Annotated in this window: 60 protein-coding genes (1 of these 60 only partly in view); 10 read left to right on the plus strand and 50 right to left on the minus strand. The window is 66.0% G+C overall.

The window, feature by feature from the left end:
* From ftsZ to A8G00_RS24015, 20 genes are all read right to left on the minus strand, one after another.
* The coding region (ftsZ, locus tag A8G00_RS23920; RefSeq protein WP_103001889.1) for a cell division protein FtsZ at positions 1–1,082 on the minus strand (1,082 nt) is incomplete at its 3' end.
* 110 nt (positions 1,083–1,192) lie between these two features.
* The gene (gene ftsA, locus A8G00_RS23925; RefSeq protein ID WP_025550635.1) at positions 1,193–2,479 is read right to left on the minus strand and encodes a cell division protein FtsA; all 1,287 of its coding nucleotides are present in this window, start codon (positions 2,477–2,479) and stop codon (positions 1,193–1,195) included.
* A 6-nt stretch (positions 2,480–2,485) separates the two neighbouring features.
* A complete protein-coding gene (locus tag A8G00_RS23930) occupies positions 2,486–3,433 on the minus strand; it encodes a cell division protein FtsQ/DivIB (protein WP_103001890.1) in 948 nt (315 codons plus the stop codon).
* Positions 3,426–4,391, minus strand: a complete 966-nt coding sequence (locus tag A8G00_RS23935) for a D-alanine--D-alanine ligase (protein WP_025550631.1) — start codon at positions 4,389–4,391, stop codon at positions 3,426–3,428. Before A8G00_RS23935 ends, A8G00_RS23930 begins: the two co-directional genes overlap by 8 nt.
* Positions 4,388–5,308 carry a UDP-N-acetylmuramate dehydrogenase gene (murB, locus tag A8G00_RS23940; protein WP_103001891.1) on the minus strand — a complete coding sequence of 307 codons (921 nt, stop codon included), beginning with the start codon at positions 5,306–5,308 and terminating at the stop codon, positions 4,388–4,390. Before murB ends, A8G00_RS23935 begins: the two co-directional genes overlap by 4 nt.
* On the minus strand, positions 5,305–5,502 hold the full coding sequence (locus A8G00_RS23945; RefSeq protein ID WP_025550630.1) for a hypothetical protein: 198 nt from the start codon (positions 5,500–5,502) through the stop codon (positions 5,305–5,307). The genes murB and A8G00_RS23945 overlap by 4 nt, the downstream gene beginning before the upstream one ends.
* On the minus strand, positions 5,502–6,923 hold the full coding sequence (gene murC / locus A8G00_RS23950) for a UDP-N-acetylmuramate--L-alanine ligase (protein ID WP_025550629.1): 1,422 nt from the start codon (positions 6,921–6,923) through the stop codon (positions 5,502–5,504). The genes A8G00_RS23945 and murC overlap by 1 nt, the downstream gene beginning before the upstream one ends.
* Positions 6,924–6,981: 58 nt before the next feature.
* Positions 6,982–8,163, minus strand: coding sequence for an undecaprenyldiphospho-muramoylpentapeptide beta-N-acetylglucosaminyltransferase (gene murG / locus A8G00_RS23955; RefSeq protein ID WP_025550628.1), 1,182 nt, complete (start codon positions 8,161–8,163; stop codon positions 6,982–6,984).
* Complete coding sequence (locus tag A8G00_RS23960) at positions 8,160–9,362, minus strand: FtsW/RodA/SpoVE family cell cycle protein (protein ID WP_025550626.1); 1,203 nt, start codon at positions 9,360–9,362, stop codon at positions 8,160–8,162. The genes murG and A8G00_RS23960 overlap by 4 nt, the downstream gene beginning before the upstream one ends.
* A 26-nt stretch (positions 9,363–9,388) precedes the next feature.
* Positions 9,389–10,714: a UDP-N-acetylmuramoyl-L-alanine--D-glutamate ligase gene (gene murD / locus A8G00_RS23965; protein ID WP_103001892.1), complete on the minus strand. Its 1,326-nt coding sequence runs from the start codon at positions 10,712–10,714 to the stop codon at positions 9,389–9,391.
* Positions 10,715–10,719: 5 nt separating this feature from the next.
* Positions 10,720–11,793, minus strand: coding sequence for a phospho-N-acetylmuramoyl-pentapeptide-transferase (gene mraY / locus A8G00_RS23970; protein WP_025550622.1), 1,074 nt, complete (start codon positions 11,791–11,793; stop codon positions 10,720–10,722).
* The gene (gene murF, locus A8G00_RS23975) at positions 11,793–13,169 is read right to left on the minus strand and encodes a UDP-N-acetylmuramoyl-tripeptide--D-alanyl-D-alanine ligase (RefSeq protein WP_044660136.1); all 1,377 of its coding nucleotides are present in this window, start codon (positions 13,167–13,169) and stop codon (positions 11,793–11,795) included. Before murF ends, mraY begins: the two co-directional genes overlap by 1 nt.
* Positions 13,166–14,608, minus strand: a complete 1,443-nt coding sequence (locus tag A8G00_RS23980; protein ID WP_103001893.1) for a UDP-N-acetylmuramoyl-L-alanyl-D-glutamate--2,6-diaminopimelate ligase — start codon at positions 14,606–14,608, stop codon at positions 13,166–13,168. Before A8G00_RS23980 ends, murF begins: the two co-directional genes overlap by 4 nt.
* Complete coding sequence (locus A8G00_RS23985) at positions 14,608–16,308, minus strand: penicillin-binding protein 2 (RefSeq protein ID WP_061939089.1); 1,701 nt, start codon at positions 16,306–16,308, stop codon at positions 14,608–14,610. The genes A8G00_RS23980 and A8G00_RS23985 overlap by 1 nt, the downstream gene beginning before the upstream one ends.
* The gene (locus A8G00_RS23990; RefSeq protein WP_025550614.1) at positions 16,309–16,962 is read right to left on the minus strand and encodes a hypothetical protein; all 654 of its coding nucleotides are present in this window, start codon (positions 16,960–16,962) and stop codon (positions 16,309–16,311) included.
* On the minus strand, positions 16,959–17,939 hold the full coding sequence (gene rsmH, locus A8G00_RS23995) for a 16S rRNA (cytosine(1402)-N(4))-methyltransferase RsmH (RefSeq protein WP_103001894.1): 981 nt from the start codon (positions 17,937–17,939) through the stop codon (positions 16,959–16,961). The genes A8G00_RS23990 and rsmH overlap by 4 nt, the downstream gene beginning before the upstream one ends.
* Positions 17,936–18,433, minus strand: coding sequence for a division/cell wall cluster transcriptional repressor MraZ (locus A8G00_RS24000; protein WP_025546944.1), 498 nt, complete (start codon positions 18,431–18,433; stop codon positions 17,936–17,938). Before A8G00_RS24000 ends, rsmH begins: the two co-directional genes overlap by 4 nt.
* A gap of 185 nt (positions 18,434–18,618) precedes the next feature.
* Entirely contained in the window at positions 18,619–19,893 is a 1,275-nt protein-coding gene (locus A8G00_RS24005) for a hypothetical protein (RefSeq protein ID WP_253258084.1), read from the minus strand.
* Between the two features lie 43 nt (positions 19,894–19,936).
* Positions 19,937–20,242, minus strand: coding sequence for a hypothetical protein (locus A8G00_RS24010; protein WP_020821203.1), 306 nt, complete (start codon positions 20,240–20,242; stop codon positions 19,937–19,939).
* A 41-nt stretch (positions 20,243–20,283) separates the two neighbouring features.
* Complete coding sequence (locus A8G00_RS24015) at positions 20,284–21,279, minus strand: cysteine synthase A (RefSeq protein WP_044662761.1); 996 nt, start codon at positions 21,277–21,279, stop codon at positions 20,284–20,286.
* 174 nt (positions 21,280–21,453) lie between these two features.
* On the opposite strand from A8G00_RS24015, the gene A8G00_RS24020 reads away from it, so the two are divergent.
* A complete protein-coding gene (locus A8G00_RS24020) occupies positions 21,454–22,422 on the plus strand; it encodes a cell wall hydrolase (RefSeq protein ID WP_103001943.1) in 969 nt (322 codons plus the stop codon).
* 386 nt (positions 22,423–22,808) lie between these two features.
* Positions 22,809–22,937 carry an entericidin A/B family lipoprotein gene (locus A8G00_RS24025; RefSeq protein WP_025546951.1) on the plus strand — a complete coding sequence of 43 codons (129 nt, stop codon included), beginning with the start codon at positions 22,809–22,811 and terminating at the stop codon, positions 22,935–22,937.
* Between the two features lie 36 nt (positions 22,938–22,973).
* Here A8G00_RS24025 and tatC read toward each other — a convergent pair whose 3' ends face one another.
* The 9 genes from tatC to A8G00_RS24070 all read right to left on the minus strand — a co-directional run bounded on the left by tatC (position 22,974) and on the right by A8G00_RS24070 (position 30,375).
* Positions 22,974–23,759 carry a twin-arginine translocase subunit TatC gene (gene tatC / locus A8G00_RS24030; RefSeq protein WP_103001895.1) on the minus strand — a complete coding sequence of 262 codons (786 nt, stop codon included), beginning with the start codon at positions 23,757–23,759 and terminating at the stop codon, positions 22,974–22,976.
* Positions 23,756–24,193: a Sec-independent protein translocase protein TatB gene (tatB, locus tag A8G00_RS24035; protein WP_048575435.1), complete on the minus strand. Its 438-nt coding sequence runs from the start codon at positions 24,191–24,193 to the stop codon at positions 23,756–23,758. Before tatB ends, tatC begins: the two co-directional genes overlap by 4 nt.
* 30 nt (positions 24,194–24,223) lie before the next feature.
* A complete protein-coding gene (locus tag A8G00_RS24040; RefSeq protein ID WP_103001896.1) occupies positions 24,224–24,454 on the minus strand; it encodes a twin-arginine translocase TatA/TatE family subunit in 231 nt (76 codons plus the stop codon).
* 130 nt (positions 24,455–24,584) lie between these two features.
* On the minus strand, positions 24,585–25,178 hold the full coding sequence (scpB, locus tag A8G00_RS24045; RefSeq protein ID WP_025546958.1) for an SMC-Scp complex subunit ScpB: 594 nt from the start codon (positions 25,176–25,178) through the stop codon (positions 24,585–24,587).
* On the minus strand, positions 25,175–25,957 hold the full coding sequence (locus tag A8G00_RS24050; protein ID WP_103001897.1) for a ScpA family protein: 783 nt from the start codon (positions 25,955–25,957) through the stop codon (positions 25,175–25,177). The genes scpB and A8G00_RS24050 overlap by 4 nt, the downstream gene beginning before the upstream one ends.
* Positions 25,958–25,994: 37 nt before the next feature.
* A complete protein-coding gene (gene nagZ, locus A8G00_RS24055; RefSeq protein WP_103001898.1) occupies positions 25,995–27,008 on the minus strand; it encodes a beta-N-acetylhexosaminidase in 1,014 nt (337 codons plus the stop codon).
* A 175-nt stretch (positions 27,009–27,183) separates the two neighbouring features.
* Complete coding sequence (locus A8G00_RS24060) at positions 27,184–27,900, minus strand: SPOR domain-containing protein (RefSeq protein WP_025546963.1); 717 nt, start codon at positions 27,898–27,900, stop codon at positions 27,184–27,186.
* Positions 27,901–27,919: 19 nt separating this feature from the next.
* Positions 27,920–29,647: an arginine--tRNA ligase gene (argS, locus tag A8G00_RS24065; RefSeq protein ID WP_103001899.1), complete on the minus strand. Its 1,728-nt coding sequence runs from the start codon at positions 29,645–29,647 to the stop codon at positions 27,920–27,922.
* Positions 29,648–29,766: 119 nt separating this feature from the next.
* Positions 29,767–30,375, minus strand: a complete 609-nt coding sequence (locus tag A8G00_RS24070; RefSeq protein WP_037481428.1) for a hypothetical protein — start codon at positions 30,373–30,375, stop codon at positions 29,767–29,769.
* A gap of 154 nt (positions 30,376–30,529) precedes the next feature.
* On the opposite strand from A8G00_RS24070, the gene ispH reads away from it, so the two are divergent.
* From ispH to rnhA, 3 genes are read left to right on the plus strand one after another with little or no spacing between them, the layout of a single operon-like run.
* Positions 30,530–31,477 (plus strand): 4-hydroxy-3-methylbut-2-enyl diphosphate reductase, encoded by a 948-nt coding sequence (gene ispH, locus A8G00_RS24075; RefSeq protein WP_048575439.1) that lies wholly within the window; start codon positions 30,530–30,532, stop codon positions 31,475–31,477.
* A 4-nt stretch (positions 31,478–31,481) separates the two neighbouring features.
* Entirely contained in the window at positions 31,482–32,459 is a 978-nt protein-coding gene (gene thrB / locus A8G00_RS24080; RefSeq protein ID WP_103001900.1) for a homoserine kinase, read from the plus strand.
* Positions 32,456–32,902: a ribonuclease HI gene (gene rnhA, locus A8G00_RS24085; RefSeq protein WP_025546973.1), complete on the plus strand. Its 447-nt coding sequence runs from the start codon at positions 32,456–32,458 to the stop codon at positions 32,900–32,902. Before thrB ends, rnhA begins: the two co-directional genes overlap by 4 nt.
* A gap of 58 nt (positions 32,903–32,960) precedes the next feature.
* On the opposite strand, the gene A8G00_RS24090 is transcribed toward rnhA, so the two are convergent.
* Positions 32,961–33,596 (minus strand): CAP domain-containing protein, encoded by a 636-nt coding sequence (locus tag A8G00_RS24090; protein WP_253258085.1) that lies wholly within the window; start codon positions 33,594–33,596, stop codon positions 32,961–32,963.
* Here A8G00_RS24090 and hemW point away from each other — a divergent pair.
* Positions 33,595–34,770: a radical SAM family heme chaperone HemW gene (hemW, locus tag A8G00_RS24095; RefSeq protein WP_103001901.1), complete on the plus strand. Its 1,176-nt coding sequence runs from the start codon at positions 33,595–33,597 to the stop codon at positions 34,768–34,770. The genes A8G00_RS24090 and hemW overlap by 2 nt on opposite strands.
* A 162-nt stretch (positions 34,771–34,932) precedes the next feature.
* Here hemW and A8G00_RS24100 read toward each other — a convergent pair whose 3' ends face one another.
* The 9 genes from A8G00_RS24100 to A8G00_RS24140 form a co-directional block, all read right to left on the minus strand.
* Positions 34,933–36,450 carry a M56 family metallopeptidase gene (locus A8G00_RS24100; RefSeq protein WP_103001902.1) on the minus strand — a complete coding sequence of 506 codons (1,518 nt, stop codon included), beginning with the start codon at positions 36,448–36,450 and terminating at the stop codon, positions 34,933–34,935.
* A complete protein-coding gene (locus tag A8G00_RS24105) occupies positions 36,447–36,815 on the minus strand; it encodes a BlaI/MecI/CopY family transcriptional regulator (RefSeq protein ID WP_025546982.1) in 369 nt (122 codons plus the stop codon). Before A8G00_RS24105 ends, A8G00_RS24100 begins: the two co-directional genes overlap by 4 nt.
* A gap of 478 nt (positions 36,816–37,293) precedes the next feature.
* Positions 37,294–37,626, minus strand: a complete 333-nt coding sequence (grxD, locus tag A8G00_RS24110) for a Grx4 family monothiol glutaredoxin (protein ID WP_025546984.1) — start codon at positions 37,624–37,626, stop codon at positions 37,294–37,296.
* Positions 37,627–37,683: 57 nt separating this feature from the next.
* Entirely contained in the window at positions 37,684–37,917 is a 234-nt protein-coding gene (locus tag A8G00_RS24115; RefSeq protein ID WP_025546986.1) for a BolA/IbaG family iron-sulfur metabolism protein, read from the minus strand.
* Positions 37,918–37,936: 19 nt separating this feature from the next.
* On the minus strand, positions 37,937–38,260 hold the full coding sequence (locus A8G00_RS24120; RefSeq protein ID WP_025546988.1) for a DUF1476 domain-containing protein: 324 nt from the start codon (positions 38,258–38,260) through the stop codon (positions 37,937–37,939).
* A 60-nt stretch (positions 38,261–38,320) separates the two neighbouring features.
* Complete coding sequence (gene leuD, locus A8G00_RS24125; RefSeq protein WP_048575443.1) at positions 38,321–38,914, minus strand: 3-isopropylmalate dehydratase small subunit; 594 nt, start codon at positions 38,912–38,914, stop codon at positions 38,321–38,323.
* 109 nt (positions 38,915–39,023) lie between these two features.
* On the minus strand, positions 39,024–40,478 hold the full coding sequence (leuC, locus tag A8G00_RS24130; protein ID WP_103001903.1) for a 3-isopropylmalate dehydratase large subunit: 1,455 nt from the start codon (positions 40,476–40,478) through the stop codon (positions 39,024–39,026).
* A gap of 139 nt (positions 40,479–40,617) precedes the next feature.
* The gene (locus tag A8G00_RS24135; protein WP_103001904.1) at positions 40,618–41,304 is read right to left on the minus strand and encodes a glutathione S-transferase family protein; all 687 of its coding nucleotides are present in this window, start codon (positions 41,302–41,304) and stop codon (positions 40,618–40,620) included.
* Between the two features lie 223 nt (positions 41,305–41,527).
* On the minus strand, positions 41,528–43,120 hold the full coding sequence (locus tag A8G00_RS24140) for an isocitrate lyase (RefSeq protein WP_103001905.1): 1,593 nt from the start codon (positions 43,118–43,120) through the stop codon (positions 41,528–41,530).
* A gap of 149 nt (positions 43,121–43,269) precedes the next feature.
* Here A8G00_RS24140 and A8G00_RS24145 point away from each other — a divergent pair, with 149 nt between their 5' ends.
* The gene (locus A8G00_RS24145; RefSeq protein WP_103001906.1) at positions 43,270–44,667 is read left to right on the plus strand and encodes a short-chain fatty acyl-CoA regulator family protein; all 1,398 of its coding nucleotides are present in this window, start codon (positions 43,270–43,272) and stop codon (positions 44,665–44,667) included.
* Between the two features lie 67 nt (positions 44,668–44,734).
* Here A8G00_RS24145 and A8G00_RS24150 read toward each other — a convergent pair whose 3' ends face one another.
* From A8G00_RS24150 to A8G00_RS24165, 4 genes are all read right to left on the minus strand, one after another.
* Positions 44,735–45,343, minus strand: coding sequence for a hypothetical protein (locus A8G00_RS24150; RefSeq protein ID WP_216365663.1), 609 nt, complete (start codon positions 45,341–45,343; stop codon positions 44,735–44,737).
* A 121-nt stretch (positions 45,344–45,464) separates the two neighbouring features.
* Positions 45,465–45,668, minus strand: coding sequence for a hypothetical protein (locus A8G00_RS24155; protein ID WP_103001907.1), 204 nt, complete (start codon positions 45,666–45,668; stop codon positions 45,465–45,467).
* An 80-nt stretch (positions 45,669–45,748) separates the two neighbouring features.
* On the minus strand, positions 45,749–46,165 hold the full coding sequence (locus A8G00_RS24160; protein ID WP_103001908.1) for a DUF5990 family protein: 417 nt from the start codon (positions 46,163–46,165) through the stop codon (positions 45,749–45,751).
* Positions 46,166–46,242: 77 nt separating this feature from the next.
* Positions 46,243–47,181 carry a right-handed parallel beta-helix repeat-containing protein gene (locus tag A8G00_RS24165; protein ID WP_025546998.1) on the minus strand — a complete coding sequence of 313 codons (939 nt, stop codon included), beginning with the start codon at positions 47,179–47,181 and terminating at the stop codon, positions 46,243–46,245.
* A gap of 201 nt (positions 47,182–47,382) precedes the next feature.
* Between A8G00_RS24165 and A8G00_RS24170 the strand changes: the two genes are divergently transcribed.
* Together A8G00_RS24170 and A8G00_RS24175 are read left to right on the plus strand one after the other, a co-directional pair.
* Positions 47,383–48,897 carry an ABC transporter substrate-binding protein gene (locus tag A8G00_RS24170; protein ID WP_044660155.1) on the plus strand — a complete coding sequence of 505 codons (1,515 nt, stop codon included), beginning with the start codon at positions 47,383–47,385 and terminating at the stop codon, positions 48,895–48,897.
* A gap of 32 nt (positions 48,898–48,929) precedes the next feature.
* A complete protein-coding gene (locus A8G00_RS24175; RefSeq protein WP_025547000.1) occupies positions 48,930–49,352 on the plus strand; it encodes a DUF4112 domain-containing protein in 423 nt (140 codons plus the stop codon).
* A gap of 75 nt (positions 49,353–49,427) precedes the next feature.
* Here the strand turns inward: A8G00_RS24175 and nadC are convergent, their stop codons facing one another.
* From nadC to A8G00_RS24200, 5 genes are read right to left on the minus strand one after another with little or no spacing between them, the layout of a single operon-like run.
* Positions 49,428–50,276, minus strand: a complete 849-nt coding sequence (gene nadC, locus A8G00_RS24180) for a carboxylating nicotinate-nucleotide diphosphorylase (protein WP_025547002.1) — start codon at positions 50,274–50,276, stop codon at positions 49,428–49,430.
* On the minus strand, positions 50,273–50,458 hold the full coding sequence (locus tag A8G00_RS24185) for a hypothetical protein (RefSeq protein ID WP_025547004.1): 186 nt from the start codon (positions 50,456–50,458) through the stop codon (positions 50,273–50,275). The genes nadC and A8G00_RS24185 overlap by 4 nt, the downstream gene beginning before the upstream one ends.
* Positions 50,458–51,444 carry a quinolinate synthase NadA gene (nadA, locus tag A8G00_RS24190; RefSeq protein ID WP_044660157.1) on the minus strand — a complete coding sequence of 329 codons (987 nt, stop codon included), beginning with the start codon at positions 51,442–51,444 and terminating at the stop codon, positions 50,458–50,460. Before nadA ends, A8G00_RS24185 begins: the two co-directional genes overlap by 1 nt.
* A 41-nt stretch (positions 51,445–51,485) precedes the next feature.
* On the minus strand, positions 51,486–52,205 hold the full coding sequence (locus tag A8G00_RS24195; protein WP_103001909.1) for a DUF4230 domain-containing protein: 720 nt from the start codon (positions 52,203–52,205) through the stop codon (positions 51,486–51,488).
* Entirely contained in the window at positions 52,190–53,068 is an 879-nt protein-coding gene (locus A8G00_RS24200) for an MBL fold metallo-hydrolase (RefSeq protein WP_103001910.1), read from the minus strand. Before A8G00_RS24200 ends, A8G00_RS24195 begins: the two co-directional genes overlap by 16 nt.
* Positions 53,069–53,133: 65 nt before the next feature.
* Between A8G00_RS24200 and A8G00_RS24205 the strand changes: the two genes are divergently transcribed.
* On the plus strand, positions 53,134–54,030 hold the full coding sequence (locus A8G00_RS24205; protein ID WP_025547010.1) for a tyrosine recombinase XerC: 897 nt from the start codon (positions 53,134–53,136) through the stop codon (positions 54,028–54,030).
* 57 nt (positions 54,031–54,087) lie between these two features.
* Here A8G00_RS24205 and A8G00_RS24210 read toward each other — a convergent pair whose 3' ends face one another.
* Positions 54,088–54,687 (minus strand): DedA family protein, encoded by a 600-nt coding sequence (locus A8G00_RS24210; protein WP_025547012.1) that lies wholly within the window; start codon positions 54,685–54,687, stop codon positions 54,088–54,090.
* A 76-nt stretch (positions 54,688–54,763) separates the two neighbouring features.
* Positions 54,764–54,897: the final stretch of a glutathione synthase gene (gene gshB / locus A8G00_RS24215; RefSeq protein ID WP_025547014.1), read on the minus strand. The gene runs 844 nt beyond the window's last position; 134 of the gene's 978 nt are visible here — the last part of the coding sequence; the start codon falls outside the window, past its right edge — the gene reads right to left on this strand; its stop codon occupies positions 54,764–54,766.

Consider the following 54,897-nt stretch of genomic DNA (forward strand, 5'->3'; position numbering starts at 1 on the left):
ACCGGAGCCGGCGCAGGCTGCGGCGCGGGCTTGGGCGCGGCGGCGGTCGGCACCGCGACGGCCGGACGGCTGGCGAAGCTGAACGGCTGGGTCAGCGGCGCGGCATTGGCTCCCGCATCGCTGTCGATGCCGGTGGCGACCACCGATACGCGGATCTTGCCGTTCAGATTGTCGTTGAAGGCCGAACCCCAGATGATGTTCGCATCGGGATCGACCAGTTCGCGGATGTGGTTGGCGGCCTCGTCCACTTCCATCAGGCGCATGTCGTCGCCGCCCACGATGGAGACGATCACGCCCTTGGCGCCGCGCATCGACACGCCGTCCAGCAGCGGATTGGCGATGGCCTTTTCAGCGGCCTGCAGAGCGCGGCCGTCGCCTTCGGCTTCGCCGGTGCCCATCATCGCCTTGCCCATTTCGCCCATCACGGAACGGACGTCCGCGAAGTCGAGGTTGATGAGGCCCGGCATGACCATCAGGTCGGTGATGCCGCGCACGCCCTGCTGCAGCACCTCGTCCGCCATCTGGAAGGCTTCCTTGAAGGTGGTGTTCGGGTTGGCGATCAGGAACAGATTCTGGTTCGGGATGACGATGAGGGTATCGACATGCTTCTGCAGTTCCTCGATGCCCGCCTCCGCCGACTTCATGCGGCGATTGCCCTCGAAGGTGAAGGGCTTGGTCACCACGCCGACGGTCAGGATGCCGCGGTCGCGGGCGGCCTTGGCAATGACCGGCGCGGCGCCGGTGCCGGTGCCGCCGCCCATGCCGGCGGCGATGAAGCACATATGCGCGCCGTCCAGCGCCTGCTCGACCGAGGCGATGGTCTCTTCAGCGGCGGCCTTGCCGATTTCAGGGCGAGAGCCGGCGCCCAGCCCTTCGGTGATCTGCGGGCCAAGCTGGATGCGCCGTTCCGCGGGCGAGGCATTCAGCGCCTGCGCGTCGGTATTGGCGACGATGAAATCCACGCCCTCGACGGAGGCGGCGATCATGTTCGCGATGGCGTTGCCGCCCGCGCCGCCGACGCCGATCACCGCGATGCGTGGCTTCAACTCGTCCACATGCGGCGGGCTGATTTCAATGCTCATAAATTCTAGCTCCCTCCAGCTTCGGTGACGTGAGCGAAACTGTCATCGAAGGTTAATGCAACAGATGATGGCGTATTTCACCAGTAAAATTCGTCTGACCTGTGTTTATTTCAATAGTTCGTCTTCATCGCCTTCACCATTCTCTGCCACCATGCTGGCGCGCCGATACGATGAACGGTCTGGGGAGCGGGCGCTATCGTTCTAAGATCAACCGGGTTCGAAGCGCCGTAAAGCGCAAGTCCGGCCAGCGTCGCGAAGGCCGGGCCGCTATGCGCCTCCGGCATCGCGGCCAGGCCGCGCGGCCGTCCGATCCGCACCGCGCGGCCCAGCGCGCCCTGGGCATAGTCGGCAATGCCCTTCATTTCCGCGCCGCCGCCGGTCAGCACGACCTGCCGTCCGGTAGGCGTGTTGAAGCCCATGCCGGCGAGCGCCGCATTCACCTCCACCATGATCTGGTTCAGCCGCTCGCAGATCACCGCCACCAAAGCGGCGCGGGTGATCTTGCCGCCATCGGCATTGGGACCTGCGCTCTGTCCCGGAATGGCGACGTCGCCATGGGGCGCGGCGATCTCTATCATGTCGCGGAAGTCGCGGCGGTTCTGCATGGCCGACCCATAGAAGCATTTGATCCGCTCCGCCTGGCTGCGGCGGATGCCGAAGGCGGAGGCGATGTCGTCCGTGATGTCGGACGCGCCGATCGGAATGCTGTGCAGCCCGACCAGCATGCCGCCCGCATAGAGCGAGACATTGGTGACGCCAGCGCCCAGTTCGACCAGCGCCACGCCCAGGTCCCGCTCCTCTTCCGACAGGCAGGCGAGGCCTGTGGCAATGGGGGAAGCCACGATGGAGTTGACGTTGAGATAGGCGCCACGCACGCAGAGATCCAGATTGGCGAGCGGCGCCCCGTCTGCCAGCACGACATGGATGTCGACGCCCAGCAGGTCCGCATGCATGCCGAGCGGCTTCTTCACCGGCACGCGGCCGTTGATGGTGAAGCAGGTCGGCTGGGCATGCAGAACCACGCGCCCGTCCGGATCGATCCCCTGCTGGCCGGTGGTCAGAAGGTCATCGATGTCCGCCTGTTCGACGCGATAGCCGCCCATGTCGCGCTCGACCGTGACGACATCGCTGACCAGCGAGCCGCCGGAGAAGCTGACCCACACATCCTCGATATTCGTGCCCGCGACGCGTTCCGCCTGTTCCACGGTTTCCCGGACGGCGAGTTCGGTCCGCTCCATGTCCGCGATGAAGCCGCGCCGCACGCCCCGGCTTTCGCGCTGGCCGGTGCCCAGGATCGCCAGTTCGCCATTTTCGGTGCGCCCCGCGATCAGCGCGGACACCTTCCACGATCCGATGTCGATCGCGGTGACGAACTTCTCGACCTTGGGTTGAGCCATGGGGGTTCAGCCTTCCTCGCCCTTGGCGGGCGCTTCGGCGCTCGCATCGGGCTTGTCGCCGGACGAACCGCTTCCCTGGCCCTGCGGCAGGCGCAGCACGAAACGGTCGGGATCGCGCATGTCGAACTTGACGATGCCCCGGCCCAGCAGGCGGTTCACCCCGTCCATTCGCGCGAAATTGACCAGCGCCGTGGCCGACGGCTTGTCGCCTTCGGGCAGGGAAAGCGTCTCCCCCGACTGAAAGCGCAAGTCCCAGCGCCGGTTCCCGACCCAGGTGGCGCCCGCCAGCATGGGTTTGAGCGCGGGCGCATTTTCCATCAGCCTGTTGAGGCCCGCGGTCTGGCGATTGGCGTTGGGACCGACCACAAGCGGCAGGTCCGGCATCGCCCCGGCGGACACCGATTGCAGCACCACGCCGGCCACGTCGATCAGGTGAAGCTGTCCATCATGCTGCCACACCGCGACAGGATCGCGTTCGACGATGTCGACCACCAGCGTATCGGGCAGGCGGCGGGAAATGCGCGCATCCTTGACCCAGCCGAGCTTCAGCATGTCGGCCCGCACCTTGGGCAGGTCGAGCGAAAGCATGGACCGGCTCACCTGGCCCAGGGCGATATTGTAGATGGGCAGTTCGTCCATCCGCTCGACGCCGCGCACTTCGACCTTCTCGACTTCGAAACCGGCCTGGGCGGCAAGTTCGGACGCCTTCTGCCCGGCCATGGCGGGAACGCCCATCAGCATGGCGATGCCGACCAGCGCCGCCAGCACGATGCCGACGATGGTCCAGCTCGCCATGCGCTGGAGCGCTTCCTCGCTCACCGGCAGCTGGTCGATCAGGCCGTCGATCCAGCTCCGCTGCTTGACCGAACGCCCTCGCCCCCCGCTGCGGCCGCGCGCGCCGGTCGTTCGCGTCAGCCGCGCCGTTCCGCCACGCCGGATGCGTGCTTCAGCCATGCTTCGCCCCCCCATTGGCTGCAATTCGGGCGCCGTTCAGCGCGTCCTCGACTATACGCTCCACCAGCTCGGCATAGTCAATGCCCAGCCTGGCCGCCTGTTCGGGCACGAGGCTGAGCGGCGTCATGCCCGGCTGGGTGTTCACCTCCAGCAGGAACAGCCCGTCGATCCCCTGTTCATCGTCCCAACGGAAATCGGCGCGCGACGCCCCCTTGCAGCCCAGCAACCGATGCGCGCGCAACGCGATCGCCTTGCAGGCTTCGCTGATCTCCTGCGGAATATCGGCGGGACACACATGCTCGGTCATGCCGTCGGTATATTTGGCGTCGAAATCGTAGAAGCCACTTTTCGGGCGCAATTCCGTGACCAGCAGCGCTTCGTCGCCCAGCACGGCGGTCGTGAGTTCCCGGCCGCGAATATAGGGCTCGGCCAGCAATTCCTCGAAATGCAGCCACGGTCCCTCGACATCCCGGCCGATGGGCGATCCATAATTGCCGTCCCGGGTCACGATGGCGACGCCGACCGAACTGCCCTCATTGACCGGCTTCACCACATAGGGGCGCGGCAGGGGATCGCCCTCGAACAGGCTTTCGCTGGGCACGATATGACCGCCGGGCATGGGGATGCCATGGGGCACCAGCGCCTGCTTGGTAAGCTGCTTGTCGATCGCGATGACCGAGGTGGCGAGGCCGGAATGGGTGTAGGTGAGGCCCATCAGGTCCATCATGCCCTGCACCGTGCCATCCTCGCCGGGTACGCCGTGAAGGGCGTTGAACACGACATCCGGCCTGGCCTCCGCGAGGCGCAGCGCGACGTCGCGGTCCATGTCGATCCGCGTAACCCTGTGGCCGCGCGATTCCAGCGCCTTGGCGACGCCCTCGCCCGACGAAAGCGAAACGGGCCGTTCGGCGGACCAGCCCCCCATCAGGACGGCAACATGCCAGGGGCCACGAGTCATGTATCTGTTCCTTCAACCAGCTGAACGCCCACCCTTTGAATTTCCCATTCGAGGTCAATGCCGCTCTTTTCCTTCACCCGGCGGCGCACCTCCTCGCCCAGCGCCTCTATATCCGCGCTGGTCGCATCGCCCAGGTTGAGGAGGAAATTGGTGTGCTTTTCCGAAACCTGCGCGCCCCCCCGTTGCAGCCCCCGGCACCCGGCCTCATCCACCAGCTGCCAGGCCTTGTGACCGGCCGGGTTTTTGAAGGTGGACCCTCCGGTCTTGCTGCGGAGCGGCTGGCTTTCCTCGCGGGCGGTCGCGATGCGGTCCATCTCCGCCTGGATGGCCGCGGACTCGCCGGGAAAGCCCCGGAAAACCGCGCTCACCACGACAGCGCCGTCGGGAAGAGTGCTGTGGCGGTAAGTGTAGCCCAATGCATCGACCGGCAATGTCACCCGCTCGCCGGACCGCAGCACAACCTCGCATTCCACAAGAATATCGCAGGTCTCACGACCATAGGCGCCCCCGTTCATCCGCACGAAGCCGCCGACCGTGCCCGGAATGGACCGCAGGAATTCAAGCCCGGCGATCCCTGCATCCCGCGCGGTCGATGAAACGAGGATGCCCGAGGCCCCTCCCCCGCAGCGCAGGCTGGTCGCATCGACCTGCTCCACCTTGGCAAAGGGCTTGCCAAGACGCACCACAACGCCCGGAACGCCGCCGTCCCGCACGATCAGGTTGGAACCGAGCCCCAGCGCCATCACCGGGATCGCCGGGTCCAGTCGGGTGAGGAAATCGGAAAGATCGTCCGCGTCCTTCGGCTCGAACAGCCATTGCGCGACGCCGCCCGCCTTGAACCAGACGAGCGGCGCCAACGGCGCATCGGCCTTGAGCGAACCGCGAACCGGAGGAAGGGACGTCGCCGCCAGCGTCAATCGCGCATCCCCCAAAGCCGCATCCAGCCCTTCATCGCCTTCATGCCCGCCTCGCCCGCGCGGGTCGCGGCGAGGCCCGCATCCACATTGCGCTGGGCGGCGTCGACCATCTGCTGCGCCGCTTCGACGCCCTGCATCTGGATGTCGATCATCCGTTTCTGCATTTCCAGCCCGACATTGAGCAGTTCGAACATCAGGCGGCTTCCCTCTCCGCAACGGCGGAGGCCAACCCCGCCGCCCATTTGGTAATGTCGCCCGCGCCAAGGCAGATGATCATGTCATCCGCCTGCACATCGGCGGCGATCAGGCGGGCAAGATCGTCCGCGCCCTCGACCGTCGCGGCGTTGCGATGGCCCCGGCGCTTCAGCCCTGCGACCAGTTCCGCGCTGTCCACGCCCTCGATCGGCTGCTCGCCGGCTGGATAGACCGGGGCGGCATAGACGATGTCGGCATCGTTGAAGGCCTGCTGGAACTCGTCCATCAGGTCGCGCAGGCGGGTGAAGCGATGCGGTTGGACCACGGCGATGACCCGGCCTTTCGCCCCTTCGCGGGCGGCAGCCAGCACCGCCTTGATCTCGACCGGATGGTGGCCGTAATCGTCGATCACCGTCGCGGCGCCGCCACCGACCGCGATTTCCCCGACCTTGGTGAAGCGCCGCTTGACGCCGCCGAACTTGGCGAAGCCGGTCTGGATCGTCGCGTCATCGATGCCCATCTGCAACGCCACGCCGATCGCCGCCATGGCGTTCAGCACATTGTGGCGGCCCGGCATCGGCATTTCGATGCCCTCGATCCGGCGGAGCGAACCGTCGCGTTCCCGGATCTGCACGTCAAAGCGGTTGCCGCCGGGAATCGGCTGCACATTTTCGCCGCGAATATCGGCCTGGGCGGAGAAGCCATAGGTGACGATGCGCCGGTCCTGCACGCGCGGCAGGATCGCCTGCACCTCCGGATGGTCGAGGCACAGCATCGCCGCGCCGTAGAAAGGCACATTCTCGACGAACTCGACGAATGCGTCCTTCACCTTGTCGAAACTGCCATAATGGTCGAGATGCTCGGGATCGATATTGGTGACGACCGCCAGCGTGCCGTCCAGGCGCAGGAAGCTGCCGTCACTCTCGTCGGCTTCTACCACCATCCATTCGCTGTTGCCTAGGCGGGCGTTGGAGCCGTAGCTGTTGATGATGCCGCCATTGATGACGGTCGGGTCCACCCCGCCCGCATCCAGCAACGCCGCGACCATCGATGTGGTCGTGGTCTTGCCGTGCGTGCCCGCGACCGCGACGGTCGATTTGAGGCGCATCAGTTCCGCCAGCATTTCGGCCCGACGGATGACGGGGACGCGGCGCTCCAACGCCAGATCGACCTCCGGATTGCCCTTCTTGATCGCGGTGGAGGTCACGACCACGGCGGCATCGCCCAGATTTTCGGCCTTGTGACCGATCATCACGGGGATGCCCTTCTTGCGCAGCCCCTCGACCACATAGCCTTCGGCGACGTCGCTGCCTTGAACCCTGTAGCCCAGATTATGCATCACCTCAGCGATGCCGGACATGCCGATGCCGCCGATGCCGATGAAATGGATCGTGCCGATGTCGGTGCCGACACCCTTCATGCGTGGGATTCCTTGCTGACAGAATAGAGAGAGCCGTGGGGGGAGAGTTTGGCGTTCTTCATGCAGGAACACCCTGCAAATTGAGGCTGGTGGGCGTCGGGCCGACACGCAGCGGGTCATTGATGATGGGCGCCGGGCCAATGCTTTCCAGCAGATCCGCCATGTCGCGAGCCGCATTCGGGCGACCGCAGGCGCGGGCGCGCTTGGCCGCATTCTGGAGCGCGCCGGGTTCCAGCGCCATCTTCTGCATCTGCTTGGCAAGTTCCACAGCCGTGAAGCGCGCCTGCGGAATGGTGCGGGCGCCGCCGGCCTCGGTCATCTCGCGGGCATTGGCGGTCTGGTGGTCGTCCATCGCGCTCGGCAGCGGTATCAGGATCGCCGGACGCCCCGCACAGGTCAGTTCCGCCAGCGTCGAAGCGCCCGCCCGCGCGATGACAAGGTGCGACCAGCCCAGTTTTTCCGGGACATCGTTGAAATAAGTCGCCAGGTCCGCCGGGATTTCCAGATCGGCATAGAGCCGGCGCACCCGCTCAATATCCTCCGCCCGGCATTGCTGCGTCACCTGCAGGCGCCGGCGCAGGCTGAGCGGCAGCATGCCCAGGCCATCGGGCACGACGCTGGAAAGGATCGTCGCCCCCTGGCTGCCGCCGATGACCAGCACACGGAACACGCTCTCGTCGGTCAGCGCGGGAAAATCCTCCTCGCGAAGCTGCTTCACCTCCTCGCGCACCGGATTGCCGACGAGGTGGACCTTGCCGGCATATCTGTCCTTGAGCCGCTCGACATCCGGATAGGCGGTCGCGATGGCATCCACCCGTCCCGCCAGATAGCGGTTCACCCGGCCAAGCACGGCATTCTGTTCGTGAATGGCGGTCGGAATGCCATCGGCCAGCGCGCCCAGCAACGCGGGCATGGCCGGATAGCCGCCAAAACCCACAACGGCCGTCGGGCGGAACGTCTCGTTCAGACGCCGCGCCATCGCCCGGCCCGCCAAAATCGCCTTCAACGCGCCCGGCCAGCTTCTGGGATTCCGGGTCATCCGCCCGGCGGGCATGACATGGACCTGTGCCCGGTTGTCAGGCGCCTTGTCGAAAATGCCAGGTATCTTGGCGCCGCGCTCATCCGTCACCAGCGCGACATGATGGCCGCGCAGCATCAGCTCTTCAGCAACGGCATGCGCCGGAATCATATGACCACCCGTCCCGCCGGCGGCGAGGACGAAGTGTCGGGAAATGCTCATCGACCACTCCATTTGACGACCGTGTGCCGACCCATGAAGGGGTTGCGCCGCGTGAATGCGAGCAACAGGCCGACGCCGATACAAAGCGCCAGCATAGAGGAGCCGCCATAGCTGATAAAGGGCAGCGTCATGCCCTTGGACGGAAATATCTGGGCGTTGACGCCCATGTTGATGATCGCCTGAAGCCCGAACTGGGTGGTAAGACCCGCCGCGGCGAGAATGGTGAAATTATCGTCCTCGTCCAGCATGCGCAGGAACACCCGCACGACGATCGCCAGATAGACGCAGGCGATGCCGATGCAGGCGAGCAGGCCGAACTCCTCCCCGATGACCGAGAAGATATAGTCGGTATGCGCTTCGGGCAGGCGGAACTTGTTCTGCCCGCCGCCCGGCCCGACGCCCAGGAAGCCGCCATGGGTGATGGTGCGGAAGGCCAGTTCGGTCTGGTCCGGCCCGACATCCTGCGCGACGCCGATGCCCAGGAAGTCGTTGATGCGCTGACGTCCGTTCTCATAGAACATGTACATCAGCACCAGCCCGCCAAGCCCCGCGCCCGCCATCCCGCCGATGAAGCGCATGGACACGCCCGACAGCAGCAGCAGGCCGCCCCAGCAGGCGAGGAAGATCACCGTCTGGCCGAAGTCCGGCTGCTTCATCAGGATCGCCGCGATCAGCAGCGTCAGCACGCCGGTCAGCGGGATCACGGGCAGCGTCATGTCCTTGCCGCGCAGCGACAGCAACCAGGCCATGGTGACGACATAGACGGGCTTGAGGAATTCCGACGGCTGGAACCGGAAACCCGGCAGGTCGATCCAGCGCTTGGCGCCGTTCACCACGGAACCCAGCACCGGCACCAGCAGCAGCGCCACGGCAAAGACGATGCACAGGATAAAGGCCAGCCGGCGCGCCTGCGTCCGGGGCAGCATGGAGATCACCAGCATGATCGGCAGGCCGATGAACACCCACATCAACTGGCGGTAGAAATAGATGAGCGGCGTCACCGAAACCGTGCTGGTCGACCGGTCGATCGCCGCCACCGGGGAGGCCGCCGCCACGGCGACCAGCCCGATCGCCATCAGCGCGACGATCAGCGACAGCAGCACGCGGTCGATTTCCCAGAACCAGATGGCCAGCGCCGTACGCTCACGCGGGACGGTGCGGTTCCTGAACTCCTTTACAAGATCGCCTGCCCTCGACATGCCCCCCAAAGCTCCTCCGATTCCCTTTATTCCAGCGCGGCGACGGCAGCGGCGAAGGCATCGCCCCTCGCCTCGAAATCGCGGAACTGGTCGAAACTCGCGCAGGCTGGCGACAGCAGCACCACGTCACCCGGCTGCGCCACCCGCGCAGCGCGGCGAACGGCGGCCGATAGCATTTCCGAATCGTCCACCGCCATATGCGGGCGCAACAGCTCAGCGAACATGGGGCCCGCTTCGCCGATGGTATAGGCCTGGGCCACATTGGCGAACCAGGGCGCGCACTCGTCCAGATTGTCGGTCTTGGCCAGGCCGCCGACGATCCAGTGCAGCCGCTTGCGGCCATCGACCGGCGGATAGGCGGCCAGCGCCGGCGCGGTCGAGGCGGCGTTGGTCGCCTTGCTGTCGTTGACGTAGAGGACGCCATTCAGTTCCCGCACCCGCTGCATTCGGTGGGGAAGGCTGGCATAGCTTTGCAGGCCCTGTTCGATTGTCGCTTCGCCGATGCCCAGCGCGCGGGCGACTGCGATGGCGACGGCGGCGTTCTGGGCGTTATGCGGGCCTTGCAATGCGGGCCAGCCGGCCTGAGCGGAGGGATCGATGTCGCCCGATCGCACCTCCACAACCCCGCCATTCCCGCCTTCCCGGGAATGACGGATGGAATAGAATATCCCCCGGCTCGGCTCATCTTCCGTCGCGATTACCGCGACATGCCCGGCCGACTGCATCGCGAACAGCCGCGCCTTGGAGGCTACATAGCCCTCAAAGCCATTATAACGGTCGAGATGATCCGGCGTGATGTTGAGCAGCACCGCCACATCGCAATCCAGGCTGCCCGTCAGGTCGATCTGGTAGCTCGACAGCTCCAGCACATAGACGCCGCCCTCCGGCAACGGGTCCTGTCCCAGGATCGGCAGCCCGATATTGCCGCCCATCCGCGTGGGAATGCCCGCCGTCTCGACGATATGATGGACCAGAGCGGTCGTGGTGGACTTGCCGTTGGTTCCGGTGATCCCCACCACCCGATGCTTGGGCAGGCTGGGCCGGGCGAGCGCGAACAGCTCTATGTCGCCAATGACCGGCACCCCCGCGAGCTTCGCATGCATGGCGATGGGATGCTTGTTGAGCGGCACGCCGGGCGACACCACCACGCCGTCAAAGCCCTTGAGGTCGATTTCGGTGGGATCGGCCAATTCCGCCTGGCCCTTAACGGCGGCGCGCGCCTCGTCCCGGCTGTCCCATGCCACGACCTCAGCCCCGCTCGCCGCCAGGCACTCGACCGTGGCGAGGCCGGACCGCGCCAGCCCCAGCACCGCATATTTCCTGCCTGCAAAGACGTCGGAAACGATCCCCATGGCGCTCACCGCAGCTTCAGCGTGGCGAGGCCGGCCAGCGCCAGCACGAAGGAAATGATCCAGAAGCGGATCACGACGGTCGGCTCGGCCCAGCCCAATTGTTCGAAATGATGGTGGATCGGCGCCATCTTGAACACGCGCTTGCCGGTGCGCTTGTAGAAGAAGACCTGGATGATGACGGACATCGCCTCCACCACGAACAGCCCGCCGATCACGCCCAGCACGATCTCATGATGCGCGGTGACGGCGATCACGCCGATCGTGCCGCCGAGCGCCAGGCTGCCGGTGTCGCCCATGAAGACGGCGGCGGGCGGCGCGTTGAACCAGAGGAAGGCGAGGCCCGCCCCGATGATCGCGCCGCACAATATGGTGAGGTTGCCCGCCCCCGGCACATGCGGAATGCCAAGATAGCCCGCAAAGTCGGCGCGCCCGACCAGATAGACGATGGCCATGAACGCCATGCAGGCGATGATGACCGGCATCGTCGCAAGCCCATCCAGACCGTCGGTCAGGTTCACCGCATTGCCGAACGCCACAATCACGAAGGCCGCGAAGAGGAAATAGAACGGCCCCAGTTCGATCGCCGGACCGTTGTAGAAGGGCACGTACAGCGCGGTATTGCCATGCTGGCTGACGATCAGCCACGCCGCGAAACCGGCGATCAGGAACTCGAAGGCCAGGCGCATCTTGCCCGAAAGCCCCTTGTGGCTGGCTTTCGTCACCTTGTCATAATCGTCGAGGAAACCGATGGCGCCGAAACCCAGCGTCACGAATAGGCAGGCCCAGACATAGATGGAGGAAAGGTCCATCCACAGCAGCACCGACGACACCATGGACGTCAGGATCATGAGGCCGCCCATGGTCGGCGTGCCGCGCTTGGCGAGGTGCGTCTGCGGGCCGTCGTCACGGATCGGCTGCCCCTTGCCCTGCCGCACGCGCAGCCATCCGATGAAGCGCGGCCCGATCAGCAGGCCGATGATGAGCGCGGTCGCGATCGCCGCGCCCGCCCGGAAGCTCAAATAGCGGATGAGGTTGAACACACCCGCGAAATCCATGGTCTGGGCAAGCCAGTAGAGCATCAGTTCTTTGCTTCCTGTAGCGCGGCGACGAGGCGCGAGAGGCCGATGCCGTTCGATCCCTTCACCAGGACCGCATCGCCCGCGCGTATTTCATGTCGAATGAGGTCGGTGGCGCTGGCTGCGTCGGATACATGGTCGAAGGCGATGACGCCGCCCAGCGCTTGCGCCAGCGGCTCCATCTCCTCGCCCACCAGCACCGCATAATCCACCTGGCCCGCCGTGAGCGGTTCGACCAGCCCGGCATGCAATTCGCGGCTGCGGTCGCCCAGTTCGCGCATCCCGCCCAGCACGGCAATGCGGCGCTCCGCCTGCTCCCGGCCCAATTGCCTGAGCGTCGCCGTCATGCTCAGCGGATTGGCGTTATAGCTTTCGTCGATCAGCAACGCCTCGCCGCCCTCGACAGGCAGGATGCTCCGCTGACCCCGACCCGGAAGGCCCGGCATTTCCGCCAGCGCCAGTCCCGCCGCCGCCAGATCGCCGCCCAGCGCCTCCACCGTCGCCAGCACCGCCAGAGCGTTGGAAACCCAATGTTCGCCCGGAGCCCCCACGGTGAAGCACAGTTCGACGCCCGGCAGCGCCGCCGTGACCAGCGTGCCGCCGCCCACCGCAGGCACGGTTTCGCGGGCGCGGACATCGGCCTCCGGATCGAAGCCGAAGGTCAGGATTCGTGCCGCATGCTTCTCCGCCTTGGCATAAAGGGTCGCGACATGCGGGCTGTCATAGGGGATGACCGCCGTGCCGCCCGGCTCCAGCCCTTCGAAAATCTCGGCCTTGGCCTCCGCGATCTTCTCCTCGGTGCCGAAAAATTCGATATGGGCCGGCGCGATGGCGGTGACGATGGCGACATGCGGCCGCACCTGCCGGGTCAGCGCCGCCAGCTCGCCGGCATGGTTCATGCCCATTTCGAACACGCCAAAGGCGGATTCGCGCGGCATGCGCGACAGGCTCAGCGGCACGCCGACATGGTTATTGTAGCTCTTGACGGAGCGGTGGACCTCCCCCGGACAGATGCGATCGAGCGCATGGAACAGCGCCTCCTTGGTGCCGGTCTTGCCCACCGATCCGGTGACGCCGACCACCTTGCCCTGCATCCGCGCGCGGGAGGCGCGACCAAGATCCTCCAGCGCCGCCGCGCTGTCGGGCACCAGCACATGCGGCTGCGCGATCGGCTGGCTGACGATGGCGCCCGCCGCGCCCTGACCGAACGCCTTGTCGACGAAGCGATGGCCATCCGTGGCCTCGCCCTTCATCGCGACGAACAGGTCGCCGCCCGTCACTTCGCGGCTGTCGAACGCCACGCCAGAAACGGCGAAGGGCGCCGAAGCGACGCCCCCCGTGGCCTGCGCAATCTCTTCGGAGGTCCAGAGTGCGCTCATCCGGCGCATTCCCGCGCCACGGTCACATCGTCGAAAGGCAGCACCCGGTCCCCGATGATCTGGCCCTGCTCATGCCCCTTGCCTGCCAGGAGGACAATGTCGTCCGCGCCTGCCTGAGCGATGGCGGCGGCGATGGCGGCGCGGCGACCGCCAATCTCCTCCGCGCCCGGCGCGCCCGCCATGACGGCGGCGCGGATGGCGGAGGGCTCCTCCGAACGCGGATTGTCGTCGGTGACGATCACATGGTCGGCAAGGTCCGCCGCCACCTTGCCCATTTGCGGCCGCTTGCCCGCGTCGCGATCCCCGCCCGCGCCGAACAGTGCGATCAGCCGACCCCGCGTATGCGGCCGCAGCGCCTCGATGGCGGCACGCAACCCGTCGGGCGTATGGGCATAGTCGACATAGACCGGGGCGCCCGTCCTGGTGATGACGGCCCGCTCCAGCCGCCCGCGCACGGGCTGCACCCGGCCCAGCAGTTCCAGCACCTTGCCCGCATCCTCGCCGCCGGCAATCACCAGACCGGCGGCGGTGAGCGCATTAGCCGCCTGATAGGCGCCGATCAGCGGCAGGTTGACCTTGTGGCTTTTGCCTTCAACCTCGACGTCCAGCGTCTGGCCCAACTGGGTCGGGGTGCGGTTGGCAAGGCGCAATGCCTGCCCCTGCACCCCGACGCTCAGCACACGAAGCCCCCGCTTCGTAGCCCGCTGGATAACCTTTTCCGACCATGCGTCATCGGCCCAGACGACCGCCGCGCCCAGCGGCTCGACCACCTCGTCGAACAGCCGCATCTTGGCATCGAAATAGCTGTCCATGTCGCCATGATAATCGAGATGATCCCGCGACAGGTTGGTGAAGGCCGCTGCCGACACGGGCAGCCCTTCAGTGCGATATTGCGCCAGCCCGTGGCTCGACGCCTCGAACGCGGCATGGGTGATGCCCTCGCGCTTCAGGCCCGACATGTTGGCGAGGAAGGTCACGATGTCCGGCGTGGTGAGCCCGGTGGAAACCTGATCCACGGAGGTGGTCACGCCCAGGGTGCCGATGGAGGCGGATTTATGCCCCAGCATCCGCCAGAGCTGCCGGGTCAGTTCGACGGTGGAGGTTTTGCCGTTGGTCCCGGTGACGGCAACGGTCACCTCCGGAAACGGCGCGAAATAGCGCGCGGCAAGCTGCGCGAACAGGCGGCGGGGGTTGTCCGACGCGATATGGATCGCGCCGTCCACCCGCGCCTCCGGCCGGGCGACGACCGCCACCGCCCCTGCCTGCACGGCGGCGGGAATGAAGTCCTCGCCATTGACCCGTGCTCCCTGGAAGGCCCCGAACACCGTGCCCGGCGCGACCTTCCGGTTATCGATCGCGAAGCCCGATACCGGCAGGTCCAGCGACGCGCCTGTATCGAGCTTCGCATCCAGCCCCTCGATAAGCGACCCGAGGCGCATTATTCTTTCTCCTTGTCGCCGTGCAACAGCGGCATGAGGTCGGAAATGTCGACGTCGCGCCGCTCGTCGGGCAGCACGCCCAGCATCGGCCCGGTGCGTTCCACCACCCGCTTCACGACCGGCGCCGCCGTCCAGGCGGCCGTGCGCAGGCCATATTGACCCGTCGCCTCGTCCATGGTGACGAGGACCACATAGCGCGGATTGTCCATGGGAAAGGCAGAAGCGAAAGTCGTCACCAGCGAAGTCTTGTTATACCGGCCCTCTTGGGGCTTTTCGGCGGAACCCGTCTTGCCGCCCACCCGGTATCCCTTGGCGTCGGCGCTGCGACCTGTACCCGCCGCCACGATCATGCGCAACAGTTGGCGCATGCGCGCGCTGGTCGCGGCGGAGAAGACGCGGCGGCCCTCCGGCACCTCGTCCGCCTTCAATTTGCGCAAGGTAGCGGGCCGCCACAGTCCGCCGTTCACCAACGCCGCATAAGCCGAAGCGAGATGCAAAGGCGTTACGGCGATGCCATGGCCATAGGAAACGGTCAGCGTCGTGATGCGCCCCCAATTGGCCGGCCAGAGCGTGCCTGCCCGTTCATTGAGCTCGATCGGCGCGCGCTGATCGAAGTGCAACTCCCGGAAAAGATGCTGCAAAGGCTCCGCGCCCATCTGGTCGGCGATCCGCGCCGTACCGATGTTGGAACTGTGCACCAGGATTTCCGGCACGTTGATCCAGCGGCCGAGCGGATGGTCGTCCTTGATCCGGAAGCCCGCAATGGCGAGCGGCGCCGTCGCGTCATAGGTCTTCGACATGGAAGTGACGACGCCGCGATCCATCGCCGCGGCGATGGACAGCGGCTTGAACGCCGATCCCAGTTCATAGCGCGCCTGCACCATATGGTTGCAGAGCGGCGATTCGCTGCAACTCTTGCCCGCATAATTTTGCAGCTTGTTGGGATCGAACACGGGAATTGACGCCATGGCGATCACCTCGCCGGTATTGGCGTCCAGTATCACGCCGCCCGCCCCCTTTGCGCGGGTCTGGACGAGCTGCGCGTACAGCTCGCTTTCCAGCGCGCCCTGCACGCGGCTGTCGATGGACATGGCGAAGGGCTGGCCGCGCAGCGCCGCATCGGTCAGCCGGTCGTTGAACGCCGCTTCCACGCCCATGCCGCCCTTGCCGTCCGTATTGGGCGCAAAGCCCATCACATGCGCCGCCAAGGTGCGCTGCGGATAGAGCCGCTCCTTCTCGCGCGGGAATTCGATGCCGATCTCGCCCAGGGCGTTCACGGCCGCCACCTCTTCCGGCAACGCGCGACGGCGCAGATAGGCCCAGCCGCGCCCGGTCAACTTCTTGTGGAAGGCGGCTTCCGGTTCGTCGGGGAATATCTCATGCAGCTTGCGCGCCAGTTCGGACGGGTCGCCGATTAGCCGCGAAGGCCGCACCGCAATCGAATAGGCATCCATGGTGCGCGCCAGCGGCACGCCGTTGCGGTCGACAATGTCGGCCCGCGCAGGAAGGCCGCCCATCGCGTCGCCGCCCCGCCCGTTGCCGGCGAAGACCCCCACCCAGCTCAGGCGCAGGATCAATACCGCCGTGATCGCCATGAACAGGATCAGCAGCAACATCAGCCGGTTATGCGCGATCGCCGTCAGGTCGACGCGCTGCTTGCCCGCTCTCGCGCCGCCCGGCTGAACGATGATCGTCGCCATCTAGCGATCCCCCTTGGCGCGCTCGCGCTTCGCTTTGGCGCTGATGTCCCCCAGCGTGCTGTCGTCGAGCAGCTTCGCGTCCAGCATCGCCATCCGCTCCGCGCGGCGGGCGACAGGATTGGGCTTCGTCGTGTCGGCGTCCTCCTTCGCCTTTTCCTTGGGCGTCTTGACGGGCGGCGCCTTGGCGATCTTGTCGACATTGTCCGCCGCATGCGCCTCCCGGATCACGGCGATGTCGCTGCGGATCTGGGTCGGCGCGGGGCTGGCGGGCGCGGCCTGCGGCGCCGACGGCAGATCGGCGGGCGTCTGCACCATCGCCACCATCACCGGCGGCGCGACATAATCGGGCCCATTGGGCTGCACCCCGTCGAGATGCGCCAGCGCCCGCTCGCCCGCCAGATATTGCTGGGCGGTGGGCGTCGCATACATGAAGTCGTCCTGGTTCCAGCGCTCAAGCTGCCGCATGTTCGCCCGCGCGCTGAACTCGGTCTCCAGATAGCGGATGTCGGCCTTGGCCCGCGCGATCTGCGCCCGCACCTTCATCAACTCATTACGCTCGGTCGCGACCTTGAGCGACACCAGATAAGCGCCCAGCGCCCCCAGCGCGACCAGAAGGATCCAGATCAGGCTCTGCAATCTCTTGACCGCGATCATGAGCGGGGTTTCCTGTCTTGGGTTCGGCGGGGGGAAACAGGGGCGGACGTGCGAACGGCGCTGCGCAGCGTGGCGGATCGGGAGCGGGGATTGCGCGCCAGTTCCGCCATGCCGGGCCGCACCGCCTTGGCTGGCCTTTCGAAAGTCGGCGCGGGACCGGACTGGAGTTGGGGCAAATGGCGCGATCCGCTCGCCTCGCTGCCGCTGCGGTTGCGCAGGAACTGCTTGACGATGCGGTCCTCCAGGCTGTGGAAGGTGACGACCGCCAGCCGGCCGCCCTCCTCCAGCATCGCCTCGGCCGCTTCCAGCCCCCGCTCCAGTTCCTCCAGCTCGCGATTCACATGGATGCGGATCGCCTGGAAGGTGCGGGTGGCGGGGTCCTTCTTGTCATGCGGCTTGTGGCCAAGCGCCTTGCGCACGACGCCGGCGAGTTGCCCGGTACGCTCCAGCGGCCGCGCCTCGACGATCGCCTTCGCCACGCGGCGCGAGCGGGGCTCCTCGCCATAGCGATAGAGGATGTCGGCAATCTCCTGCTCAGGGGCATTGTTCAGGAAATCGGCGGCGCTCATCCCGCTCCGGCTCATCGTCATGTCGAGCGGCCCGTCGCCCTGAAAGGAAAAGCCCCGCTCCGGCCGGTCGAGCTGCATGGACGAAACGCCGATGTCCAGCGTGACGCCGGAAACCGATGTCACGCCCCGGTCCGCCAGCAGTTGCTCCATCCGCGAAAATTCGCCCGCGATCAGGGTGATGCCCTTTTCGTCGGCCAGCGCCTGCCCTTCGCGAATCGCGTCGGGATCGCGGTCGAAGGCGAAGACCCTCGCCCCCTTGTCCGCCATGGCGCCCGAATAGCCGCCCGCGCCGAACGTGCCGTCGACATGGACCTCGCCGGGGTTGATGGCGAGGGCGTCGAGCACTTCGTCGATGAGCACCGGAATATGGCGCTCGGGGTCCTTGGCATGATCGGCGGAAGCGCTCACCTGGCCCCTCCCGCCGTCCGCTGGTCCAGCCAGCGGCGAACCTTGTTGCGGATCAGTTCCGGCCGGTCCTTGCTGTCGACCAGCGTTTCCGGCTTCCAGATCTGGATGTAGCGACCCACGCCATAGAAGAAGACGGCGTCGGCGATGCCATATTCCTCCTTGATGTCGGGATGCATGGCGAAGCGGCCGCCGTCATCGAAATTGACCTCCTCGATCGTGCCGAGGCGGCGCTCCAGTTCCAGATCGGCATCATAGTCGCGCCCCGCGGCGCGCGCTTCGCGGGCCAGTTCCTCGACTTCGGTGAACAGATGGCGGCGGTGCGATTCGCCAAAGCCCGTGGCGCAGGGGTTGCCGCCATGGACCGAGAGGAAAAGCCGGGTTTCATTGCCGCTGGACAGCTTGACCTGCCGGCGCATCTCCAGGGGCAGCACGAAACGGCCCTTGCCGTCCGCGACGCTGAATGCGTTGCCCGTATAGAGAATGACTTCCGACACTTTTGGACTGCTGCCCCTCTGTTCCCGGGGCGCAGGCTATCGCCAGCCGGATTCGCGCAGAGACGAACCGGCTCACAGGACTAGCAAAGCCTGACAAACCCCTATGGCTTTCAAATACCAAGCCACGGGGTGCAAGAAAAGGGATATTTTGGGAAAAGCCGGGAAATCCTGTTTTGTTCTGGTAATTAACCCTCTTTAAATGGCGTTGGCCGGGCAGGACGTGGCGAAGAAAGGTCCAAGGGAGCCGCCCCGCGCCGCCGGAAAAACACGGTTCCCAAGGCCGCCCAGAAAATCCCGACGAGGACCGCCCAGCGAACGGCGTTGACCAGCGCGTCACCCGACCGGACCCAGCGCCGCCCCGCCGGAAGCGTGGCGCCCAAAGCTTCCGCCACGAACTGCGGGGTATCGGCGGTCCATTGTCCGGGCTCCAACGACACGGCGGCATCCGCGAGCCAGAGCCTGTCGTCGATCAGATCGGCATCCGCGACGATGGTTGCGCTGCCCTTCCCCACCATGCAGCGCGCCACCAACCCCCGCCCCACGATGCGGCACTTCGGCCCCGCATCCTCGAAACCGGAGGCGGAATAGACGGTCAACACCCGCCCATCGCCCAGAAAATGACGCTTTTCGCCCGCGCTGGGGGGCGTCAGCCTGACGCCCCAATATTCGATCATCGCCGCGAGCAAGGTGACGGCCGGCGGTCGCCGCCGGTCGCCCAACGGCAGGTCCATCGGCCAACGCAGTTCCGGATCGGCCAGGACCAGCGCCTTGCCGCCCCGGCTGATCCATCCGTTCAACGCGACCAGTTCATCCATCGAAAAAGCCCGCGGCTGGGCGAGGAGGAGCGTCTTGGCAGGGCTGTTTTCCAGAGCGAGCGGCGAATCGAGGGGGCTCAGGTCGAATCGCTGGCGGAGGACGGTGACGATGGGCGCATCCACCTGGGCGCCATCGCGCCAGAATAGCGGCAGTCCGGTGATGACGGACAATTTGGCAGGATGAGGCGCGTGCTGAACAGCCGGCTCCTGAGCCAGCCAGCACGCCGCGAGAGCCAGCAAGGCCAGACCCATCGCAGCAATCCGCCCTGTTCCTGCGAAGGCAGGAACCCAGTCCCGCCATTTGGACCGGGCGGTCGCGAGCCATTCGTCTCTCTCAAGCGCCTTGGTGGGAATACGGAACATCAATCCCGCAAACATGGCCGCCAGCATCACCGCAAGCAACCAAAGCACGGGCAGCAAAGCCGGCACGCGCCAAGCCGCCAGAAACGCGCAGGACAGCACCGTCCCAATCGTTCCCAGCCCGGCCCACCACGCCGCCCCGTCCCCCAGCCGCGCCTTCAGCACAGCGGCCATCGGGATCGACAGCAGTGCCGGAACCATCCAGCCTCGAGGATCGACCTGCCCGGTCCGCAGCAGCGCGGGCCACCCGCCAAGCAGCACCAGGAGCCCGGGCAGAGCCAGCATCACAAATGTCCGAAGCGCAGCCTTCAAGCCGAACCCGCCAGCATCAGCGCGAAGCCGGCGGAATCTCGCGATCCATGGGTTTCTTGAGATTGGGGTCGGGTTGCAGGTCCGGCACGATCGGCGCCTGCTCCGGCGCGGGCTGCACGCCCAGTTCCGCCAGCGGCTCCTTGGGCGATACCGCATTCACGTCCAGCGTGGGCACGGTCGGCGGCGGCACCGCCGGATCGTCTATCCGCGCCTTGTCGATCACGATATTCGCCAGACCCACGAGCAACACCACGCCCGCCAGCCCGGTGAGGCCAATCTGGACACGCTGCAACCCTTCCTGTTGGCGGGGTGTTTCAGCCATGAAGCGCTCTTTTTTATCGCCGCCGCGACCTGTGTCGGCGGTCAACGAGTTTGCGCGAGCCAGGGGAAGACAGTCAAGCCCTTCAATTCCAGCCATTCGCGATTATAAAGCGTTGAAAGATAACGGAATCCGGTATCGCACAGGATCGTGACGATCCGCTTGCCGGGCCCAAGGCGTTTCGCCAGCGCCACCGCGCCCGCGACATTGATGCCCGACGACAGGCCCAGGCACAGCCCTTCCTCGGCCAGCAGACGCCGTACCCAGAGCAGCCCTTCCTCATCGGAAATGCGGAACTGGGTATCGATCGGCGCACCCTCCAGATTGGCGGTGATGCGTCCCTGCCCGATGCCCTCGGCCACCGAAGACCCTTCCGCCTTCAGCTCGCCATGAGCATAATAATTGTAAAGCGCCGCGCCATGCGGATCGCTGAGCGCGATGGTGATATTCTCGTCATGCGCCTTCAGGCCCAGCCCCACGCCCGCGATCGTCCCGCCCGTGCCCGCCGCGCAGGTGAAACCGTCGATCTGCCCGTCCATCTGGGTCCAGATTTCTTCGGCGGTGCCAATGATATGCGCCTTGCGGTTGGCGATATTGTCGAACTGGTTGGCCCAGATCGCACCTTCCGTCTCTTCCGCCAGGCGGCGGGAGGTGTGGACGAAATGGCCGGGATTGGAATAGGGCGCCGCCGGCACCGTCACCAGCTCGGCGCCCAGCGCGCGCAGCGTGTCCATCTTCTCGCGGCTCTGCGTCTCGGGCATGACGATGATCGTCCGATAGCCCTTGGCGTTGGCAACCAGCGCCAGCCCGATGCCGGTATTTCCCGCCGTCCCCTCGACGATGGTGCCGCCGGGCTTCAACAGCCCCTTTTCCTCCGCATCGTTGACGATGAACAGCGCCGCGCGATCCTTTACCGAAGCGCCGGGATTGGCGAATTCGCATTTGGCGTAAATGTCGCAACCCGTCTCTTCCGAAGGGCCGGCAAGGCGCACCAACGGCGTGTTGCCAATCAGGGCGAGACTATCTTTCTGAACCAGCATGGCTTCCGCATAGCGGACCAGATACGCGCTTGCCAAGCAACGGATTGATGGCCGCGCGAAAGTCGGGATTGTCGCTGGACTCATTAAGCTTTGCATCCTCCACCGTCTCAGAGCGGGACAGGCCGGATTCCGCAGGGGAACTGGCGAGGCTTTTCCCCTATGATAAGCGCCAACATGCGGATTTTCGGGGGAAACGGGGCTTTGAAGGGCCAGCGGACAGGGGTGAGGCACGGCGTCGTCGCCGCGCTGGCGCTGCTCGCCCTCGCCGCGCCGCGCCTGATCACAGCGGCACCGCTTGACCTGCTGGCCGCCAACCATGCGCAGGATGATCCCGCGGAGAAGCCCGGTGAGAATTTCCCCGGATCCGCCTTCTTCTTCGCGCAGGGCGCCTTCGATCCCGCGCCCGGCGCCGCAACGCTGCGAAGCGAGCATGTACTTGGGCTTGATGCCGTGCAGGCTGCTCCCGCCATGGCTTTCCGGGGCCTGACCGCGCTCGACAGCTATCGGGCGCTCAACTGCCTGACATCCGCCGTCTATTATGAGGCGGGGAGCGAGCCGGAGGACGGGCAACGCGCCGTGGCGCAGGTGGTGCTGAACCGCGTCCGCAACCCCGCCTGGCCCAAGAGCGTGTGCGGCGTCATCTACCAGGGGTCGGAACGCACCGACTATCGCTGCCAGTTCACCTTCAGCTGCGACGGCTCCATGGCGCGCGGCGCGAGCGCGGACGGATGGGCGCGCGCCCGCCGCATCGCCGCTCAGGCGCTTTCCGGCATGGTCTATCGGCCCGTCGGCCTTGCCACCTATTATCATACGCTGGCGGTGCGACCCGAATGGGCCGGCGCGATGCGGCCGGTTGCCGTGATCGGCGCGCATATCTTCTACCGCCCGCCCGGTGCCGGTGGCACGGCCGCCGCTTTCCGCATGGCTTATTCGGGGCGCGAAACACAGTCGGGGCCTGCCCGACTGGCATTGACCGCGAAGTCCCCGATGTTCGATCCCATGGTGGCGGAACCCGTCACGGCATCCCCCGCGCCGGCCGCGCCCGTCACCGGGCCTTTTGCCCCTCTGTCTCCCGATGCGCCGGGCCTTCCCCAATCGACGGTCCGCCCCGAATATCGCAACAGCGGCCGGCCGCTGATCTGACGAGCTTTTTTTGCGGAAAAATGCCGATTATTTTATGGTTACCGTTTCAGAAACCAATCAAACCGTTGAAAAATAACGAAATAAATTTCTCATCATTTTTTCGGACCTGGGGAACCTAATCCTTCCTTCATGGGTTCTGCACTGCGGATAGCAAATCTTTTGCCCCCCGCTCTTGCTATCCAAAAAAACATGAGCCCGGAACGCATCTCCCCCCCCCGACGCGTTCCGGGCTCAGAATTTTTTAGCCAACTCCCGGAAATCAGAGATATTTTCGCTCTCGGAACGCTTTTCCGGGCAGCGGGTTGTTCAGTGGTCACCGGCATGACGCCCGGTTGAAGCATTTCCTGCCAGCTATGCAGGACAAAGGCTCTGAAAAGGAGACGATGATGACCAGGAAGATATTGGCCGCCCTTCTATTGACCGGTTCGTTGATGGTCGCGGCCTGCAACACGGTCGAAGGCGCCGGCAAGGATGTGCAAAGCGCCGGCCAGGCGGTCGAAAACGCCGCCAACTGATCTGATGGAAAGGCTCGCTTCACAGCGAGCCTTTTTTCAACCCGCAGCGTCCGCCGCTTCGCTGGTGGCCAGATCCTTGGCCTGCTTCCGGTCGGTGAACCAGATAGCGATGATGGTGATTTCATAAAGAGCCAGCAGCGGAATCGCCAGCATGAGCTGCGAGACCACGTCCGGCGGCGTCAGCACCGCCGCCAGTACGAAAGCGGCCACGATCATGTAGCGGCGCAGGCCAATCAACTGCGCCCGGCTCACAAAGCCGGCGCGGTTGAGCAGCATCAGCAGCACCGGCATCAAGAAGCTGATGCCGAAGGCGAGGATGAACTGCATCACCAGCCCCAGATAACTGTCCGCACTCGGCAACGCCTCCACCTGCAGGCCGCTGCTGTTGCCCTGAAATTCCAGGAAGAAGTGGAAGGCCGTGGGCATCACCACGAAATAGGCCAGCGATGCGCCCATGGCGAAAAGGAAGGGCGTGGCGATGAGGAACGGCAGCAGCGCCTTCTTTTCCTTCGCATAGAGCCCCGGCGCGACAAAGGCCCAGAGCTGGTTCGCGATGATCGGAAAAGACAGGCAGAAAGCGCCGAAGACCGCGATCTTCACCTGAACGAAAAAGGCTTCATACAGCTTGGTGTAGACCAGCCGCCCGCCATCGTCGCCAAAGGCTTCCTTCAGCGGATGGACCAGGATCGCGAACAACTGCTCGGAGAAATAGAAACAGATCGCGCCCGTTATGAACAGCGCATAGACGCATTTGAGCAGCCGTCCGCGCAGCTCGATCAGATGGTCGAGCAAAGGCGCCTTGCTGTCGTCGATGTCCTTCATGCCGCCGCGTCGTCCTTCCGCACCGGTTCCTGCGCCACATAGGGCGGTCCGTCCGTCGCTGGCGGGGCGACATAGGGGGGCGCTTCGCTCGCCGGGGCCGATTCAGCGGCGAAGGGCGGCACCTCTCCGGCTGCCGCTGCGGCGGCGGGTGCTGGCAATGCGCCGGTTTCACCGGCGGTTTCAGGCGCAAGCGTCTCCGGCGGATGCTCTTCCATGATCCGCTTGTTCTGCGCGGCCCATTTCTTCTCCAGTTCCTCCAGCTCCACCTCGCGGACCATCGCATCGATGCCGGTGCGGAAATGGCGCGCCATGGACTGCGCCTTGCCCACGATCTGCCCCACCTTGTAGAGCGCGCGCGGCAGGTCCTTCGGGCCGATGACGATCACCGCAATGATGACGATCACCAGAAGTTCAGACGAATCGATACCAAACATGCGTGCCTACCGCCCCGGCCGAAGGAAAAATCAGGCCTTGGTCTTTTCTTCCGTCGCGGTGGGCGCGTCCTGTTCGGGCACGCGATGGCCCTCGATGCGCGTGGCGGGCTTGGCGGGCACGTCGTCGTCCTCCATGCCCTTCTTGAAGCTCTTGATGCCCTTGGCGACGTCGCCCATCAACCCGGAGATGCGGCCGCCGCCGAACAGCAGCATGACCACCAGGAGAACGATGACCCAGTGCATCAGCGAAAAGGAACCCATTTGAACACACTCCTGAAACTGCGTCTTATCTAGAGTGATTTCGCGTGAAATGGAAATATTTCACGGCCCGGAAATCACGGCGAACAAACCCGCAGATCATGTTTCGGCCAGACAAAGGCCCAAGCATGATCTAGGCGTCTTCCTCATCATTTTCCACAACGGATTGGGCGCCCAGACCCTCAAGCGCCAAATCGACGGGATCGAGCAGGCCGGCGGCCCGCAAGTCGTCGATACCCGGCAGGTCCCTGCGGCTGCTAAGGCCGAAATGTGACAGAAATTCTACCGTGGTGGCGTAGATCAGCGGCCTTCCCGGCACCTCCCGGCGTCCGGCGGGCCTGACCCAGCCCGCCTCCATCAGCACGTCCAGCGTGCCTTTCGCCACCTGAACGCCGCGAATGGCCTCTATCTCGGCCCGGCTGACGGGTTCATGATAGGCGATGATCGCCAGCGTCTCCATGGCGGCGCGCGACAGCTTGCGCGTCTCGTCCTTCTCCCGGCGAAGGATATGGGAAAGGTCGGCCGCCGTCTGGAAATGCCAGCGCCCGCCCCGCTCGACCAGATTGACGCCGCGCCCCGCATAATGACCGCTGATCGTCGCCAGCGCGGCGGCAAGATCGCCCGCCTCCCCCACATGCAGCTTGATTTCGCCCAGGGTCAGCGGCTGTTCCGATACGAACAGCACGGCCTCCACCGCACGAAGGAAATCGTCCTGTTCCTCGATCACAATAGGCGCCCCGCATTCGGTTCCGGCACGGCGGCCCGCAGGAAAATGGGTTCGAAAATCCCGTCCTGCTGGATTTCCAGCCGCCCCTGCCGCGCCAGTTCCAGCGCGGCGACGAAACTGCTGGCCAATGCCGATCGTGCCATCGGCCCATCCTGCCCGCTCGGCAGGAAGGCTTCAAGCGCGGTCCAGTCGATCGCCGCCCCCACCAGCGTGCCGACGCGCTGTATCGCCTCGTCCAGGGTCATGACCGGCCGCACCGCGACCATATGCACCACCGGCTGCGTCCGCGCACGGACCTGGCCGTAGGACTGGATCAGGTCGAACAGGCTGGCCGCCCATTTCGCCTTGCGGACGAGGCGCAGGCCTTCGGGCCTTTCGCGGACGAACACGTCGCGGCCGATGCGGTCGCGCGCCATCAGCCGGGCCCCCGCCTCCCGCATCGCCTGAAGCCGCTGGAGCCGCAATTGCAGACGCAGCGCCAGTTCCTCGGGGCTGGGTTCGGGCTGCGCCTCCCTCGGCAGCAGCAGCGAGGATTTGAGATAGGCCAGCCACGCCGCCATCACCAGATAGTCGGCCGCCAGTTCCAGCTTCAGCTTCCGCGCGCCCTCTATATAGGCGAGATATTGTTCGACCAGCGCGAGGATGGAGATTTCGCGCAGGTCGACCTTCTGCGTCCGCGCCAGCGCCAGCAACAGGTCGAGCGGCCCCTCCCAGCTTTCGAAACTGACGGTCAGCATGTCGGGCCGGGGCGCGGCGGCAGGGGCGAAGAGGTCGTCCATCGCTAGCAGGGCGCTTTCCGGCAATCGGCGCCCCGCCTCACGCCGGCACCATCGCCAGCAAGGCGTCGCGGGTGGCGAGCAGTTCCTCCAGCGGCGGTCCCCCGGGCGGTGCGCCGCTCGACGCCATCGCCCGGTCCAGCCTTGCCTTCGCCTCGGTCCCGATGTCCGGCAGCAGGCCGGCAATGCCGACCATATCGTCCATCCGCCCCCAGCAATTGAGCGCCAGATCGCAGCCTGCCGCCACCGTTGCCGCCGCCAGTTCCGGGATGCTGCCCTTCAACGCCTTCATGTCCAGATCGTCGGACACCAGCAGCCCGGCAAAGCCGATCCGCCCACGGATGATCGTGTCGATCACGGAACGGGAGAGGCTGGCCGGCAGGTCAGGGTCCCAGGCCGTATAGACGACATGCGCCGTCATCCCCATGGGCGCATCCTTCAACGCCTGGAACGGTGCCAGATCGATCGCCAGGGCATCCTCGTCGGCGGTGACGATGGGCAGTTCATGATGGCTGTCGACCATCGCCCGGCCATGCCCCGGCATATGCTTGACGATACCGACCACGCCGCCATCGGCCAGCCCTTCGATCACCGCTCGCCCCAGCGCGGCGACCCGCATCGGCTCCGCGCCGAGGGTGCGGTCGCCCATGATGTCGCTTGCCCCTTCCTGCCGCACGTCGAGCAACGGCAGCGCATCGACGGTAATGCCGACTTCCGCCAATGTGGTGGCAATGGCCCGCGCATTGGCATGGGCCGCCGCGATGGCGCTGGACGGAGCGATTTCGTAGAGCTTGTCGAACACCGCGCCAGGAGGAAAGCTGGGCCAGACCGGCGCCTGCATCCGCGCGACCCGGCCGCCTTCCTGATCGATCATGATGAGCAGATCGTCCCGACCATGCAACGCGCGCAGATTGTCGGTCAATGCGCGAAGTTGCCCCCGATCCACGATATTGCGGCGGAAGAGGATGTAACCCGCCGGATCGGCCTCCGCGAAGAAGGCGCGTTCATCGGAAGTCAGTGTCTCGCCGGAAAGGCCGAAGATAACGGGTTTCATGCGGAGCGATGGTAGCGGCTGAAAGCGGCTCTGTCGAAGGGGTTGTTCCGGCCTTGCCGCAGGATCGGTGGGATTTGGCCAAGGGACATAAATGGGTGGGTCCAAGACATTCCCCCTCCCGCCTGCGGGAGGAGGAATGTCTCAGGACGGCCATTTCGGGCCAAGTCCCATTCCCCTAATTCACCACCATGCAGCTTTCGCCCGCGACCTTGAGCTTGCCGCAGAGCGTACTCGCCTGCCCGCCCGCCGCCGCGCGCAGGCGATAGACGGTGCTGCCGCCCACCTCGGCCTGCTCGATCGACATGGGCAACGGCTCCAGATAGGTGAAGCGCTTGGACAGCCGCTTCCACGCATCCTTGGCGAAGGCCTGGTTGCCATAGGCGCCAAGCTGGATCATGCCGCCGCCCGCCGGCCGGGCCGCCGCCGTCGCCGGCCGGGCGCTGGTCTCGTCCGCCACGCGCGCCGTGACGCTCTGCGACGGCTTGCCTTGCACCGCAGGGCGCGCATTATCCGCTGTCCCGGTCGGCGTGATCGGCGCCTCCGGCACGCGGGTCGGATCGATTCGCCCGTCACGCGCCACGCCCTCGCTCGCGGCATAGCTGGCATCGCCCTCACCATCGAACTTCTTGGCGTCGGCTTCCTTGGCCGGAATCTTATAGTCGCCGGCAGGCGCGGCGATCAGCTTACCCTCGCCCCCGGCGCCGCCCGTCCGGTTCTGGATCAGCCAGACCCCCGCGACGACCGCGCCGATCAGGACCAGGCCAAAGAGAATGAAGCCCAGCAGCCGCAGCGGCGACAGCCCCGGCTCCTCCTCATCCTCGATGGCGGGTTCCAGCCAGGGCAGACGCTCCTCATCGTCCAGGTCCAGCCTTCCCCGCGCATAATCGCCCATCTCGATCAAACTCCGCCGGTCATTGCATCTCGTTCAGGGCCGCAACGCCCATCAGCGCCAACCCGTTGCGGATGATCTGCCCGATTCCCCGGCTCAAGAAAAGCCGCGCGGAAGTGGTGGCCGGGTCGTCCGTCAGGATGACCCGCGCCCGCGGATTGTCGTTGCCCAGATTCCACCAGCTATGGAAGGCCGAAGCCAAGTCATTGAGATAGAAGGCAATGCGATGCGGTTCACGGGCCGAAGCCGCCCCCTCCACCACACGCGGGAACTGCGCGGCGAGCTTCACCAGCCCCAGCTCCTCCGTCCCAAGGCGGGACAGGTCGGGCGCGGGCAGGTCGATCCCCGCCTCCTCCGCCCGCCGTCCGAGCGAGGAAATGCGCGCATGGGCATATTGCACATAGAAGACCGGATTGTCCTTCGACGCCTCCACCACCTTGGCGAAGTCGAAGTCCATCTGCGCGTCGGCCTTGCGCGTCAGCATGGTGAAGCGGACCACATCCTTGCCCACTTCGCGAACCACATCGGCCAGCGTCACGAAATTGCCGGCGCGCTTGGACATCTTCACCGGCTCGCCGTCGCGCAGCAGGCGGACCATCTGGATCAGCTTGACGTCGAAGCGCGCCTTGCCCTCCGTCAGCGCGGCGACGGCGGCCTGGATGCGCTTCACCGTGCCGCCATGGTCCGCGCCCCAGATGTCGATCAACTGGTCGGCCGTCTGCGCCTTCTGGAAATGATAGGCCATGTCGGCGCCGAAATAGGTCCAGCTTCCGTTCGACTTCCTGATCGGCCGGTCCTGATCGTCTCCGAATTTCGTCGAGCGGAACAGCGGCAGTTCGACCGGCTCCCAATCCTCCGGCGTCTCGCCCTTGGGCGCTTCCAGCACGCCGTCATAGACGAGGTCGTGCGCGCGCAGCCATTTTTCGGCCGCTTCGGGCTTGCCTGCCGCCTGCAACTCGGCCTCGGAAGAGAATATGTCATGATGGATGCCCAGCAGCGCCAGATCGCTGCGGATCATCTCCATCATCGCCGCGACCGCTCTGGTGCGGAACGGCACCAGCCATTCGCTCTCCGGCGCACCGACATATTTGTCGCCATATTCGGCGGCCAGCAACTGCCCCACCGGCACCAGATAATCACCGGGATAAAGACCCTCGGGAATCTCTCCTACCGCCTCGCCCAATGCCTCGCGATAGCGCACATGCGCCGACCGGGCGAGCACGTCCACCTGCCCGCCGGCATCGTTGATATAATATTCGCGGATCACCTTGTGCCCGACATGCTCCAGCAGCGTGGCGAGCGCGTCGCCCACCACCGCCCCCCGGCAATGGCCCATATGCATGGGGCCGGTCGGATTGGCGGAGACATATTCGACGTTGACCGTCACGCCCTCGCCTGTCGAGGAGCGGCCATATTCCTCCGCCTCCGCATGGATCGCGGCGAGTTCCGCCCGCCAGGTGGCGTCGGTCAGCTTCAGGTTGATGAAGCCTGGGCCGGCAATCGATGCGCTCTCTACCTCGTCCAGCCTTTCCAGGCCCGCGACGATCTTCTCCGCCAGCGCGCGCGGATTGCTGCCGGCGGGCTTGGCCAGCACCATGGCGGCGTTGGTGGCAAGATCGCCATGGCCTGGATCGCGCGGCGGTTCGACCGTCACCGGCTTGCGGTTGAGGCCGGCGGGCAGCGTGCCGTCAGCCTCCAGCGCGTCGAGCACGGCATCGAGATGGGCGGTGAAGCGGTTGTAAAGAGACACTGGGCGAACTTTCTACCAGGACCCGTTCACCCTGAGCCTGTCGAAGGGTCGCCCTTTTTCTTCAAGAAACAAGGGCTTCGACAAGCTCGGCCCGAACGGGGAAATGAACTGAGCTAAGCTTAGCGGGTCGCGTTGTAACGGAGCTGATCCTGGGTCAGGTTGAAACCCACGAGCAGCTCGAAGCTGGTTCGCTGCAAGGCCGCCTTGACGTCCGGCTGCGCGAAGGGGTCGATCGCCGCGTCGGCATCCCCCGCCTTGCGCTTCTCCGTGATCTTGCGCTGGATGTCGGCCGGCAGCGTCGCGGCGGCCCTGTTCACATAGGAGCCGGCCTTGGCGGTCGTGGTGGCGCGATATTGCCCCGCCGGAAAGTCGAGCACCACCTGGCCAACACGCTTGGCGACGACGGCGTTGCCGCCCCGCACCACAGCGGAATAATAAGGCAGCGTCACCTGCCGCGCCGCGCCCGCATCGCTGCGGCGGGCGTTCACGGTGAAGGTCGCCTCCGTGTAAAGCTGGTCCCCTTCCGAGCAGGTGGAGCGCAGGTTGGTGATCTCCGCCACCACGTCGATCGCACGGGCATCCGTGCTGCCCGCCGGATTGAACAGGGTGACGTCGCCGGTCTGCGCCGGGATCGCCGCGACGGGACAGGCCGATCGCACGGCCACGATGCCGCCGGTGGGATCGATTTCGCCCCGCTGGGAACAGCCCGCAAGGGCCATGGCGATCATTCCGGTCAGCGCAAATCGAGAAAAGGTCACAGGCAATCCCTTGGGAACAGGCGTTGGGCTTCTTATCCATAGCCCGTCCCCCACGCAACTCAAACTGCACAGGGCGGCAAGGAAGCGGCTTTCCTCCAAAGCCACATTGGCCTAAGCGGCAGGCATGACCGATCTTCCGCCCATGAAGCTGCTGATCGCCGCCCCGCGCGGCTTTTGCGCCGGTGTCGACCGCGCCATCGTCATCGTCGAAAGGGCGATCGAGAAATATGGCGCGCCTGTCTATGTCCGGCACGAGATCGTCCACAACAAATATGTGGTCGACGGACTGAAGGCGAAGGGCGCGATCTTCGTCGAGGAACTGGACCAGGTTCCCGACGGCTTGCCCGTGGTCTTTTCCGCCCACGGCGTTCCCAAGACGGTCCCGGCCAAGGCGGAGGAGCGCGGGCTCGACTATCTGGACGCCACCTGCCCGCTGGTCAGCAAGGTCCACCGCCAGGCCGAACGGCAGGTGGAAGCGGGGCGCCATATCCTCTTCATCGGCCATAAGGGCCATCCGGAGGTGATCGGCACCTTCGGTCAGGTCGAGGCGGGGCATATGACCCTTGTCGAAACGGTGGAGGATGCAGAGGCCTTTACCCCCGCCGATCCCGACAATCTCGCCTTCCTGACGCAGACGACGCTGTCCGTCGACGACACTGCCGCGATCGTCGCCACGCTCCAGCGCCGCTTCCCCACCATTCATGCGCCCAAGGGGGAGGACATCTGCTACGCCACCTCCAACCGGCAGGCGGCGGTGAAGGCCATCGCCGCCCGGTGCGACGCCGTCTATGTGATCGGCGCGCCCAACAGCTCCAACTCGCTGCGGCTGGTCGAGGTGGCGGAGCGCGAAGGCACGCCCGCTCGCCTGATCCAGCGCGCGGACGAGATCGACTTCGCCTGGCTGGAGGGTGTGAACACGCTGGGCCTTACCGCCGGCGCATCCGCCCCCGAAGTACTGGTGCGGGAAGTGGTGGACCGGATCGGTGAGAGATTTTCCGTGGCCGAGGAGCAGGTCGAAACCGCGCGGGAAAGCATTGCGTTCAAACTCCCCCGCGGACTGGAGGCCGCGTAACTCCATGGCCGTCTATACCCAGGTTCCCGCCGAAGAGATCGACGCTTTCCTCACCCGCTACGACGCCGGACGCCTCGTTTCCGCCAAGGGCATTGCGGAGGGGGTGGAGAACAGCAATTATCTGCTGGAGACCACCGGCCCGGACGGCAATGGTCATCGCTATATCCTCACCCTCTATGAAAAGCGGGTGAATGAGGCGGACCTGCCCTTCTTCATGGACCTGCTCGACCATCTGGGCGCACGCGGTTGCCTCGTCCCCCGTTTCATCGCGGACCGGGAAGGCAGGCGGCTTCAACAGCTTGCCGGTCGCCCCGCCTGCCTGATCGAATTCCTGACCGGCATCTCCGTGACCGAACCGACCGCGGGCCAGGCCCGGGCCGCGGGCGCGGCGCTGGGCGCGATGCACCGGGCGGCGGAGGGCTTTGCCGGCACGCGCCGCAATGCCCTCGATCTCCCCGGCTGGCATGATCTGGCCGCCAGATGCGGCGCGGACTTCGACCGGATCGCGCCGGGCCTCAAGGCCCGCGTGGCGGAGGAACTCGCTTTCCTCGACGCCCATTGGCCCGCCGAGCTGCCTCGCTCCGTGATCCATGCAGACCTCTTCCCGGACAATGTGCTGATGCTGGGCGATCGGGTGACGGGCCTCATCGACTTCTATTTCAGTTGCACCGACACCCGCGCCTATGATCTGGCCGTCACCCACAGCGCCTGGGTGTTCAGCAATGACGGCGCGACATGGCACGGCGATCGGGCGGCGGCGCTGGGTGCCGGCTATCGGGAAACGCACGGCCTGACCGAAGCCGAAAGGGCCGCCTTTCCCGTCCTCTGCCGGGGTGCGGCGCTCCGCTTCCTGCTGACGCGCGCCTATGACTGGATCAATACGCCCGCCGATGCGCTGGTGACGCGCAAGGACCCGCTGGCCTATCTGCGCCGCCTGGAATTCTACGCCGCTGCCGATCCGGCCATGCTGCTCGGCGCATGAGCACCCTTCCCCAGGTCGAGATCTTCACCGACGGCGCGTGCAAGGGCAATCCCGGCCCCGGCGGCTGGGGCGCCGTGCTGCGCTTTGGCGAGACGGAGAAGGAGATCTCCGGCGGTGAAGCGCAGACGACCAACAATCGCATGGAGATGATGGCCGCCATGCAGGCGTTGGAGACGTTGAAACGTCCATGCCAGGTGACGCTCTATACCGACAGCAAATATGTGATGGACGGCATCACCAAATGGGTGTTCGGCTGGCAGAAGAATGGATGGAAGACGGCCGACAGGAAGCCGGTGAAGAATGCGGAACTCTGGCAGGAGCTGGTCAGGGCCGCGGCCCGCCACAAGGTGACATGGCAATGGGTGAAAGGCCATGCCGGCCACCCCGAAAATGAGCGGGCCGATCAACTCGCCTGCGCGGCGGCGGAGCAATTCCGCAAATAGATGGGATGACCCAGCCGACGGGCGCCGCCGCCGGCCGGCCTCGACTGGCTCCATCCCGTCAGGATTGGACGCCATCCTCCCCATCCAGGGGATTGCGGCCGAATATATTGCCCGCCGGATAATAGCGGCAGACGAGATAGTCGTAGCTCTGCCCCTCCGCCAGGGCGCAGCCGACCTTGCGAGTGCCGCGCCAGATGATCTGGGTATAATGGCCGACATCTTCCCATCGGCCCGTGACGCTGAGGTCGGGCAGCTTGCCGCTCCGCCGGAACAGCCGCTTCTCATCGATGAAGGAGCCCACCATCAGCTGATAATCATAGAGGCCGCGCGATCCCATCCAGAGATTCTCGCCGCTGGGAACGGCGCGGCTGGCGCGGGCGGAATGGCGGAAGATGTTGGTCTGCGCCATCTGCCGGGCATAGCGGGCCGCATCGGCGGCCAGGGCGCTATCCCAGGCCAAGGGCGAAAGCCCCAGCGATTCCCGTTCCTCATTGTGCATGCCCAGCACGACGTCGCGCATCAGACCCTCGTCCCGATCCGCTTCCTCAAGACCATAATAGGAAGCGGGCCGGGCCGGAGGCAATTGCCGCGCCCCGGGCGACGGCTCCGCGCCGCCATGCCCCGGCGCGGCCGCCAGCAGGCCCAGCAGCGCTAGCCGCGCAGGCCAAAGCCGTTTAAGAAGGCCCCCATTCATGTCGCCCGACCCCTTTATCCCCGCTGCCGCGCCCGATGAGCCCCTGGCCTTATATGTGCATTGGCCATTTTGCGTTTCCAAATGTCCTTATTGCGATTTTAACAGTCATGTTCGGGCCGAGATCGACAGCGATGCCTGGCGCGCGGCGCTGCTGAGCGACCTTGCCCATGAAGCGTCGCTGAGCGGCGGCCGGCCGCTCTCCTCGATCTTCTTCGGCGGGGGCACGCCGTCGCTGATGCCGCCCGACATCGTGGAGGCGCTGATCGACGCGGCCACACGCCATTGGCGGCCGACGAGCGACATCGAGATCACGCTGGAGGCCAATCCCAGTTCGGTCGAGGCCGCCCGCTTCGCGGACCTGGCGGCCGCCGGGGTGAACCGTGTGTCTCTGGGCCTTCAGGCGCTGGAGGATGAGGCGCTGCATTTCCTCGGCCGCGCCCATGACGTGCGGGAAGGGCTGGCCGCGCTAGACGTGGCGCAATCGGTGTTCGGCCGGGTGAATTTCGACCTGATCTATGCCCGTCCCGGCCAGAGTCTGGCGGATTGGGAAAGCGAACTGGCGCGCGGACTGTCCTTCGGCACCGATCATCTCTCGCTCTATCAGCTCACCATCGAACCGGGCACCCGCTTTGCGACGCTGGTGGCGCGGGGCGAGTTGAATCCCGCCGATCCGGACCATGCCGCCGACCTCTACGAACGGACGCAGGCGATGACCGCCGCCGCCGGCATTCCCGCCTATGAGATCAGCAACCACGCCCGGCCGGGGCAGGAAAGCCGGCATAACCTTACCTATTGGCGCTATGGCGACTATGTCGGCATAGGCCCCGGCGCCCATGGCCGGCGCGATGGGCTGGCGACGCTGCGGCACAGGAAACCGGAAAACTGGATGAACGCCGTCGCGCGCAATGGCCATGGCCTGCAAAGCGAAGACCCGCTCGATGGGCACGACAGGGCCAGGGAAGCGCTGCTGATGGGGCTGCGGCTGGGCGAAGGGGTGGAGCTGGAGAGGATTGCGCGGATGTCGAGGATGGCGGTCGAGGCTCTGGTGGATGCCGAGGCGGTGACGCGGCTGGGCGGCCATGGGCTCGTGCGGCGAGAGGGTCAGCGGCTCCGCATCGAGCCTGCCGGGATGCTGCTGCTCGACGCCATCCTGCCGGAGATCGTGGCGGTCTGAACGACGGCGCGGCATCCGCTACAAAGGCGTTATGCTGAACCCGTTTTCAGCATCCATCCAGCCTTCAAGCAGCCTATGCCTGCGGAGAGAAATGGATGCCGGAACAATCGGGGCAGGCAGGTGCATGGGATAGTGGCGGCGGCGCCCTCCGGATCTCGCCCGTCAATCCTCGCCATCCATATGCGCGATCTCCTTGTCCAGATCGCGCAACACCTCGGCCCGGACCTTGTCCGACATCCGCGCAGCCGCAGCGATCTGGGCACGGGCGGCCATCAGTCCGGCCCGGGCGGCGCGATGGGCCTGCGCCTCGATCTGGTCCTGGCAGATGCGGACGCGGATATGGCGGCGGCCATCGGCATCCACCGTCTCCCGCTGGCTTACGCTCTTGCCGTTCTCGCAGCCATTGGCGACGTCGACATGCGGCACCATGCGGCGGATTTCAGCCTCGCTCGGCATGGCGTGGCTCAAGGCGCGGTCGCCCTCGTCGCGCAGGCCGGCGGGCGGCGCCGGGGGAACCGGCGGCGCCGGCAGCGCCATGTCGGCAACGGGCGCCGGAGGAGCAGGCGGAGCGGGAGGCGCCGGCGGCAGGACGGCCATCTCCTCAGCGTCTCTCGCATCGGACGAGGACGAGGACGGGGACGGGGGCGTGGCCGCGGCTTTCGGCGCTTCGGTCAGGGCGATCTCGCTGGCGGAGGCAGGCTGGGCGACCAGATCGGCCAGCCTGCCGAAGTTCATCGAATCCACCTTGTCGGTGATCGCGGCGACCTGCTGCGCCGCCCGGCTGCCGGACGCGGTCAGCGCCAGGCCGGACGCGGTCACCAGGGCGACCGCCGCCATGCCCCAGCTGATGCGGCGCAGCGACACTTCATGGGCAGAGAGCATTTTCAGCCTCCCTTTGAGTGCGGTTATGCGATTGAGATGACAGGCGCCGGCAAACTGGCGGCCGCCCGCAGCCTTCAAGATGGCGCGGCCATAGGCATGCGCCTGATCCCGGCCGTAGAGCGACAGGACCCGGGCATCGCAGGCCTGTTCCTGATCCGCCCGATAGGCGCGATAGGCGATCCACGCGACGGGATTGCACCAGTGCAGGCCCAGCAGCAACAGCGCGACCATATTGGCAACCAGGTCGCCGCCCTGATGATGGGCGCGCTCATGGGCGATGGCCATGGCCTGTTCCTGGGGATCGAAACGCAGCGCGAAATCAACGGGCAGCACGATGACGGGGCGGAACACCCCGAAGGCGAGCGGTCCGCCCGCCCGTGGGCTGGTGACGATGCAGATGCGGCCTTCTTCCCCGATCGGCGTCGCGCCCTTCAGGATGAAACGCCGGAAGCGGACATAGCCGACCGCCTGGACGATCAGAAAAAGGACCACGCCCAGCAGCCAGATCGACACCCCGATCTCCAGCCAGGGAATGCTCCATTCCGACTTGACCGGAAGCGCCACCGGCGCCGCATCCAGCAAGGTCGGCAATCCCGCCTGGTCAACCGCCCGTTGCAGGGGCGAAGGGCTGGCGACCTCTCGCGGCAGGGCCGGCAAGGCCATGCGAGCGAAGGGCAGCAGCCATAGCCAATAGGCCGCCCCTGCACCCAGCCAGCGCGCCACAGGCTGCCGCAGCAGCATGACCAGCGCCATCAGCAGGGTCATGGCGATCAGCGTTTCCGCGATCCAGACGCTCATGATTTCAACCCCTTCAGGATTTCCTCAAGCTGGGCAATATCTTCCGCCGTCAACTGGTCCTGGCTGGCGAGCTGGGCCACCAGCGGCGACACCCGCCCGCCGAACAGCCGGTTCACCAACCGCCCCGACTCGCTGGCAACATACTCCTCCCGCGCGACGAGCGGGCGATATAAAAAGCGGCGGCCATCCTGATCGGCGGCGATGACGTCCTTGGCCATCAGCCGGGACAGCAGCGTCTTGACGGTCTGGACGCTCCAGTCGCGCCCGGCGGCGACACGGTCCGCGACATCAGCGGCGGTCTGCGGCGCACGTTCCCACAGCGCCTCCATCACCACCAGTTCCGCTTCGCTGATCTTTTCGCTCAAGGGACTCGTCCGCACCAGAATCGACTACAGACGTAATCGCATTGATTACATCTGTAGTCAAGTGCATGTCATGAACTGTCGGTGCGGTTTACAGCGCCGGTATCGACTGGGCAGGCGTTAACCTTTTCAAGGCGCTGGAACGGGCTATTCCCGATGGTTGGCACAGGCTTTGCGTCGTTTCAGACATACCCGATCGTTCGACTACCCGGGAGGATGCGGCACCAGTCTCCGCCGCATCCTCCCACCCGGGTTCCCGTGCAGCACCGGGCCTTAAACCAGACCTGTCGACTGGCTTGCCTCAATGGCCGCCGAACTCGTCGAAGAAGGACCGGTCTCGACGGCCATTTTCCATGCGGGCCTTCGACAAGCTCCGTCCCACTCAGCATCCCGTCATCCGAAGGGCCGCATCAAGACCTGGCGGGCATGAAAAAGGCGGCCCGGATGACCGAACCGCCCGCCCATTCGCTTTAGCCAGCGCTCAATTGGCCGCGGCGACGCCCTGATCGGCCATCAACTGCTGCAACTCGCCGGCCTCGTACATTTCCATCATGATGTCACTGCCGCCGACGAATTCGCCCTTCACATAGAGCTGGGGAATGGTCGGCCAGTCGGAAAATGCCTTGATCCCCTGGCGAACCGCCTGATCCTGCAAGACGTCGACGCTTTCATAGGCGACGCCCAGATGTTCCAGGATCGCAATGGCGCGGCTGGAAAAGCCGCATTGCGGGAATAGTGGCGTGCCCTTCATGAAAAGCACGACATCATTGCCGTTGACGATCTCCGCAATCCGCTGCTGCACGGCGTCGGTCATTATCTGGGTCCATTCCTGTCAGGCGCCGCTATCAAGGCGCATTTCGTCCAATGGCCGTTAATTGGGAACGGCGGTGGTCAGTTGCAAGGCGTGGAGCACGCCGCCCATGCGGCCGCCCAGCGCGGCATAGACCGCCCGCTGCTGCGCAATGCGGCTCATGCCCCGGAAACTCTCCGCCACGACACGCGCCGCATAATGATCGCCATCACCGGCAAGGTCGGTGATCTCGACCTCCGCATCGGGGATCGCGGCGCGGATCATGTCCGCTATTTCCTCGGCTGCCATCGGCATGGCGAAAGGGTCCTGACGCTTATTGGGCTTCGATGAACATGCGGCGGGCGATGACCTGCTGCTCGTCCAAGGCGGCGCGAACGCCTGCCTCGTCGATGTCGATGCCCGCCTGCGTCATGTCGCCCAGCAGCTTGCGGATCACATCCTCGTCGCCCGCTTCCTCGAAATCGGCCTGCACGACCGCCTTGGCATAGGCGTCCGTTTCTTCGGGAGTCAGGCCCATCTTCGCCGCCGCCCATTCACCGAGCAGGCGGTTGCGCCGCGCCTGGATGCGGAACTGCATCTCCTGATCGTGCGCGAACATATTTTCAAAGGCCTTTTCGCGGTCGTCGAAGGTTGTCATGCCTGTGCCCTGTAAAAGGTGAAATGGATCGTCCGATCCGAAATAGGAAGATCGGGACGCTTACGCAACGGCGGGGACGAGCCAGGGACGCGTTCCGGCGTCCTTCGCCTCGAACGCGCCGATCGCGTCCGCCTGCCCCAATGTCAGCCCGATCTCGTCCAGACCGCCGAGCAGGCAATGCTTGCGGAAGGGATCGATCTCGAACTGAAAGCGGTCCTGAAACTGTGTCGTGACGGTCTGATGCTCCAGATCGACATGGATGGGGTCCGTCCTGGCCACCTCCATCAGCCGGTCTATCGCCTCCTGCGGCAGGACGACCGTCAATATGCCGTTCTTGAAGGCGTTGCCGGAGAAAATGTCCGAGAAGCTGGGCGCGATCACCACCTTGATGCCAAGGTCGGCCAGCGCCCAGGCGGCATGCTCGCGGCTGGACCCGCACCCGAAATTGTCGCCCGCGATCAGGATCGGGCTGCCCGCATAGTCGGGATCGTCGAAGACATTGCCCGGTTCCTTGCGCAGCACTTCGAAGGCGCCCTTGCCCAGGCCCGCACGGGAAATGGTCTTGAGCCAATGCGCCGGGATGACGATGTCGGTGTCGACATTCTTCATCCCGAACGGATAGGCCCGGCCGTCGACGATATTCAGCTTTTCCATCAATGCGCCTGCTTGCTCGCCGGGCGCGGCGTGTCTTCCGCGCGCCCCAGGGTCGCCGCCATGGCGGCACTTGCCAGCGCGCCCAGCGCCAGCAGCCAGAATACCTTCTTCATGCGACCGCCTCTCCCCTTTTTTCACCCATCAGTTCGCGTACGTCCGTGAGATGTCCGGTGATCGCGGCAGCGGCGGCCATGACGGGCGAGACGAGATGCGTCCGCGACCCCGGCCCCTGCCGGCCCATGAAATTGCGGTTGCTGGTGGATGCGCAGCGCTCGCCGGCGGGCACCTTGTCCGGGTTCATGCCCAGGCAGGCGGAGCAGCCCGGCTCCCGCCATTCGAAACCGGCTTCGGTGAAGATGCGGTCCAGGCCTTCGGCTTCCGCCTGGCGCTTGACCAGCCCGGAACCGGGCACGACCATGGCATGCTTGATGCCGCTGGCGATCCGGCGGCCCTTCAGCAGGCCAGCGGCGGCGCGCAGATCCTCGATCCGGCTGTTGGTGCAACTGCCGATGAAGACATGTTCGATCGCCACATCCTCCATCCGCTGCCCGGCGGAGAGACCCATATAGTCGAGCGACTTCTGCGCGGCCGCGCGCTTGGAGGCGTCGGCAAAGCTTTCCGGATCGGGCACCACGCCAGTGACCGGCACGACATCTTCGGGGCTGGTGCCCCAGGTGACGCTCGGCACGATGTCGGCGGCGTCGATGACCACGCTCTTGTCGAACACCGCGCCTTCGTCCGTCGCCAGCGTCTTCCAATAGGCGATGGCGGCATCCCACTCCGCGCCCCTGGGGGCCATCGGGCGGCCTTCCAGATAAGCGAAAGTCTTTTCGTCAGGCGCGAACAGGCCGGAGCGCGCGCCGGCCTCGATCGACATGTTGGCGACGGTCAGCCGTCCCTCGATCGACATGTCGCGGAACACCGACCCGCGATATTCCATGACATAGCCGGTGCCGCCCGCCGTGCCGATCCGCCCGCAGATCGCCAGCGCGACATCCTTGGGCGTGACGCCATAGCCCAATTCGCCCTCGACCACGACTTCCATGGTCTTGGACTGCTTCAGGAGCAGCGTCTGGGTGGCGAGCACATGCTCGACCTCCGACGTGCCGATGCCGAAGGCCAACGCCCCCAGCGCGCCGTGCGAGCTGGTATGGCTGTCGCCGCAGACCAAAGTCGTGCCCGGCAGGGTGAAGCCCTGCTCCGGCCCGACGACATGCACGATGCCCTGTTCGGGGTCCGCATCCCCGATCAGGCGGACGCCGAATTCCGGCGCGTTCCGCTCCAGCGCCGCAAGCTGCTGCGCGCTTTCCGGATCGGCAATGGGAATGCGGCGGCCCGCGGCGTCGCGCCGCGCCGTGGTCGGCAGGTTGTGATCCGGCACCGCCAGCGTCAGTTCGGGACGGCGCACCTTGCGCCCGGCGATCCGCAGCCCCTCGAACGCCTGGGGACTCGTCACCTCATGCACGAGATGGCGATCGATGTAGATCAGGCAGGTTCCATCGGGACGGCGCTCGACGACATGCGCGTCCCAGATCTTCTCATAGAGTGTGCGGGGCTTGACCATAGTGATTTCCCCCTAGACCCAGACAGGACAGGGGAAAAGGGGAAAAGCGGCCATTTTTTGCTGACGCTGGAGATAGCCCGCCCGCAGGACGCCGCGCCAACGGGTTAGCTGGACGCGGCGTGCACGCTGGACATCGGGCTCAAATCGCCCGGTCGTCCCGCACGATGCGCCCCGCGGCGCCGAGTTCCGCTTCATGGCTTTCCTCGCGCCAGGTTTCGGCCAGCGCCGCGCTTTCCCATTCGCGCATCGCGGGCAGCGCCAGCATATGGCCGACCCAGCCAAGCGCCACCGGACCGACATCGAGGCCATAGGTGCGCACCCGGAAAACGACCGGTGCATAGAAGGCGTCGGCGGCAGTGAAGGCGGGCCCGGCCAGGAACGGCCCCCCGAAGCGGGACAGCCCCTCCCCCCATAATTCGGTGAGCCGGGCGATGTTGCGGTTCAGGGAGGGAGAAGGCAGGTGCGGTTCCACCCGCACGCCGACATTCATCGGGCAATCGTTGCGCAGGGCGGCGAAACCGCTGTGCATTTCCGCCACGGCCGATTGCGCCCACGCCCGCGCCGCTTCTTCCTTCGGCCAGACTTCCGCATGCCTGTCCGCCAGATAGAGCGTGATGCCCAGCGAATCCCAGACGGTCCGGTCCCCGTCGATCAGGGCAGGAACCTGGCCCGTTGGCGAAAATTCGCGGAAGGCAGCGTAGTTTTCGGCGGCGGCGAATGGCGCCATCCGGTCTTCGAAGGGGATGCCCAGCGCCTTCATCAGCACCCAGGGGCGCAGCGACCAGCTCGAATAATTCCGGTTGGCGGTGACGAGGGTGTAGGACATCGGCTTCTCCCGGTGGAACGGAGCGTCCGGAATAGACCTGCCTGCCGCCCGGCGAAAGCCGGAACGGGACAAGGGTTTCACAAGCTGGCCTTATGCAAAAAAACGGCCCGGAGCGCGAGGCTCCGGGCCGCCAAGTCCTTCCACCCTGATCACGGGAACTGCACTCCCGCGATCCGGACCGTTCGGCAGCCTTCGGGCTGCAAACTGGTTCCCGCCGCAGCCCCTAGGCTGCGAACTGGTTCATCGTGTTGTGCGCGCCGCCGGCCTTCAGCGCCGCTTCACCCGCGAAATATTCCTTATGGTCGTCGCCAATGTCCGAACCGGCCATGTTCTGATGCTTGACGCAGGCGATACCCTGGCGGATTTCCTTGCGCTGAACACCCTCGACATAGCCGAGCATGCCTGCCTCACCGAAATATTCCCTGGCAAGATTGTCGGTCGACAGAGCGGCAGTGTGATAGGTCGGCAGGGTGATGAGGTGATGGAAGATGCCGGCCCGCGCCGCCGCATCCTTCTGGAAGGTGCGGATCTTCTCATCGGCCTCGCGGCCCAGGTCCGTCGCGTCGTAATCGGCGCTCATCAGCTTCGCCCGGTCGTAGGCGCTGATATCCTTGCCCTCGGCGGTCCAGGCGTCGAAGACCTGCTGGCGGAAGTTCAGCGTCCAGTTGAACGAGGGCGAGTTGTTGTAGACCAGCTTCGCATTGGGCACGACTTCGCGGATGCGGTCGACCATGCCGGCGATCTGCTCGACATGCGGCTTTTCGGTTTCGATCCACAGCAGGTCCGCGCCGTTCTGGAGCGAGGTGATGCAGTCGAGCACGACGCGGTCCTCGCCGGTTCCGCTGCGGAACTGGAAGAGGTTCGACGGCAGGCGCTTGGGACGGAACAGCTTGCCGTCGCGGGCCAGCACGACATCGCCGCGCAGGCTGCCCAAGTCGGTGACCTCCTCGACGTCGAGGAAGCTGTTATACTGGTCGCCCAGGTCGCCATCTTCCTTGCTGTAGGCGATCTGCTTGGTGAGGCCGGCGCCCAGCGAGTCGGTGCGGGCGACGATGATGCCGTCGTCGACGCCCAGCTCCAGGAAGGCGTAGCGGACCGCGCGGATCTTCGCGAGGAAGTCCTCATGCGGAACCGTGACCTTGCCGTCCTGGTGGCCGCACTGCTTTTCGTCCGAAACCTGGTTTTCGATCTGGATGCAGCAGGCGCCCGCCTCGATGAACTTCCTGGCCAGCAGGTAGGTCGCCTCGGCATTGCCGAAGCCCGCGTCGATGTCCGCGATGATCGGGACGACATGGGTTTCGTAATTGTCGATGTCATGGCTGATCTTCTGCGCCTTGACTTCGTCGCCGGCTTCGCGGGCGGCGTCGAGGTCGCGGAACATCATGCCCAGTTCGCGGGCGTCGGCCTGGCGGAGGAAGGTGTAGAGTTCCTCGATCAGCGCGGGGACGCTGGTCTTCTCATGCATCGACTGGTCGGGCAGCGGGCCGAATTCGCTGCGCAGCGCGGCGACCATCCAGCCGGAGAGATAGAGGTAGCGGCCCTTGGTCGTGCCGAAATGCTTCTTGATGCTGATCATCTTCTGCTGGCCGATGAAGCCGTGCCAGCAGCCCAGCGACTGGGTGTAGTTGGCCGGATCGGCGTCATAGGCGGCCATGTCGCGGCGCATGATGCCGGCGGTATAGCGCGCGATGTCGAGGCCGGTGTGGAAACGGTTCTGGAGACGCATGCGGGCGACCGATTCGGCCGCGATGCCGTCCCAATGGCCCTGACCCCCGATGGTGGCGCCAGCCTTCGTGATTTCCTGTTGGTAGGTCATGACAGCTCGATCCCATGAACGATGTGGTGAATGAATGGCGTTTTTCTAATCGGGCTTTCGCGGGTGCGGCAGGGGTCGTGAAGTTCAGTTGTAGAACTTTACAAGAATTGCGTGTAAAGTTGTAAAGGCTGCACAGGAGCGCTCGACGAATGGCCAAGGATCGACCGGTTTACATGGGGCCGCGGCTGCGCAGGCTGCGGCGCGAACTGGGTCTGACGCAGGCGGACATGGCGGCGGATCTGGAGATTTCCGCCAGCTATGTGGCGTTACTGGAGCGCAACCAGCGGCCGCTGACCGCCGACATGCTGTTGCGCCTTGCCCGCACCTACAAGATGGACATGAGCGAGCTGGCGGGCGACGGCGGCGCCGAGCAGACCGCGCGATTGCAGGCGGTGCTGAGGGACCCGATGTTCGCGGACATCGACCTGCCGGTGCTGGCGACCGGGGATGTCGCGGTCAATTATCCGGGGATCACAGAGGCTTTGCTGCGGCTGCACACCGCCTATCGCGAGGAGCAACTGGCGCTGGCGGACCGGGGCGTGGAGCGGGAAGATGCCGCCGAGGCGCCCGATCCGGTGGCCGAATCGCGGCGATTCCTGGGCGCGCGGCGCAACAGCTTTCCGCTGCTGGACGATGCGGGGGAAAAGCTGGCGCAGGAGGTGGAGGCGGCGGGGAGCCTGTCGGCATGGCTGAAGGCGAAGCATAATCTGCGGGTCCGGCGCCTGCCGCCCGACGTCATGGCGGGATCGATGCGGCGGCTGGACCGGCACCGCGACGCTGTGCTGCTGGACGACGCGCTGGACGGGGCGAGCACCCAGTTCCAACTGGCGTTGCAGATCGCCTATCTGGAGATGCGCCGCGATTTCGACGCGGTGCTGAAGGACGGCCAGTTCGCGAGCGAGAGCGGGCGGCGGCTGACCCGGCGGGCGCTGGCCAGCTATGGCGCGGCGGCGATCCTGATGCCCTATACCGTCTTCGCCAAGGCGGTGGAGGCGCGGCGTTACGATGTGGAGGCGCTGGCCCGGCAGTTCGGCGCGAGCTTCGAGCAGACGGCCCACCGCCTCACCACGCTGCAAAAGCCGGGGCAGGAGCGCGTTCCCTTCTTCTTCCTGCGCGTCGACCATGCGGGCAATGTCAGCAAGCGGCTGGACAGCGCTGGCTTTCCCTTTGCGCGCCATGGCGGCTCCTGCCCGCTCTGGTCGGTGCATCATGCGTTCGAGCGGCCCAGGGAATTGCTGACGCAATGGCTGGAACTGCCCGACGGGCAACGATTCTTTTCCATCGCGCGGACGGTGACGGCGGGCGGCGGCGGCTGGGGCGCGCCGAAGATCGAGCGGGCGATCGCGCTATGCTGCGCGGCGGAGCACGCCCATCGGCTGATCTACACGACCGGCGAGGCGACGCCCGAACCCACGCCGATAGGCGTCACCTGCCGCCTGTGCCATCGCAGCCAGTGCATGGCGCGATCCGCCCCGCCCATCGGGCGCGACATGCTGCCGGAGGATTTCCGGCGAACCCACGCGCCCTTCGGTTTCGCCGACGGTTGAGCGCGGCGGCGGCGGATCGTGGCGGGTCCGGCTGACCTGCGCCGGACCCGTCCGCCCCTTTTTGGCTTCAGCGCGGATCAGGCCCGCGCACATCGTCCTGCCTCAGCCGCGAGACCGAAGGCGCCATGCGGTGATCGACCGGCTCATGCACCAGATCGTCGAACAGCGCGCGATAATGGATCATGGCGCGGCGCAGGTCTTCGGTATCCGCGTCGCCCCGCGCATGGCGCAGGGCGATGTCATGGGCCGCGCGATAATTCTGGACGACTTCGGGATGGTCCACCGACAGGTCGGCCGAACGCTGCTCGAAGTCCACGACGGGATAGCCGCGCACCTCCATCACCTCGGCCAGCAGCACGTCGGCCCGCGAGACCGCGCCCTGCGGGTCGTCGACGAACTGCGCCTGCACCCGCACCCAGGCATCGGTGAAGGCATCGGCCTGTTGCGGCGAAAGCGGACGGATGGGAAAGGCGGCGACGCGCTTTTCACGCTGTTGCAGTTCCGCCTCCGCCTTGCGCGCGCTGCCGGTCATTTCCACGGTCCGGCCATATTCCGGGCCGAACCGGGCGCGCAGATCAGCGCGGCGGCGATGGGCGACGGCCAAGACGGCGGCCGCCACGACAAGAACAAGCGCCAGAAGCGCCAGGCCGACTTCCAGCGGGGTCAGAGTGACCATGACATCTCTCTCCTCCACGGCCTTCGCAAAGCCGCTGTCGACGCCCGCCGCCTGCACGGGATCAACCTGTTTTGCCGGGCTTTGTTCCGGGGTCGAGAGAGGCGCCGATGGCCCCGGAAAGCTAACCCTCCATAAGATCGAGATAAGCCACCACGTCATTGTCCGTGGCGAGGAAAAGGCCGTCCTGCACATCCTGCGGCTGCTTCTCCGCGATGCGCAGGGCTTCGCTCAACGGGCCGTAAAAGAGCGTTGTCGCCGCGCCGCCGCCGTCAGCGTCGCTAAGATGATAGAGGCGGACGGTGGCCGAGTTGTAGGTGGTGCGCATGGGCGGGGATTATCGGCGCGGCGGTCAGGCCATGCAAGTCGGATCGGATGCATTTCGGGGTGAGAAGCAACCTTTGCTCCTCAGTTCGCAACCCGCCAGCCGTCGAGCGGCTGAATGGTGGCGCAGGACGGGCCGTCATCCCTGGCGCGGCCGGGCAAGTGACATTCCAGCGCCGCAGGCGGCGCCGCCTGTTCCAGAAGATCATGAGAAATATCGTGAACGTCGATCTTGGCACGGCGGCTCCACGGGGACGCAGGATCGCCGGCCTGACCGCCGATGGCGATATAGACGAAGCGGCGTTCTGGACCTTCCCGGCGGACGAACTCGCCGCTGAGCTTCGGCCCCGGCGCGAGCTGGACCGGCACATTGAAGCGAAGGGCTTCGTTGCGCGCGACCACCGGGCCTACCGGCGCACCCTTTCTGTCTTGCAGGCTATAGGTGACATCCGGAACCGAATTGTCGATCACCAGACGGAGAATGATCGTCCGCTTCGCCATGATCGCTTGCCCTCCAATCGCTTCGGAAAGGGTCAAGCTTATAGGAGAATGCGAGCCGATGGCGGAATTTGGCGCCGTCAGCGGCGATCGGTGATCCTGATGCCGCTTGCCAGACGGTTCGGGCCGATCTTCACCGCGTCGTCGGTGAAATTGGCGACGAAGCTGCTGTTGCGCTGCAACCCCGGCACGAAGGAGGCGCGGTTGTTCGCGATGGAGAGGTTCGTGCTGTCCTGCTCCCGCCCCTCCGGCGCCACGGTGATGAAGGCGCTGTAATTGTCCTTGTCGCGGCCCTGCACCATTTCATTGCCGCTGATCGTCCCGCTCGCGCCGTTGGAAAGGTCGATCATATAGTTGGTGAGCCGCCCGCCGCTGTCGTCGAAGCTGTTGTCGGTGATAATGACGCGGGGCGTGCGGGTTTTCAGATAATGACCGCCATCGCCCTGGTCGAAGCGGGAGCGGGTGACGGTCAGGCTGCCGTAGCGGCCCGCATAGATGCCGTGGGCGCAGGCGAGGTCGCGGTCGCAGCGCCCCAGATGGCGGAAGGTCGACCTGTCGATGCTGATCGCGTTGCCCGGCGCGTCGCCCGTCAAAATGCCTTCCTCGCTGTTGCGGAACAGGCTGTTGGCGACGGTCAGGTTGCCGCTTTCCAGCCGGATGCCCGCGCCATTGCCATCGGGCACGCGCAGATTCTGGAAGATGAGGCCGTCTATGGTGCTCGACCGGCCGCGCAGCACCAGCGCCGCCTTCTGCTCGCAGGCCACGCCGTCGAGGATGGCGGTGCCCGGCTTCTGCGCGCGGATGGTGACGTCGCCGCCCTGCTGCACCGCGCATTGCGCATAGCTGCCCGGCGCCACCAGCACCGTGCCGCGGCCATTGCCGATCGCCCGGATCGCGTCCCCCAGCGTCGCATAGCTTCGCCCGCTTTCCGCCACGGTGAAGGGCGACGTCACCCCCTGCGCCAGCGCGGTTGCCGTCACGGCGGCGGATACAAGCAGGAGAGTCGAAAAAAGGCGCATATCCAAGGATATAGAGGAGCGCCTTTCTGCGGCCAATGCGGAGTCATGGTTAATGAAATATTGTTCCGCTATGGGACAGCGGGGAAAGGCCCCCTTGCGCCCGGCTGGGTTCCCGCTATTCCGCGACTTTGAGCGGTCCCCGCACATGCCGCATCATGACGGTTGGCGCGGGCGCGGTTGCGGGTTAAGCCTTGTCCGGACATGGTTTCCGCCCCCTCCCGTCCCTTCCCCGCCTGGCTGACCCTTTGCGGAGCCGCCCTGATGGCGGCGATGACGGGCGGCTGCTCTGACGAGGGGAGCGGACCGGTGACGGTCAGCGTTATCGGCAGCCCCGCCGATTTCGCCACGCCCCTGGAGAATCTGCCGGACCCCGGATCGAAGCTGTTCCTGGAAACCACCGCGCAGGGGCTGGTGGCGTTCGATGCCGGCGGCGAGATCCTGCCCGCCCTCGCCCAGCGCTGGATCGTGGAGGACGATGGCCGCAGCTATATCTTCCGCCTGCGCCGCGCCTTCTGGCCGGATGGGAGCAAGGTTCTGGCGAAGGATGTCGGGCGGCTGTTGACCGCGCGGATAGAGGCGCTGCGCCGGCTGGACCCCGCCGGGCCGCTGGACGCGGTGCAGGACGTGGTGGCGATGACGGGCGAGGTGATCGAGATCAGGCTGGCGGCGCCGCGCCCCTATGTGTTGCAGATGCTGGCCCAGCCGCAGATGGCGATCCTGTCGCGGGAGGGGGGAACCGGCCCCTATCGGCGGGAGAAGCGGGGCGGCGTTCCGGGGAAGGCGCTGGTGCTGACGCCGGTGGAGCGGGCCACGAACGAATCCGGCGACGAACTGCCGGTGCCCGCCTGGCAGACCCGGATCGTCCGGGCGGAGCGGGCGGCGCTCGCCATCACCCGTTTCCAGCAGGGCAAGGCCGCGCTCGTGCTGGGCGGGCGCTTTTCCGACCTGCCGCTGCTGGTGCCGGCGGGGGTCGACCGCGACGATGTGCGGATCGATCCGGTGCAGGGGCTGCTGGGACTGGCGGTGACGGGCCGGAGCGGGGCGAGCGGCAAGCTGCTGGAGGATGACGGCGTGCGGCGGGCGATCAACATGGCGATCGACCGCAGCCGCCTGCCGGTGATGTTCCCCGTCGGCGGCTGGGCCACGACGGAGCAGATCGTGCCGGGCCAGCTCGACCTGCCCGCGCCGCCCGCCGTGCCGGATTGGTCCCGCCTGTCGCAGGATGAACGCTGGGCGCAGGGACAGGCGGTCATGAAACGCTGGCGCAGCGAGCATGGCGATCCGCCGGCGTTGCGCGTGGCGCTGCCCAGGGGGCCGGGCTCCACCCTGCTGTTCGGGCTGGTGCGGCATGACCTGGGCATGATCGGCCTGGCTGTCGAGCGGGTCGACATGGCGGCCGATGCCGATCTGCGGCTGGTCGACGAGGTTGCGGCCTATGACAGCGCGCTCTGGTATCTGGGGCGGATCGGCTGCGCCCGGAAGGTGCATTGCTCGGCGGAGGCGGAGGCGCAATTGCAGGCGGCGAGCCTTTCCGCCAGCCTGGACGAGCGCATGGCCCGCGTGGCGCAGGCGGAGGCGCTGATGCAGGCGCATAACGGCTTCATCGCCCTGGGCGCGCCGGTGCGCTGGTCGCTGGTGGCGCGGCGGCTGACCGGCTTCATGGCGTCGCCCCGGGCGCGGCACCCATTGAACCATCTGTTCAGGAGCACCAACTAGAGCAACGAAAGCCGATGCTTGGAGGACGGATGATGGCGATTTCGCAGGACCAGTTCGACCGGATCGTGCGCGACATGCCCGGATTCGGCCGCGATCCGGCTTCGGTGCGCAGGCGGATCGAGATGATGGAGGCGATGCTGGAGGGGCTGTTCGTCCTTCCCGGCACCAACCGGCGGGTCGGGCTGGACAGTCTGGTGGGGCTGATCCCCGTGGTGGGCGATTTCGCCACGGCCGCCATGGGGGCGTGGATCGTGTGGGAAGCGCGGAACCTGGGCATGTCGAAATGGCAGCTCACGCGCATGGCGGCCAATGTCGGCTTCGATACGCTGATCGGCGCCATTCCCTTTGCCGGGGATGTTTTCGATTTCTTCTACAAGTCGAATACGAAGAATCTGCGCATCATCCGCAACCATCTGGACCGGCATCATCCATCGACGGTGATCGTCGAGGGTTAGGCTGTATCGACATGCAGCCCTGGCGGCCTGCAAATGCGCCCAGCGGCGGGCAAGCGCCGGGGCGCATGCGCGACTTCAGGCAAAGGCGAAATCAAGGCCGATGTCGGCGGCGGGGGCCGACTGGGTGAGGCGGCCGACGCTGATATAGGTGACGCCGGTTTCCGCCCTGGCGCGGATGGTGTCGAGCGTAACGCCGCCCGATGCTTCGGTGGGGACGCGGCCGCCGACCAGCGTGACCGCCCCGCGCAGGGTGGGCGCGTCCATATTGTCGAGCAGGAGGTGCGTGGCCCCGGCGGCGAGCGCGGGTTCGATCTGGTCGACGCGGTCCACCTCCACGATGATGCTGGCGATTCCGGCGGCGGCGGCGCGGCGGACGGCCTCCTCCACCGATCCGGCGACGGCGACGTGATTGTCCTTGATCATCGCCGCGTCCCACAGGCCCATGCGGTGATTGGTCGCGCCGCCCATGCGCGTCGCATATTTTTCCAGCACGCGAAGGCCCGGAATGGTCTTGCGCGTGTCGAGCAGCGTCGCGCCGGTGCCGAGGATCGCGTCGACATAGGCGCGGGTCATGGTCGCGATGCCGGTGAGGTGCTGGACGGTGTTGAGGGCGGACCGCTCGGCCGTCAGCATGGCGCGGGCCTTGCCGCGGATGCGCATGATGTCGGTGCCCGCAGGCACGCGATCGCCGTCCTCCTTCAGCAGTTCGATCTCCACAGCCGGATCGAGCGCTCGGAAGAAGGCGGCGGCGATCGGCAGGCCCGCCAGCGTCACGGCGTCGCGGCTGTCCATCACCCCGTCGAAGACCGCGTCGGCGGGGATCACCGCCTCGCTGGTGACGTCGCGGCCATCGGGGCCAAGGTCTTCCGCCAGGGTCGAGGCGATGAAGGCGTCGAGATCGAAGCCGGGGAGAGCGAAGGTCATGCTGCCGCCAGCCTTTTTGCGATCATTTCCATCATGGCTGCCTGCTCGCTGCCGGCCGGGAACGTCCAGAAGTCATGCTTGCGCCGCGGCCATGGCCAGTCGCGGCGCAGAATGCCGCGCAACCGCTTGTCCGATATATGGTGGCGGCGCGCGACTTCCACGGCCGTGACCATCCGTTCCATCAGCGCGTGCCCAGATCGCCCTGCCCGACCGTGCCGCTCGCCATTTCGAGCATGCGGTCGAGGCTCTTCTTGGCGGCGAGGCGCAGCCCCTCCTCCATCTCGATGCGCGGCTGGAGGTCGCGCAGCGCCAGATAGAGCTTCTCCATCGTGTTGAGCGCCATATAGGGGCAGATATTGCAGTTGCAGTTGCCGTCCGCGCCGGGCGCGCCGATGAAATTCTTTTCCGGCACCGCCTTCTGCATCTGGTGGATGATATGCGGTTCGGTGGCGACGATCAGCGTGTCGCCGGGCATGGTCTTGGAAAATTCCAATATGCCGCTGGTCGAGCCGATATAATCGGCATGGTCGACGATATGGGGCGGGCATTCCGGGTGCGCGGCGACAGGAGCGCCGGGATGCTGGGCCTTGAGCTTCAGCAGTTCCGTCTCGCTGAACGCCTCATGCACGATGCAGACGCCCGGCCAGAGCAGCATGTCGCGGCCCAGCTTGCGCTTCAGATAGCCGCCCAGATGCTTGTCGGGGCCGAAGATGATCTTCTGATCCTTCGGAATCTGCGCCAGGATCTTTTCCGCCGAGGAGGAGGTGACGATGATGTCGGAAAGCGCCTTCACCTCCGCCGAGCAGTTGATGTAGCTGAGCGCGATATGGTCGGGATGCGCCTCCCGGAAGGCCTTGAACTGGGCGGGCGGGCAACTGTCCTCCAGACTGCATCCCGCATCCATGTCCGGCAGCACCACGATCTTTTCCGGCGAGAGGATCTTCGCCGTTTCCGCCATGAAGCGCACGCCGCAGAAGGCGATGACATCGGCGTCCGTCTCCGCCGCCTTGCGCGAGAGTTCCAGCGAATCGCCCACGAAATCGGACAGGTCCTGGATCTCCGGCTTCTGGTAATAATGGCCGAGGATGACGGCGTTGCGTTCCTTGCGCAGCCGGTCGATCTCCGCGCGCAGGTCGATCCCCTGCGGGATTCCGGTGATGGCGTTCATGTCCCTACCCTGCTCCTTGAAGGGCCTTCGTCCAGCGCCCCCTAACGGGCGTTGCGGCTGTTGGCCAGTACATCGTTGATGGGCGTCGTCACGTCCCATCGATCCCGGTCGCGGTCGGCGCGTTCCGGCGGGAAGGTGACGATCACCCGCGCGTCGCCATAGCCCAGCGCCCCCAGCGGCGCGCCGAGCAGCCTGCCGAGCGCGGCGCGGCCATAATCGCGCGCCTGCGCCATGCGTTCGGGCGAGCGCGCTTCCCTGTCCGCGCGTCCCTGCGCGTGGAGCGAGGTGCGGCGGCTGAGTTCCTCCCCCGCCTGCCGGGTCACGAACAGGCCGTTGGTCTGCACCAGCGTCCGGCGGCTTTCGTCGATATTGGGCCGCCCCGGCTTCACGTCCGGCGCGTTGACGATGAGCGTCCGGTTCTTTTCATTCCATTCCAGATCGCCGGCGCCGATGCCGCCGACGTCGATGAAATAGGCGACCGAAAAGGGCATCTTCACCAGCTGGTCCGACTTCAGCAGCCCGAAGCCGCGCACATCCTGCGCCGTGCTCTGTATCGTGCCGGACAGTTCCGACACCTTGAGGCTGGAAGCGCCCGCGAAACGTTCCGCGATGACCCTGGTGACGGCCGAGCCGTCCTCCTCCACCGTCACTGCATAGTCGCGTTCATAGCGGTGCCAGCCGACCAGCATGGCCGCCCCCGCGGCGAGCAGGGCCAGGACGGCCAGGACGGGGCCGGCGAAGCGCTTCAGCGCAACTGCCATCGTCCGTCCCCCGTCGCGGCGGCGATGCCGCGCCCGTCGAGGTCGATGAGATGCGCCAGCACCGAACGCCCCGCGGCGCTGTGCAGCCGGGGATCGACGCCCCTGTACATTTCCGTGACCATGGCGGGGATTTCCGATGCGCCGTTGCGTTCCAGAAAGCGCAATATCTGGCCTTCGCGCTGCTTTCGGTGGCCCATCATGCCGCGCACCAGCCGCTGCGGATTGTCGACCGCATCGCCATGGGCCGGATAATAGACCGCGTCGGTCCGGTCGAGCAGCCGCTGCATCGAGGCCATATAGGCGGTCATGTCTCCGTCCGGCGGGGAAACCACGCTGGTGGACCAGCCCATCACATGATCGCCGGTGAACAGAGCATTTTCCTCCGCCAGCGCGAAGCAGAGATGGTTGGAGGTGTGGCCCGGCGTCGCGACGGCCGTCAGCGTCCAGCCCCGGCCGCCAAGCTGTTCGCCATCCGCCAGCACCCGGTCCGGACGATAGGCGGCGTCGAAGGCGGCATCGGCGCGAGGGCCGTCGTCGTCCAGCGTCAGCGGCGCGCAGCCGACGACCGGAGCGCCGGTCCGGGCGCTGAGCGGCGCGGCGGCCGGGCTATGGTCGCGATGGGTGTGGGTGCAGAGGATCGCGCTGACCGGACGCCCGCCGATCGCGTCGAGCAGCGCGGCCAGATGCGCCGCATCGTCGGGGCCGGGATCGATGACCGCCACATCCTGCGCACCCACCAGATAGGTCTGCGTGCCCGTATAGGTGAAGGGCGAGGGATTGGGCGCGAGCACGCGACCCACCAGCGGAGAAAGCCGCATCAGCGTGCCGGTGGGCAGGTCGGCCGGATCGAAGGGTGTTGCCATGTCCGATCCCATGTGCCCATTTCCGGGCGGTTTTCAAGGGCGATCCCCTGCCCTATCATGGCGCCATGGCGGCTTCGGACGATCTTTGCGAACAATGGCGGCGGCATCTGGCGCTGGACCGGCGGCGGTCGGTGCATACGGTGCGCGCCTATGTGGCGACCGCCGAACGGTTGCTGGCCTTCCTGGAGGAGCATCGCGGCGAAGCGGTGACGGCGGCGATGCTGGCGGGCATCGAACAGGCCGATCTGCGCGCTTTCCTGACGGTGCGGCGGATGGACGGCATCGGCAACGTCTCGGCCGCGCGGGAATTGTCGGCGGTGCGCGGTTTCCTGCGGTTCGTGGGCGGCGAGGATGCCCGCGTCCCGATGCTGAAGGGGCCGCGGGTGAAGCGCGGCCTGCCCCGCCCCGTGTCGCCCGACGAGGCTGTAGCGCTGGCCGGGGACATAGCCGAAACCGCGCGGGAGCCGTGGATCGGCGCGCGGGACTGGGCGGTGCTGCTGCTGCTTTACGGGGCGGGACTGCGCATCGGGGAGGCGATGGGATTGACCGGCGCGGTGCTGCCCCTGGGGGAAACCCTGCGCGTCACGGGCAAGCGGGGCAAGACCCGGATCGTGCCGTTATTGCCGCAGGTGCGGGAGGCGATGGAAGCCTATGTGTCGCTCTGTCCCTTTGGGCAGGAGAAGGACGGGCCGCTGTTCCGGGGCGCGCGGGGCGGGCCGCTTTCGCCGGCGCTGATCCGCCGCGCCGTGCAGGGCGCGAGGGGACGGCTGGGCCTGTCGGACCGGACGACGCCCCATGCGCTGCGCCACAGTTTCGCGACGCATCTGCTGGGGCGCGGGGCGGACCTGCGGTCGTTGCAGGAATTGCTGGGCCATGCCAGCCTGTCCTCGACGCAGATCTATACGCAGGTCGATGCGGCGCATCTGCTGGATATTTATCGCAACGCCCATCCCCGGGCGTGAAGCCGTTTCCTCGTCCGGACCGGGTTCCTGCCCGCGCGGGAGCATGACGATCCGGGATCACCCCCTCGGCTTCCAGGTGGCCAGCCGCCAGAGATAGAAGAGGACCGCCCCTACCACGCAGGCGGTCGCCACGGGTCCGACATATTTGTCGATGTCGCGGAAATTCTGGCCCAATATATAGCCTGCATAGGCAAGGACGATGTTCCACACCAGCGCCCCGCCGCTGGTCCAGAGCAGGAAGCGGACATGCCCCATGCGGAACAGGCCGGCGGGCAGCGAGATCATCGTGCGGAAGGCGGGCATGAAGCGGAACACGAACACCACGATCTGCCCATATTTGCCGAAGATATGGTCGAGCGCCTCGACATCCTTCCACTCCAGCGTCGCCCAGCGGCCATAGCGGTCGACGATCGGCTTCAACCGGCCGAAGCCCAGCCGGTGGCCGATCATATACCAGAAATAATTGCCGATGGTGGTCCCGACGGTGCCCGCGAACAGCAGCCATCCCATCTCCATCCGGCCCTGCCCGACGCGGATGCCGCCAATGCCCATGATGAGTTCGGACGGGATCGGCGGGAAGACATTTTCCAGCACCATCAGGACGAATATGCCCCAATAGCCGCCCGCATCGATCAGGCGGAGGACCCAGTCGGTCATCCGATCGCCCATCCCTTCGCGCGGTCGGCCCTGCCGCATGGCGTCCCCGCCCCGGCCGGGATGACGCCATATCGATTCAAGCGGCTGCCCGCGCCGCCAGCCGGGCGTCGATCGCGTCCCAGATCATCCCGCCGGTGTCCGTGCCGTTGAAGGCGTCGATGGAGACGATGCCGGTCGGGGACGTCACGTTGATTTCCGTCAGCCATTCGC

The sequence above is a fragment of the Sphingobium sp. SA916 genome, from assembly GCF_002894065.1.
GTDB classification, from domain to species: Bacteria; Pseudomonadota; Alphaproteobacteria; order Sphingomonadales; family Sphingomonadaceae; genus Sphingobium; species Sphingobium fuliginis.

Excerpts from the sequence above, each read along its gene's own strand:
- ftsA (WP_025550635.1), bottom strand. The coding sequence starts at position 2,479 with ATGGCTCAACCCAAGGTCGAGAAGTTCGTCACCGCGATCGACATCGGA.
- A8G00_RS23930 (WP_103001890.1), bottom strand. The coding sequence starts at position 3,433 with ATGGCTGAAGCACGCATCCGGCGTGGCGGAACGGCGCGGCTGACGCGA.
- A8G00_RS23935 (WP_025550631.1), bottom strand. The coding sequence starts at position 4,391 with ATGACTCGTGGCCCCTGGCATGTTGCCGTCCTGATGGGGGGCTGGTCC.
- A8G00_RS23945 (WP_025550630.1), bottom strand. The coding sequence starts at position 5,502 with ATGTTCGAACTGCTCAATGTCGGGCTGGAAATGCAGAAACGGATGATC.
- murC (WP_025550629.1), bottom strand. The coding sequence starts at position 6,923 with ATGAAGGGTGTCGGCACCGACATCGGCACGATCCATTTCATCGGCATC.
- murG (WP_025550628.1), bottom strand. The coding sequence starts at position 8,163 with ATGAGCATTTCCCGACACTTCGTCCTCGCCGCCGGCGGGACGGGTGGT.
- A8G00_RS23960 (WP_025550626.1), bottom strand. The coding sequence starts at position 9,362 with ATGTCGAGGGCAGGCGATCTTGTAAAGGAGTTCAGGAACCGCACCGTC.
- murD (WP_103001892.1), bottom strand. The coding sequence starts at position 10,714 with ATGGGGATCGTTTCCGACGTCTTTGCAGGCAGGAAATATGCGGTGCTG.
- mraY (WP_025550622.1), bottom strand. The coding sequence starts at position 11,793 with ATGCTCTACTGGCTTGCCCAGACCATGGATTTCGCGGGTGTGTTCAAC.
- murF (WP_044660136.1), bottom strand. The coding sequence starts at position 13,169 with ATGAGCGCACTCTGGACCTCCGAAGAGATTGCGCAGGCCACGGGGGGC.
- A8G00_RS23980 (WP_103001893.1), bottom strand. The coding sequence starts at position 14,608 with ATGCGCCTCGGGTCGCTTATCGAGGGGCTGGATGCGAAGCTCGATACA.
- A8G00_RS23985 (WP_061939089.1), bottom strand. The coding sequence starts at position 16,308 with ATGGCGACGATCATCGTTCAGCCGGGCGGCGCGAGAGCGGGCAAGCAG.
- A8G00_RS23990 (WP_025550614.1), bottom strand. The coding sequence starts at position 16,962 with ATGATCGCGGTCAAGAGATTGCAGAGCCTGATCTGGATCCTTCTGGTC.
- A8G00_RS24005 (WP_253258084.1), bottom strand. The coding sequence starts at position 19,893 with ATGCTGGCTCTGCCCGGGCTCCTGGTGCTGCTTGGCGGGTGGCCCGCG.
- A8G00_RS24010 (WP_020821203.1), bottom strand. The coding sequence starts at position 20,242 with ATGGCTGAAACACCCCGCCAACAGGAAGGGTTGCAGCGTGTCCAGATT.
- A8G00_RS24015 (WP_044662761.1), bottom strand. The coding sequence starts at position 21,279 with ATGCTGGTTCAGAAAGATAGTCTCGCCCTGATTGGCAACACGCCGTTG.
- A8G00_RS24020 (WP_103001943.1), top strand. The coding sequence starts at position 21,454 with ATGCGGATTTTCGGGGGAAACGGGGCTTTGAAGGGCCAGCGGACAGGG.
- A8G00_RS24025 (WP_025546951.1), top strand. The coding sequence starts at position 22,809 with ATGACCAGGAAGATATTGGCCGCCCTTCTATTGACCGGTTCGTTGATG.
- tatC (WP_103001895.1), bottom strand. The coding sequence starts at position 23,759 with ATGAAGGACATCGACGACAGCAAGGCGCCTTTGCTCGACCATCTGATC.
- tatB (WP_048575435.1), bottom strand. The coding sequence starts at position 24,193 with ATGTTTGGTATCGATTCGTCTGAACTTCTGGTGATCGTCATCATTGCG.
- A8G00_RS24040 (WP_103001896.1), bottom strand. The coding sequence starts at position 24,454 with ATGGGTTCCTTTTCGCTGATGCACTGGGTCATCGTTCTCCTGGTGGTC.
- A8G00_RS24050 (WP_103001897.1), bottom strand. The coding sequence starts at position 25,957 with ATGGACGACCTCTTCGCCCCTGCCGCCGCGCCCCGGCCCGACATGCTG.
- nagZ (WP_103001898.1), bottom strand. The coding sequence starts at position 27,008 with ATGAAACCCGTTATCTTCGGCCTTTCCGGCGAGACACTGACTTCCGAT.
- A8G00_RS24060 (WP_025546963.1), bottom strand. The coding sequence starts at position 27,900 with ATGGGCGATTATGCGCGGGGAAGGCTGGACCTGGACGATGAGGAGCGT.
- A8G00_RS24070 (WP_037481428.1), bottom strand. The coding sequence starts at position 30,375 with ATGATCGCCATGGCCCTTGCGGGCTGTTCCCAGCGGGGCGAAATCGAT.
- ispH (WP_048575439.1), top strand. The coding sequence starts at position 30,530 with ATGACCGATCTTCCGCCCATGAAGCTGCTGATCGCCGCCCCGCGCGGC.
- thrB (WP_103001900.1), top strand. The coding sequence starts at position 31,482 with ATGGCCGTCTATACCCAGGTTCCCGCCGAAGAGATCGACGCTTTCCTC.
- rnhA (WP_025546973.1), top strand. The coding sequence starts at position 32,456 with ATGAGCACCCTTCCCCAGGTCGAGATCTTCACCGACGGCGCGTGCAAG.
- hemW (WP_103001901.1), top strand. The coding sequence starts at position 33,595 with ATGTCGCCCGACCCCTTTATCCCCGCTGCCGCGCCCGATGAGCCCCTG.
- A8G00_RS24090 (WP_253258085.1), bottom strand. The coding sequence starts at position 33,596 with ATGAATGGGGGCCTTCTTAAACGGCTTTGGCCTGCGCGGCTAGCGCTG.
- A8G00_RS24100 (WP_103001902.1), bottom strand. The coding sequence starts at position 36,450 with ATGAGCGTCTGGATCGCGGAAACGCTGATCGCCATGACCCTGCTGATG.
- grxD (WP_025546984.1), bottom strand. The coding sequence starts at position 37,626 with ATGACCGACGCCGTGCAGCAGCGGATTGCGGAGATCGTCAACGGCAAT.
- A8G00_RS24115 (WP_025546986.1), bottom strand. The coding sequence starts at position 37,917 with ATGCCGATGGCAGCCGAGGAAATAGCGGACATGATCCGCGCCGCGATC.
- A8G00_RS24120 (WP_025546988.1), bottom strand. The coding sequence starts at position 38,260 with ATGACAACCTTCGACGACCGCGAAAAGGCCTTTGAAAATATGTTCGCG.
- leuD (WP_048575443.1), bottom strand. The coding sequence starts at position 38,914 with ATGGAAAAGCTGAATATCGTCGACGGCCGGGCCTATCCGTTCGGGATG.
- leuC (WP_103001903.1), bottom strand. The coding sequence starts at position 40,478 with ATGGTCAAGCCCCGCACACTCTATGAGAAGATCTGGGACGCGCATGTC.
- A8G00_RS24135 (WP_103001904.1), bottom strand. The coding sequence starts at position 41,304 with ATGTCCTACACCCTCGTCACCGCCAACCGGAATTATTCGAGCTGGTCG.
- A8G00_RS24140 (WP_103001905.1), bottom strand. The coding sequence starts at position 43,120 with ATGACCTACCAACAGGAAATCACGAAGGCTGGCGCCACCATCGGGGGT.
- A8G00_RS24145 (WP_103001906.1), top strand. The coding sequence starts at position 43,270 with ATGGCCAAGGATCGACCGGTTTACATGGGGCCGCGGCTGCGCAGGCTG.
- A8G00_RS24150 (WP_216365663.1), bottom strand. The coding sequence starts at position 45,343 with ATGGTCACTCTGACCCCGCTGGAAGTCGGCCTGGCGCTTCTGGCGCTT.
- A8G00_RS24155 (WP_103001907.1), bottom strand. The coding sequence starts at position 45,668 with ATGCGCACCACCTACAACTCGGCCACCGTCCGCCTCTATCATCTTAGC.
- A8G00_RS24160 (WP_103001908.1), bottom strand. The coding sequence starts at position 46,165 with ATGGCGAAGCGGACGATCATTCTCCGTCTGGTGATCGACAATTCGGTT.
- A8G00_RS24165 (WP_025546998.1), bottom strand. The coding sequence starts at position 47,181 with ATGCGCCTTTTTTCGACTCTCCTGCTTGTATCCGCCGCCGTGACGGCA.
- A8G00_RS24170 (WP_044660155.1), top strand. The coding sequence starts at position 47,383 with ATGGTTTCCGCCCCCTCCCGTCCCTTCCCCGCCTGGCTGACCCTTTGC.
- A8G00_RS24175 (WP_025547000.1), top strand. The coding sequence starts at position 48,930 with ATGGCGATTTCGCAGGACCAGTTCGACCGGATCGTGCGCGACATGCCC.
- nadC (WP_025547002.1), bottom strand. The coding sequence starts at position 50,276 with ATGACCTTCGCTCTCCCCGGCTTCGATCTCGACGCCTTCATCGCCTCG.
- A8G00_RS24185 (WP_025547004.1), bottom strand. The coding sequence starts at position 50,458 with ATGGAACGGATGGTCACGGCCGTGGAAGTCGCGCGCCGCCACCATATA.
- nadA (WP_044660157.1), bottom strand. The coding sequence starts at position 51,444 with ATGAACGCCATCACCGGAATCCCGCAGGGGATCGACCTGCGCGCGGAG.
- A8G00_RS24195 (WP_103001909.1), bottom strand. The coding sequence starts at position 52,205 with ATGGCAGTTGCGCTGAAGCGCTTCGCCGGCCCCGTCCTGGCCGTCCTG.
- A8G00_RS24200 (WP_103001910.1), bottom strand. The coding sequence starts at position 53,068 with ATGGCAACACCCTTCGATCCGGCCGACCTGCCCACCGGCACGCTGATG.
- A8G00_RS24205 (WP_025547010.1), top strand. The coding sequence starts at position 53,134 with ATGGCGGCTTCGGACGATCTTTGCGAACAATGGCGGCGGCATCTGGCG.
- A8G00_RS24210 (WP_025547012.1), bottom strand. The coding sequence starts at position 54,687 with ATGACCGACTGGGTCCTCCGCCTGATCGATGCGGGCGGCTATTGGGGC.